Source organism: Micromonospora sp. NPDC002296, from assembly GCF_040296145.1.
Lineage (GTDB): Bacteria > Actinomycetota > Actinomycetes > Mycobacteriales > Micromonosporaceae > Micromonospora.
The window spans coordinates 1-56,539 of record NZ_JBEOWQ010000027.1; the positions used below are offsets into that span (position 1 = coordinate 1).

The following is a 56,539-nucleotide window of genomic DNA, read 5'->3' on the forward strand; positions in this document are numbered from 1 at the left end:
CCCCACCTTTTTACACACCCCCCCCCCCACACACCCCCCCCCCCCCCCCCGCTCTCCCTGGGGGGGGGCGCCCCCCCCCCCCCCGCGCCCCCCCCCCCCCCCCCCCCCGGCCGGACCATGATCAGCTGTGCCGGGTCCGGCGGCGCGGACGCTCGCCGCCCTCGCCACCCTCGCCGCCGCCCTCGCCGCCGCCCGGGGCGCGCTCGCCGCCGGCCGGGCCACGACCGCCCCGGTCGCCGCCGCGCTCGCGGTCACCGCGGTCGCGCGGGCCCCGGTCGCCGCCGCGGCTGGCCGGACGCTCGCCGCCGGCAACCTCGCCGGTGGCGGCCGGCGCCTCGGCGCCCTCCGGGCGGACCTTGTCGAGGTAGATCTTGCCGCGGGCGTCGATGTCCGCGATCTCCACCTCGACCCGGTCGCCGACGTTGAGGAAGTCCTCGACCCGCTCGACCCGCTTGCCGTCGCCCACCTTGGAGATGTGCAGCAGGCCGTCGCGGCCCGGCAGCAGCGAGACGAACGCGCCGAACGCGGCGGTCTTGACCACCGTGCCGAGGAACCGCTCCCCCGCCTTCGGCAGGGTCGGGTTGGCGATGCCGTTGATCCGGTCCACCGCCGCCTGGGCCGACGGGCCGTTGGTCGCGCCGACGTAGATGGTGCCGTCGTCCTCGATGGAGATCTCGGCGCCGGTCTCGTCCTGGATGGCGTTGATGGTCTGGCCCTTCGGGCCGATCACCATGCCGATCTTGTCGACCGGGATCTTCACGGTGGTGACCCGCGGGGCGTACTCCGACATCTCGGCCGGACCCTCGATGGCCCGCTGCATCACGCCGAGGATGGTCTGCCGGGCCTCGTTCGCCTGCTGGAGCGCGGCGGCCAGCACGTCCGACGGGATGCCGTTGAGCTTGGTGTCGAGCTGGAGCGCGGTGACGAACTCCGGCGTACCGGCGACCTTGAAGTCCATGTCGCCGAACGCGTCCTCGGCGCCGAGGATGTCGGTCAGCGTCACGTACCGGGTCTTGCCGTCCACCTCGTCCGAGATGAGACCCATCGCGATGCCGGCGACCGGCGCCTTCAGCGGCACACCGGCCGACAGCAGGCCCAGCGTCGAGGCGCAGACCGAGCCCATCGAGGTGGAGCCGTTGGAGCTGAGCGCCTCGGAGACCTGCCGGATGGCGTAGGGGAACTCCTCGCGCGACGGCAGCACCGGGATCAGGGCCCGCTCGGCGAGCGCGCCGTGGCCGATCTCGCGCCGCTTCGGCGAGCCGACCCGGCCGGTCTCACCGGTCGAGTACGGCGGGAAGTTGTAGTTGTGCATGTAGCGCTTGCGGTTCTCCGGCGAGAGGGTGTCCACCATCTGCTCCATGCGCAGCATGTTCAGGGTGGTCACGCCCAGGATCTGGGTCTCGCCCCGCTCGAACAGCGCCGAGCCGTGGACCCGGGGCAGCACGCCGACCTCGGCGGTCAGCGAACGGATGTCGCGCGGGCCGCGGCCGTCGATGCGGACCTGCTCGCGGAGCACCCGGTTGCGCACCTCGGACTTGGTCAGCGACCGGAAGGCGGCGGACAGCTCCTTCTCCCGGCCCTCGAAGCGACCGCCCAGCTCCTCGGCGGCCTTGGCCTTGACCCGGTCCAGGGCCTCCTCGCGGTCGGCCTTGCCGGCGATCTTCAGGGCCTCGGCGACCTCGGCGCGGGCCAGGTCGGCCACCGCGTCGTACACGTCGGCCTGGTAGTCCAGGAAGACCGGGAACTCGGCGACCGGCTTGGCGGCCACCTCGGCCAGCTCGCTCTGGGCGCGGCACAGCTCGCGGATGGCGGGCTTCGCGGCCTCCAGGCCGCTGGCGACGATCTCCTCGGTCGGGGCGGTGGCACCGCCCGCGATCAGGGCCACGGCGTTCGGGGTGGCCTCGGCCTCGACCATCATGATCGCGACGTCACCGTCGTCGAGGGTGCGACCGGCCACGACCATGTCGAAGGTGGCCCGGGCCAGCTCCTCCAGGGTCGGGAAGGCGACCCACTGGCCGTCGATGTGCGCGACCCGGGTGGCCCCGATCGGGCCGGAGAACGGCAGGCCGGAGAGCTTGGTCGACATCGACGCGGCGTTGATCGCGACCACGTCGTACGGGTGCTGCGGGTCGAGCGCGAGGATGGTCTCGACGACCTGGACCTCGTTGCGCAGGCCCTTGACGAACGACGGGCGCAGCGGCCGGTCGATCAGCCGGCAGGTGAGGATCGCGTCCTCGCTGGGGCGGCCCTCGCGGCGGAAGAACGAGCCGGGGATCCGGCCGGCGGCGTACATCCGCTCCTCGACGTCGACGGTCAGCGGGAAGAAGTCGAACTGCTCCTTCGGCTGCTTGCCGGCGGTGGTGGCGGACAGGACGACCGTCTCGCCGAGCTGGGCGACGACGGAGCCGGCGGCCTGGCGGGCCAGCCGGCCGGTGGAGAAGGTGATCTCACGGGTGCCGAAGGACCCGTTGTCGATCACGGCGGTGCGGGATTCGGTGCCGAGGTTTTGCCCGGTCATGGTTAGGTGGTGCTCCTTCGCATCGGGGGGCCCACGACGCGGGGAGCTGCTCAGACGGCCGGTCTTCGATCGAAGCGCCCGGGGTGCCGGCGAGCTGCCGGGGTTCCCGGGGGCCACTACCGGAGACCGGTACGCTGACCGGCTCCCTGTCGGGTGGTCGCGCGGCCCCTGTTTTTCGTCAGGTGGTGGACGCCGATCGGGGGAGCGACCCGCTGGGTCGCTCCCCCGTCACGTCAACGGCGCAGGCCGAGCCGCTCGATGAGCGAGCGGTAACGGCTGATGTCCTTCTTGTGGACGTAGTTGAGCAGCCGACGGCGACGGCCGACCAGCAGCAACAGCCCGCGACGGCTGTGGTGGTCGTGCTTGTGCACCTTCAGGTGCTCGGTGAGCTCGGCGATCCGCTTCGTGAGGACCGCGACCTGCACCTCCGGCGAACCGGTGTCGCCCTCGGCGGTCGCGTACTCCGCGCGGATCTTGGCCTTGGCTTCCTGGTCGAGCGCCATGTTCTCCCTGTTTCGATGGGTTGATCACTGGTGTCCGTCGTGTCGGTCGGTGGACCGGAGACGGACCGGCACCTCGCACCCGCGGCGTCGTGCAGGCACGCGAGGCCCCACGTCGGTCAGCCGACGTCTCCGCCAGACTACCAGCCCTCGGCGGAACCGCCCGTCAAGGGCGTCCGACGTGGCGGGCCGGCTCAGCCGAGGGCGCGGCGGGTGCGCTCGACGTCCTCGGCGATCTGGGCGATCAGCGGCTCGACCGCGTCGTAGCGCACCTGACCGCGCAGGTGGGTGACGAAGTCCAGGGCCAGCCGCTCGCCGTACAGGTCCCCGGAGAAGTCCAGCGCGTACGCCTCGACCCGCCGCTCCAGGCCGGAGAACGTCGGGTTGGTGCCGACCGAGACGGCGGCGGCCAGCCACTTCCGGTGCCCCCGGCGGACCAGCCGGGCGGCGTAGACGCCGTCGGCGGGCACCGCCACGTACCGGTGGCAGAGCAGGTTGGCGGTGGGGAAGCCCAGCTCACGGCCGCGCTGGTCGCCCCGGACCACCACCCCCTCGACCCGGTGCGGACGGCCCAGCGCGGCGGCCGCCGCGGCGACGTCGCCGGCGTCGACGCAGGCCCGGATGTAGGTCGAGGAGAACACGGTGCTGTCCTCGGCGACCAGCGGCGCCCCCTCGACCGAGAAGCCGAAGGTCCGGCCGAGGCGCTCCAGCAGCGCCACGTCGCCGGCCGCCTTGTGCCCGAACCTGAAGTTCTCCCCCACCACCACGAGGGCGGCGTGCAGGTGCTGGACCAGGATGTCGTGCACGAAAGCCTCGGCCGGCACCCGGGAGAACTCCGGGGTGAACGGCACCACGCAGAGCGCGTCGACGCCGAGCGCCTCGATCAGCTCGGCCTTGCGGGCGGGCTCGGTGAGCACCGCCGGGTGGGAACCGGGGCGCACCACCTCGGCCGGGTGCGGGTCGAAGGTCACCACCACCGACTGCACGCCCAGTTCCCGCGCCCGGGCCACGGCGTGCCCGATGGTCGCCTGGTGCCCCTTGTGCACGCCGTCGAAGACGCCGATGGTGACGACCGAACGGCCCCAGCCGCCGGGCGCCGCGTCGTACCCCCGCCACCGCTGCATGACGTTCCTCCCCTACCTTCCGCGACCGGCCGCGCCGGCGGGCCGTACTCCGCCCACCGTCAGGCCGGGGCGAGCACGATCTCCGCGCGGGCCCGGCCGTCCCGCTCGCTGACGATAGCGATCAGGCCGCCGCCGGGGCCGAAGACGGCGTACGGCCCGGCGAGGCCGACCGGGTCGAGCGGGCCGCCGTGGGAGAGCACCTTCGCCTCGTCGGCGGTGGCCTGCCGGCGCGGGAAGAACCGGTCGGCCGCGGCGTCGAGCGGCAGGTTCACCACCTCGGGCGCGCGCTGCTCCAGCTCGTCGAGGGTCGCCGCCTCGGTCAGGGCGAAGCCGCCGACCGCGGTGCGGCGCAGCGCGGTCAGATGGCCGCCGACCGAGAGCGCCAGGCCCGCGTCCCGGGCCAGCGCCCGGATGTACGTCCCGGACGAGCAGGTCACGTCCACGTCCACGTCCACCACGTCGGGGGTGTCCCGCCGGATGGCCAGCACGTCGAGGCGGCTCACGGTGACCCGGCGGGCGGGCAGCTCGACGCTCTCCCCCTCGCGTACCCGCTTGTACGCCCGCTGGCCGTCGATCTTGATGGCGCTGACCGCGCTCGGCACCTGGTCGATCTCGCCGGTCAGCGCCGCGAACGCCGACCGGATCGCCTCGTCGGTGACCGTCCCGGCCGGGGTGGTGGCCAGCACGTCGCCCTCGGCGTCGTCGGTGACGGTGGCCTGCCCGAGCCGGACGGTGGCCGCGTAGCTCTTGCCGGCGCCGATGACGTACGTCAGCAGCCGGGTGGCCCGGCCGACCCCGATCACCAGCACGCCGGTGGCCATCGGGTCGAGCGTGCCGCCGTGCCCGACCCGGCGGGTCCGGGCCAGCCGGCGGATCCGCGCCACCACGTCGTGCGACGTCATGCCGCCGGGCTTGTCGACCACGATCAGACCGTCTGCGCTCACGACCGCCAAGCCTGCCAGACCGCGTCGTGCCGCCCGCCACCGCACGGCACAATGCGGCGGTGCCCCCTCCTCGACACCCCGGAGCCCCATGAGCACCCCGCCCTCGCGCGAGCACCACGCCCGGGTCGATCTGCCCGAGTGGATGCGCAACCCCGAGCCGCCCCGGCGGACCCTCGGCCGACGCCTGTCCGACCTGGTGGACGCCACACCGGGCCTGCGCGAGGCTCGGCGGGCACTGTGGCGCCGGCGGGAACGGAGCCGGTTCAGCGAGCGGCACCCGGCCGTCTCGGCGATCGTGTCGTTCGTTGTCGTCGCGACGGTGGCGACGATCCTCGTCGCGGGCGCTGCCTACGTGTTGGCGAGAATGCGGGCAGGCTACCCCCAGTGAGCCCCGGCCTGGGCCGCCGCGAAAGGCGCTGCGCGGCCGGGCCGCCGGGTGCGAAGATCATGCGCCTCTGCCCCGCCGTAGACCAGGATGCGCGATGACCGAGCAGCAGCCACCCGTTCCGGCACCCGCCTGCGACCCGGCCGGCGAACGGACCCCGGCGAGCCAGCCGGCCCCCGCCAGCCAGCCGGCCCCGGGCGGCGAACCGACACCGGGCGCCGAACCGGCCCCGGGCGGCGAACCGGCCCCGGCGGCCGGACCGGGCCGGTACGCCGTCGCCCACGGCGAAGAGCAGATCCGGCTGCCGGACTGGATGCGCCAGGTGGGCACGGAACAACAGCTGGACCGGGCGGAGCGGCGGCGGCTGGCCTGGGGGCGGCATCGCGGGAAGCTGCTCGTCGGCGCGGTCGCGCTGGGCGCGGTGGCCCTGCTCGGCGCGACGGTGACCGTCGTTCGCACCGTCGTCGACGGCGTCCGCAGCGCCACGCCGTCGACGCCGTCGACGGGCGCGGACGGCTCCCCCGGTGGGCCCCGGGACTACTTCGCCGGCACCCCCGCCGCCGGGTTCGCCGTCGGCGAGCAGGGCATCCGACTGCCCCCGGCCCGACCCACGGGCCCGTTCAGCGCGGCGCAGGTGCGTACGGCGCTCGACACGACCCGGCGGGCGCTGATCGAGAGCCGCCTGGGTGCCACCATGCTGCACGGCAGCTACAAAGCCTTCCTCGCCGTGCTCGCGGAGGACGCCCGCGAGGAACTCTCGCCATACTTCACCGACGCACGTTTCTGGTACTTCGCCACCCGGATGGACAAGAGCTTCCGCGTGAAGAAGGAGATCAGGGTCTCCGGAAAGATCAGCTACGAGGCCACCGAGAACGCCAACGGGGTCCCCGTGCTGGCGGTGACCACCCGGTTCTCCTGGGTGTACGCCTTCGAGCGGCTGGCCGGGGAGGCCCCGCCCGAGGCCGACCTGGTGGTCGTCCGGGACGCCGTGGTCTGGCACCTGCCCCACCCCGACGACGCCTCGCCCTCGGAGCGTGGCCTCTGGCTGGACTCCGCCGAGGCCGTCATCTGGAACGCCGAGTGCGACCTGTTGAGGCGGGAGGGTTTCCTCGACGTGAAGCCCTGGGCGTCCGACGGCCGCCAGGCCGGGCCGGCCCGCGGGGTGCCCCTGGCGGAGGTCTTCGACCCTGAACGGGCCGCCCGCGTCCCCGGGTCCTGCTGACCCTGGCCCGCCGCCGGCCACGGGGCCCGCCACCGCGTGCGGCCACGAGTGCCGCACACCGTGGGAGAGCGGAGAATTCCTCCTCCACCAGGGGCGTAACGGGGTGCCCGTCCGTTCCGCTCAGCGGACGGCGCCGACCACGACCCAGCCGCCGGAGCGCAGCCGCAGCAGCAGGGCCGCCAACCGGAGCAGCACGAACAGGAACAGGCCGGCCCAGATGCCGCCGAGGCCCAGGTCGAACGCGTACGCCAGCCAGATCGCCGGCAGGAAGCCGCCGAACGCCGCGACGATCGTGAGGTTGCGCAGGTAGCGGACGTCACCCGCGCCGATCAGCACCCCGTCGAGGGCGAACACCACGCCGCCGATCGGCTGCAACGCCACCAGCCAGGGCCAGGCGACCATGGCCTGGTCGCGTACCTGCTCGTCGGAGCTGAACAGCCCCGGCACGACGCCGGCCCCGACGGCGATGAGGGCCGCGAACGCCACGCCGCAGCCGGCGCCGAGCAGCGCGACCCGCCGGGCCAGGGCGCGGGCGCCGACGTCGTCGCCGGCCCCGAGCGCCGCGCCGATCAACGCCTGCGCGGCGATCGCGTGGGCGTCGAGCACCTGGACGGTGAAGAACCACAGTTGTACGGCGATCTGGTGGGCGCCGACCGCCGCCGCACCGAACCGGGCGGCGACGGCGGTGGCGGACAGGAAGCTGGCCTGGAAGGCGACGCCCCGGACCAGCAGGTCCCGGCTGAGCACGAGCTGCTGGCGGATCACTCCCGGGCGGGGGCGCAGCACCACCCGCTCGCTCACCAGCGCGGCGGCGAACAGCCCGCCGGAGATGGTCTGGGCCACCACGTTGGCCACCGCCGAGCCGGTGAGCCCCCATCCGACGGGGTAGACCAGCAGCGGGCAGAGCAGCGCGGAGAGCAGGTTGGGCCCGAGCACGAACCACAGCGGCCGACGGGTGTCCTGCACGCCACGCAGCCAGCCGTTGCCCGCGGCGGCGAGCAGCAGCCCGGGGGCGCCGAGCGCCGCGACCCGCAGCCACCGCCCGGCCGCGTCGGCGACCTCACCGGGCCCGGCGAGCGCGTCGACCAGCGGGCCGGCGCCGAGCTGCATGACGAGCGCGACCAGCACCCCGACCCCGAGGGCCAGCCAGGACGCCTGCACGCCCTCGGCCACGGCGGCGGCCCGGTCGCCGGAGCCGAACCGTCGGGCGGCCCGCCCGGTGATCCCGTACGCCAGCACGGTGCCCAGCCAGGCGATCAGGGTCATCACGGTGCCGGCGACGGCCAGCGCGGCGAGCGGCAGCCGGCCGAGGTGACCGACCACTGCGGTGTCGACCAGGACGTAGAGCGGCTCGGCGGCGAGCACCACGAGGGCCGGCAGGGCCAGGGTGGCGATCCGTCGCGGCGAGGCGACGGCGGACTGGGCGGGGGCGGGCTGACTCATCGCCGCCGATCCTGGCACGGCCAGGGTAAGGAGCACAAGCAGCGCTATTCCTTACGCGCCACCGGCAACCACACTTCCCGCCGCCCCACCCTCACGGATGCCGCTCCGCCCACACGGACGACCACCGCGCCGCGCCTCACCAAGCAGCCCCAGGAAACGCGCATTTTCGGGAAAGAGTGGCCTCGTGGGCGGCCTGAGGCGCCCTTCCCCGGAAATTGCACCGGCGCGGGGCGTCAGGGCTGGGCGGGGCGGGTCACTGGCGGGTGTCCATCGACGTCTGGAGAGCGCGGCGGGCCTGCTCGCGCGCCTCGTCGGTGTTCTCGGTCTTGGGCTTGCTCGGCATGATTCGGTCCTTCCAGGGTGCGGGCCACGGCGACGTGGTGGCCCTGCGGCCGGTCGTGCTGACGCCCGACGGGCGGTCCGGGATCACCGGAGCGGCCGGTCTGGGCGTGCGCCCGGGTCGGTCTGACCCTGGAGGGAGGCGGAGCCGGGTGCGGCGCCACCACCGTTGACCAGCACCGCGGGACACGGCACCGGTCGATTCCCAAGTTATCGTTCAGGTCCACATGCTGCCCACTCTTCCCGCCATCTGGACAGGGTGAGATTCCCACCGGTGCCGGTCCCGGAGGGTCGCGGACCGAGGTCGGCGACCCTCAGCGGGCCAGGAAGTGCCAGCCGAGCCACCACCAGAAGCCGAACAGGCCGATCCGGCCGACCGGCACCGGACCCACCTCGTAGCGCATCACGTAGGCGCAGACGTCGGCCAGCGACGGGATCCGGGAGCCCGGGCGGCGGGCGGCCCACTCGACCGCGGCGAAGAGCACCAGGGCGGTGACGAAACCGCCGATGGCGAGTGTCCGCATCATCGCCGCACCAGCCCCCAGAACGCGGCGAGCCAGGCGAACCAGGCCGCCGAGCGGACCAGTTCGTCCTCCAGCAACGGGTCGGCCAGCCGGGAGAAGGTGGGAAACTCGTCACCGGCCTGCAGGACGAAGGTGGCGCCCTCGAAGACGCCGAACACGGCCACCGGGAGCAGCCACCAGACCGTGCCCATGCCGAGCCGGCGGGGCGCCGGCCGGCGGGACACCCGGGCACCCAGGCCCAGCCAGATCAACGCGCCCCCGGTGCCGAGCGTGTAGAGGTTCGCCGAGGCGGAGAACGAGGGCAGTTGCCCGCCGACGAGAGAGAGGCAGACCAGCACCGGCACGGAGACCACGGGACGGTCCCAGACCCGGGGCTCCGTGACGATGAGCTCTCGCGGGTGATCCATCCCGCAATTCTCCTCGCCCTGACGGAGCGCGGGAAGACCAACACTCCCCGGAGTCGTCCCTGAACTACGCCTCGATCAACGCCTTGTCCAGCTCGGCGCGGATGCCGGCCATCACGTCCTCGGCGGTGCCGCGACCGGTGAAGCCTGCCGCGAGCCGGTGGCCGCCGCCGCCGAGGGCGACCGCGACGTGGCTCACGTCCACCGCGCCCTTGCTCCGCATCGACACCGCCCACTCCGCCGCGCGGACCTGCTTGACCACGCAACTCACGTCGGCCTCGGCGGTGCACCGCACCGAGTCGATCAGCGCCTCCAGCACGTACGGTCGCTGGTCGTACCGGGCCAGGTCGTCGAGCGTCGCGTACGTCCAGACGAGGCCGTGGCCCCCGGCCGCCGCCGGCTCCAGTCGGGCCCGACAGAGCACCTCGCCGAACAGTCGCACCGCACCGAAGGGCCGGGTGTCGAAGACCCGGCGGGAGATGTCACCGGGCCGGATGCCGGTGGCCAGCAACCGGGCCGCCAGCTCGTGCACCGCAGGCGTGGTCGCCTCGAACCGGAACGACCCGGTGTCGGTGGTCAGCGCGACGTAGAGGCATTCGGCGATCGCGGCGTCCAGGGTCACCCCGAGCCGGGTCAGCAGCTCCTCGGCCACCACCGAGGTGGCCGCCGCCCGGGGGTCGACCAGGTTGATCCCGCCGAACCGGGTGTTGGAGGCGTGGTGGTCGAGCACCAGCGCGGCCCCTGCGGTCTCCAGCCGGTCGACCAGGCCGCCGAGCCGCGACTCGCTCGCCGCGTCGAAGCAGACGACCAGCTCCGGCGTCGGTTCCGCGTCGACCTCCGGGACCAGCAGATCCAGCCCCGGCAGGGCACGGAACGGCTCGGGCACCTCCGGCGGGCCGGGGAAGGTCGCCTGCAATCGGCGTACGCCGAGCTGACGCAGCCCCAGCCCGAAGCCGAGCATGCTGCCCAGCGCGTCCCCGTCGGGGTTGACGTGGCAGATCAGCAGGACCCGGGCGTCGTCCGGCAGGCGACGCACCGCCGCGACGGCGGCGACCCAGTCGGCCTCGGCCGGGCCGGGCCCGGCAGCAGGCCCCGCCACGGCCGGTCCGGTGTCGGCGGGCCCGGTGTCGGCGGGCCCGGTCACGGGCGGTCCGCGCCGCGGGGGGCGGGCTCGTCGTCGGCCCCCTCGTCGGCGGAGTCCCCGTCCTCGTCCTCCTCGTCCACCCGGTACGGCTGGGCCTCGCCCGCGTACCGGGCGCCGGCGGCGAGCCGCTGCACCTCGGCGTCGGCGGTGCGGGCCTGGACCAACAGGTCGTCGATCTGCTTGACCTGGTCCTGCACGTCGTCGAGGACGAAGGTCAGCGACGGCGAGTGGCGCAGCCCGAGAGCCTTGCCGACCGTGCTGCGCAGCATCCCCTTGGCGCTCTCCAGCGCCGCCGCCGTGCTCGACTGCTCCGCCGTGTCACCGAGGACGGTGTAGAAGACCGTCGCGTCGCGCAGGTCGGCGGTGATCCGGGCGTCTGTGATAGTGATCATGCCGAGCCGGGGGTCCTTGATCTGGCTCCGCACCACCGACGCGACCAGTTCGCGAATCCGCTCCGCGTGCCGGCGTACCTTGGCCGGATCCGTCATCTTGCCCACCTCCACGGCGTCCCGCTCCCGGCCGGTCCGGGGGCGCGGTACGCCGCCGGATCCGACCAGCCAACAATTCGAACACTACCTTCGCGGTCGGGTCGACCGCCGGGCACGGGCCTCACGGCCCGACGCCGGTCAGTCGTCGCCGTCGCCGTACAGGTGGCGACGCACCGACAGCAGCTCGACCTCGGGACGGCCCGCGACCAGGCGCTCGCACGAGTCGAGCACCTCGCGCACGTGCGCGCCCTCCGCGGCCACCACGGCCACGGCTATCTCCGCCCGACCGTGCAGGTCGAGCGCTCCCACCTCGGCGGCCGACACCTCGAAGCGGCGCAGCGCCGCCACGATCGGCCGTACATATGATCTCTTGGCTTTGAGCGACCGGGAGTCGCCCGGCAGCAGCAGGTCGAAGACCGCGGTTCCGGTGAACATCGCCCCGGACGATACCCGCTGCGCCCCCCACATGATCAAGGGGTTTACGCCGTTGCGGGCGTAAACCCCTTGATCACTGTGTCGAACGGGTCAGGCGCGCGGCTTCTCCCGCATCTCGAAGGTCTCGATGATGTCGCCGACCTGGACGTTGTTGTACCCGCCCAGGGTCAGACCACACTCGAAGCCCTCGCGGACCTCCGTCGCGTCATCCTTGAACCGCTTGAGCGAGCTGATGGTGAGGTTGTCCGCCACCACCTGCCCGTCCCGAAGCAGCCGCGCCTTGGCGTTGCGGCGCAGGATGCCGGACCGGACGATACAGCCGGAGATGTTGCCGACCTTGGACGAGCGGAAGACGTCGCGGATCTCCGCGCTGCCCAGCTCGACCTCCTCGTACTCCGGCTTGAGCAGCCCCTTGAGCGCGGCGTCGATCTCCTCGATGGCCTGGTAGATGACCGTGTAGTACCGGATCTCCACGCCCTCGCGGTCGGCGATCTCGCGGACCTTGTTGGCGGCCCGCACGTTGAAGCCGATGATCGTGACCGCCTCGGACGAGGCGCTCGCGAGCATGACGTCGCTCTCGGTGATCGCACCCACGCCCCGGTGGATGATCCTGAGCTGGACCTCCTCCGGGATGTCCAGGTTGAACAGGGCGTCCTCGAGGGCCTCCACGGAACCGGAGACGTCGCCCTTGAGCACCAGGTTGAGCGAGGTCTTCTCGCCCTCCTTGAGCTGCTCCATGAGCGTCTCGAGGGTGGCCCGGCCACGGGAGTTGGCGAAGGACGCCGCCCGCCGTCGTGCCTGCCGCTGCTCGGCGATCTGACGCACCGTGCGGTCGTCCGCCGCGGCGAGGAAGGTGTCGCCCGCCCCGGGGACCGCGGTGAGACCGAGCACCAGCACCGGACGGGCGGGACCCGCCTCGGCGACCTGGTTGCCGTTCTCGTCGAGCATCGCCCGGACCCGGCCGTGCGCCCCGCCGGCGACGATGGAGTCGCCCGCCCGCAGGGTGCCCTTCTGCACCAGCACCGTCGCCACCGCACCGCGGCCCTTGTCCAGGTGCGCCTCGATGGCCACACCCTGGGCCGGACCGTCGATCGGAGCGGTCAGCTCCAGCGACGCGTCGGCGGTCAGCAGGACCGCCTCGAGCAGCTCGTCGATGCCGATGCCCGGCTTCGCGGCCACGTTGACGAACATCGTCTCGCCGCCGTACTCCTCGGCGACCAGTCCGTACTCGGTCAGCTGCTGGCGGACCTTGTCCGGGTTGGCGTCCGGCTTGTCGATCTTGTTGACCGCGACCACGATCGGCACGTCCGCCGCCTTGGCGTGGTTCAACGCCTCGATCGTCTGCGGCATCACGCCGTCGTCGGCCGCGACCACCAGCACCACGATGTCGGTGACCTGGGCACCACGGGCACGCATGGCGGTGAACGCCTCGTGGCCCGGGGTGTCGATGAAGGTCACCGCCCGGTCCACGCCCTCGTGCGGGACGTGCACCTGGTAGGCGCCGATGTGCTGGGTGATGCCACCCGCCTCGCCGGCCACGACGTTCGCCTTGCGGATCGCGTCGAGCAGCTTGGTCTTACCGTGGTCGACGTGACCCATGACGGTCACCACCGGCGCACGACTGACCAGGCGGTCCTCCGCGACCTCGGCGTCGAGGTCGATGTTGAACTGCGCGAGCAGCTCGCGGTCCTCGTCCTCCGGGCTGACGATCTGCACGTCGAAGCCGAGGTGCTCACCCAGCAGCAGCAGGGTCTCGTCGGAGCACGACTGGGTCGCCGTGACCATCTCGCCCAGGTTGAACATCTCCTGGACCAGCGAACCCGGGTTGGCGTTGATCCTGTCGGCGAAGTCCGACAGCGAGGCGCCACGGGAGAGCCTGACGACCTGACCCTGACCCCGGGGGGCACCCGAGCTCATGGTCGGGGCCGACAGGTTGTCGAACTCCTGTCTGCGCTGCTTCTTGGACTTGCGGCCACGGGTCGGCCTACCGCCCGGACGCCCGAAGGCACCCGCGGCACCGCCGCCACGGCCACGGCCGCCACCACCCGGACGACCGCCGCCACCGGCCGGTGCACCCGGGCGGAAACCGCCGCCGGGAGCACCACCGCCGCCGCCGGGACCGCCACGGTAGCCGCCGCCACCGGCACCGGCACCGCCGCCACCGGGACCGCCGCGGAAGCCACCGCCACCGCCGCCGCCACCGGGACCGCCGCGGAAGCCACCGCCGCCGGCACCGCCGCCGGGACGACCCGCGCCACCGCCGCCGCCGGGACGACCCGCGCCGGGGCCGCCACCTGGACGACCGGGGCGCTGGCTCGGCATGGAGGCCGGGCTGGGCCGGGGCGGCATGGAGGCCGGACTCGGCCGGGGCGGCATCGACGCCGGGCTCGGGCGGGGACCGCCACCACCGGCGGCCGGGGGCCGCTGCTGACCGCCCTGGATACCGAACGGGTTGTTACCGGCGCTGCGCGCCGGCGGACGACCGCCCGGACGGGCACCCGGGCCCGGGGCCGGCGCGCCGGGGCGACCGGCGGCCGGGGAGCCCGGCCGGGGCGGCATCGCACCCGGACCGGTGCCCGGACCCGTGTTCGGCCGCGGGCCGGGACGGGGACCACCCTCGGTGGGGGGCTCCCGCCGGACGTTCTCTCGCTGCTGCTGCCGGGCGGCCTGGGCGGCCTTGACCGCGGCCTCCTGCTCGGCCTTCAGCGCGGCGGCACGCGCCTCGGCGGCCGCCACCTCGATGTCGTGGGCACTCGCCGGCTTGGCGACCGGAGCCGCCGGCTGCGGCAGGCCGGGAACCGGGCCCTTGGGCTTCGGGCCGGGGGTCGGCGGGCCGGGCCGCCGCGGCGGCATCGGCTTCGCCGCGACCCGGGGGGCACCCGGGGACGGGGACGGGGACGGAGTCGGGGTCGGCGTCGCACTCGGGGCGGCCGCCGGAGGGGCGGACGGTGCCGGCGAACCGGCGGAGGCGACGAATGCGTTACGCAGCCGCCGGGCGACGGGCGCCTCGACGGTGCTGGACGCGGACTTCACGAACTCGCCCATTTCCTTCAACTTGGCGAGAACGGTCTTGCTTTCGACCCCGAGCTCCTTAGCAAGCTCGTGTACGCGGGCCTTACCTGCCACTGCACTCCTCACTCCGAGGTCGTGCGGGCAGCACCCGCAGCAACCTCACTCGTGCACTTGAAGCCTGGTCATTTCAGGAACTTCATCGTGTGCTCATGTCGGTCGTCCTACCTTGCTAGCGACCCTCGCCCGGTCGGGATGACCTGACGTAGTGGTTGGCGCATCGAGATGCTCGGCCAGCTCACCGTGATCGACGACCCCGGTGACCCGCAGCGCACGCCCGAAGGCGCGCCGCCGCACCGCCAGCGCGAAGCAGGCCGGATCCGGGTGCATGTTCGCTCCCCGACCCGGCAGCCTGCGGGCCGGATCGGGACGGAGGCTGTGACCAGCCTCGTTACCGACCGCGACCATTCGCAGCAATTCGTTGGCCGGCGCACGTCGCCGGCAACCCACACAGGTGCGCTCCGGCAGCGCGTGTCGTACCACCGGAAGAAGTCTACCCCTAGCTGCCCGAGATCGCTCCGCCCGGCTCCCTGACGTGATCAGCCCCGCCCCGCGCCGGCGTGGTGGCCTGCTCCGCATCCGACCGGATGTCGATTCGCCAACCGGTCATCCGGGCCGCAAGCCGGGCATTCTGCCCCTCCCGGCCGATCGCCAGCGAGAGCTGGAAGTCCGGCACGGTCACCCGTGCGGTGCGGGTGGCCAGGTCGACCACCTCGACCCGCAGCGCCTTGGCCGGCGACAGCGCGTTGCCGACGAAGGTGGCCGGGTCGTCCGACCAGTCGATGATGTCGATCTTCTCGCCGTGCAGCTCGCTCATCACCGCGCGGACACGCTGGCCCATCGGGCCGATGCAGGCGCCCTTGGCGTTCACGCCCGGCGTGGTGGAACGCACCGCGATCTTCGTGCGGTAGCCGGCCTCGCGGGCGATGGCGCCGATCTCCACGGTGCCGTCGGCGATCTCCGGGACCTCCAGCGCGAACAGCTTCTTCACCAGCGCCGGGTGGGACCGGGAGAGGGTGATCTGCGGCCCGCGCATCCCCTTGGCGACGTGCACCACGACGCAGCGGATCCGCTCGCCGTGCGTGTACCGCTCGCCGGGGACCTGCTCGGACTGCGGCAGCACGCCCTCCAGCTTGCCGAGGTCGACGCTGACGATGCCCTTCTCGGACCGCGCCTCGTGCGCCTGCACCACGCCGGTGACCAGGTCACCGTCGCGGCCGACGTACTCGCCGAAGTGCACCTCGTCGGTGGCCTCCCGCAACCGCTGGAGGATCACCTGCTTGGCGGTCATGGCCGCGATCCGGCCGAAGTCGTGCGGGGTGTCGTCCCACTCCCGCACCACGCTGCCGCCCTCGTCCAGCTCCTGGGCGTAGACCAGGGCACCGCCGGACTTCCGGTCGATCTCCACCCGGGCGTGCGATTCGGCCCCGTCGGTGTGCCGGTAGGCGGTCAGCAGCGCGGTCTCGATCGCCGCGAGGATCGTGTCGAACGGGATCTCCCGCTCGCGCTCGAGTGCGCGCAGCGCCGCGAGGTCGATGTTCACCTCTCCTCGTCCTCCACATCATCTTCGTCGTCGATGTCGTCAATGTCCTCGTTGTCGCCGAGCTCGTCGTCGCCCACCTCGTCGAGGCGGTTGAACTCGACCTGAACCCGGCCGGGGCCGAGCTCGGCGTGGTGGAACTCCGCGCGGCCCGAATCGGTCTCCAGCACCACGCGCTCGTCGTCGGCCTCGACCACCCGGCCGGTGACCTGGCGGTCGCCGCCGGGCTGCTCGGGCAGCGCGCCCCGGGCGGTCACCTTCACCAGTCGGCCGACGCTACGCCGCCAGTGCCGGGGCAGGGTGAGCGGGCGGTCCACCCCGGGAGAGCTGACCTCCAGCTGGTACTCGCCGGCCAGGATGTCGCCACCGGCCTCCTCGGCCGCGTCGAGCGCGGCGGAGACGGCCCGGGAGACGTCCGCGACCGAGTCCAGGCTGATCCCGCCGTCGGCGTCCACGATCACCCGCACCACGTGCCGGCGGCCGGCCGGGGTGACGGAGAGGTCCTCCAGGTCGCACCCGGCCTCGTTGACGACCGGCTCGATCACCGCGCGCAACCGGGCCCGCCGGCCCGCGAGGTCGCCCCGGGGGCTGCCGACGCGGTCACCGCTCCGGGGGCCGTCGGCGCGCCGGGGTCTCCCCGTCGGCCCCGTCGACCTGGCGGCACGGCCACGCTGCGTCATCTGGCGCACCCTCTCGTGATCTACGGCACCCGGTCGGGCGCCATGCCGGCGCACCACCGGGGCGAAGCGCCGGTGGCTGCGCAGAGCGTAACGCGCCCACCGTGCGGCGGCCCGGGCGGCGCACCGACGCCGGTCGCCCACCTCCGCGCTCGAATGGTGTTGACTTGCCCGGTGGCGAAGGGCAGAACGACACGGCACGACCCGGCACAGGGACATTCCCGACGAAAGCTGCTGCGGGTCGGCGCGCTGCTGACACTCGGTGGTGCGACCGCACCGCTGACCGGCTGTGATCTTTTCGACGGCGACGAGCCGGAACCGGCCCCCGACCCGCTCGAACCCCTCGCCGCCGAGGCGCGCGCGCTGGCCGCCCGGCACCGCGCCGCGTTGGCCGCCGACCCCGGCCTGGCCAAGAGGCTCACCCCGATCGCCGAGGCCCACGAGGCGCACGCCGCCGAACTGGCGAAGCTGTTCGGCGGCCCGGCGTCCGCGTCCCCGGGCCCGCCGTCGGCCGGGGCCAGCGCCGGCAACGACCGGACGGCGACGCTGGCCGGCCTGCGTCAGGCGGAGCAACGCGGGCGCGAGTCGGCCGCGAAGCTCTGCGCCGGGGCGCCGGCCGAGCGGGCGGCGCTGCTCGGCTCGATCGCCGCCGCCCGGGCCACCCACGTGGAGGCACTGAAGTGATCCGTCGACAGAGGCCGTCCGGGCCGGCCCAGGCGCTGGCCGACGCGCTCGCCGCCGAGTACGCCGCGGTCTACGCGTACGCGCCGATCGGGGTCCGGCTCACCGACGCCGCCCAGACGGCCGCCCGCCGGGCCGAGACGGCGCACCGGGCCCGGCGCGACGCGCTGGTGCTCCAGCTCAGCGCGGCCGGCGACCCGGTCCCCGCCGACAAGGCCGGGTACGCGCTGCCCTTCCCGGTCACCGACGCGGCCAGCGCGCTGCGGCTGGCGGTCGAGGTGGAGGAGCGCACCGCCGCCTTCTGGCGGGCGGCGCTGCCGCACACCACCGGCGCGGACCGCAACCGGGCCCTCGCGGCGCTGACCGACTGCGCGGTGCGGGCCACCCGCTGGCGGCGTACTGCGGGGGTGACTCCGGTCACCGTCGCGTTCCCCGGTCGGCCCGACTGACCGGCCCCGGCGCGTTTCGCCGCCCGCCGGGTAACCGCCGCCCGCCGCCCCCGGTTGCGAGTGGCATACCAGGTATGCATACTCCGGACCATGTCCATCCGTCACGGCCTGCTCGCGCTGCTCGAACGCGGCCAGATGTACGGCTACCAGCTCCGGGCCGCGTTCGAGGAGTCGACCGGCTCGACGTGGCCGCTGAACATCGGGCAGGTCTACACCACCCTGTCCCGGCTGGAACGGGACGGGCTGGTGCGCCCGCTGCCGGAGCACGAGGGCGGGCAGCGGCCGTACGAGATCACCGACGCCGGGCGGGCGGACCTGGCGCTGTGGTTCGCGACCCCGCTCAGCCGGACCGACCGGCCCCGCGACGAGCTGGCCATCAAGCTGGCCCTCGCGCTGACCACCCCGGGCGTGGACGTGCGATCTGTGGTGCAGACCCAACGCACCGCCACCATGCGGACCTTGCAGGAGTTGACCCGGTTGAAGTACGCCAGCGACCGCCCCGAGGACCTGCCCTGGCGGCTGGTGCTGGACGCGATGGTGTTCCAGGCCGAGGCGGAGGTCCGCTGGCTGGACCACTGCGAGACGAGCCTCGTGCGGTACCGGCCGACACCGCGGCCCGACGGCCGGGCGGGGGAGGTCGGCCGGCCGACGGACGCGGCTGGTCGGGACGGCGAGGAGGCACGGCGGTGAGCGGACCGGACGACGCGCCGGGGACCGGCCCCACCGCGCCCGGAGCGGCGGTGCTCGACCTGCGCGACGTCCACCGCACCCACGGCAGCGGCGAGGCCACCGTGCACGCCCTGCGCGGGGTCAGCCTCACCGTCGGCGCCGGCGAGTTGGTCGCGGTGATGGGGCCGTCCGGCTCCGGCAAGTCCACCCTGCTCGCCCTGGCCGGCGGGCTCGACGGGCCGACGGCGGGCGAGATCCTCGTCGAGGGGCAGCCGCTGGGCGCGCTCGACCGCCGCGCGCTGGCCCGGGTGCGCCGCCGGCGGATCGGCTACATCTTCCAGAACCTCAACCTGCTGGGCAGCCTCACCGCCGCCGAGAACGTCGCGCTCCCCCTCGAACTGGACGGCGTCGGCGTACGCCAGGCGCGGCGGGCTGCCCGGGTCGCGCTCGACGAGGTGGGGCTGACCGAGCTGGGCGGACGCTTCCCGGACCAGTTGTCCGGCGGGCAGCAGCAGCGGGTGGCCATCGCCCGGGCCCTGGTCGGCGAGCGACGGCTCGTCCTCGCCGACGAGCCGACCGGCGCGCTCGACTCGCAGACGGGCGAGGCGGTGCTGCGCCTGCTGCGCCGCCGGGTCGACGCGGGCGCCGCCGCCGTGCTGGTCACCCACGAGGCCCGGCACGCCGCCTGGGCCGACCGGGTGGTGTTCCTGCGCGACGGGGTCATGGTCGACTCCACGGCGCCGCTGGGCGGCGTCGAGCAACTCCTGGCCGGCAGCGGTCGGTGAGCCCGAAGCGGGCAACCGCCGTCCCGTCGCGGCGGGACCGCCGCTTGGCCGACGTGCCGCCGCCGGCCCCGGCGCGCGAGACCGACGGCGGTCGTCCCCGGCCCCGGCGGGTCGTGGCGGCGCTGCGCTCCTGGCGGGTGGCGCTGCGCATCGCGCGGCGGGAGGCCGGGCGGGCCCGGGGTCGCACCGCGCTGGTGCTCGCGATGATCACCCTGCCCGTGCTGGCGCTGGCCTTCGCCGCCGTCAGCTACGACATGTCCCAGCTGACCCGGGCCGAGCAGATCGACCGTCAGCTCGGCACCGCCGACGCGGAACTGCACTGGCTGGCGGACGGCCCGCTGGTGCAGGACGCCTGGGGCGACAACGGCTATCCCCGCGAGGGCGTCCGGCACCGGAGCCGGCCGGTCACCGCCGCCGAACTGACCGCCCAGCTCCCGGCCGGCAGCCGGGTCGGCGAGGTGCGGTGGTGGGTGACGTTCGAGGCGCGCGTCGGCAACCGGCGCGTGTCGTTCGACGGCCGGCAGCTCGACCTCGCCGACCCGCTGCTGCGCGGGCAGGCCCGGCAGCTCGCCGGCCGCCCGCCGACGGCCGCCGACGAGATCGGGCTGAACCGGGCGGCGCTGCGCCGGCTGCACGTCCGGCCCGGCGACAGGGTCACCCCGGCCGACGGCTCGGGCGACCGGACCGTGGTCGGGGTGGTGGAGTTCCCCGACACCCTGGGCCCCATGGTGACCCTGCCACCGACGGCCCCCATGCCGGTCGAGCCGCAGGGCGAGACGAGGTGGCTCGCCGACCTGCCGGACGGCGTCGACCCCGGACTGACCGACCGGCTCAACGCGCGTGGGATCACGGTGGTCGCCCGCACCCCGGCGCCCCACCCCGGCGTCGACGCCGGGCTGCTCAACGCCTCGGTGAGCGCCGAGGACGCCAGCAACGCGGTGCTGATCGGCGGCCTCGGCCTGTTGGAGGTCGTGCTGCTGGTGGGGCCGGCGTTCGCCGTCGGGGTGCGCCGCCGACGCCGGGATCTCGCCCTGGTGGCGGTGGCCGGCGGGGACGCCGCCCACCTGCGCCGCATCGTGCTGGCCGACGGGGTGGTGCTGGGCTGCGCCGGGGCCGCCGCCGGGCTGGCGCTGGGCGTCGTCGCCGCGATCGCCGCCCGGCCCCTGACCGAGGAGTACGTCTTCCAGGCGCGCTTCGGGGCGTACCGGATCTTTCCGGCCGCGCTGGCGGCGATCGCCGCGGTCGCGGTGCTGGCCGGGGTGCTCGCGGCGCTGGCGCCGGCCTGGACCGCCGCCCGCCAGGACGTGGTGGCCGGGCTGGCGGGCCGGCGCACCTCGCCCCCGCACCGGCGGCGCTGGCCGCTGCTCGGGGCGGCACTGACCGCCGGCGGCGCTGCGGTGGCCGCGCTGGGCGCCTCCCGCAGCGTCACGCCGGTGCTCTTCGCCGGCCTGGTCCTCGGCGAGCTGGGGCTGGTCTTCGCCACCCCGACGCTGGTCGGGTTGCTCGCCCGGGCCGGCCGGTGGCTGCCGCTGGCCCCCCGCGTCGCGCTGCGGGACGCGAGCCGCAACCGCGCCTCGGCCGCCCCGGCCATCTCGGCGGTGATGGCCGCGGTCGCCGGCAGCGTCGCTCTCGGCGTGTACGTGGCCAGCGACGACGCGCGGACGACGGCCACCTACCGGCCGGGGCTGCCGTACGGCCACGTCCTGGTCGTCGGCTCCGACACCGCGACCGGGCCGCTGCCGCCGGTGGCCCGGGTCGCCGAGGTCGCGAGCGCCGAGCTGCCGCCCAGCGCGGTCACCCGGATCGACGCCCCGACCTGCTCCGCGCCCGCCACCCCCGCCGCCACCACCGTCGAGGACTGGTGCGAGGTCCAGGCGGAGCTGCCACCCGGACAGATCTGCCCGTACGAGGCGGGGCAGCTCCGGGACGCCGCCGTCCGGCTGCGCATCCGGGCCGACCCACGCTGCGTCGAATGGTTGTCGGGCGGATACAACGGCTACTCGCTGTCGTCGGTGGTGGACGATGGCGAGGCGTTGGCCGGGCTCACCGGAGCCGCCCCGCAGGAGATCGCCGCCGCCCGCCGGGTGCTGCGGGCCGGCGGCGCCGTGGTGACCGACCCGCGCTACGTCCTCGACGGCCGGGTCACCCTGACGGCGACGCGGACACGCGACGAATCGGGGTCGACGAGGACCGTCCGGGCCACCGTGCCCGGGTACGTGCTGCGCGGCGAGACCGGGGTGGACCAGCTCGTGCTGTCCCACGCCGCCGCCGCCCGGGTCGGGCTCGCCGCGTACCAGGTCGGCTTTGTCCTGGCCACCGACGCGGTGCCGACCCCCGACCAGCAGGACCGCTTCGACGCCGAACTGCGGCGCCTCGCCCCCCTGCGGGTGGTCGTCGAGCGCGGCCGCCCGGACACCGACCAGCGGCCGATCCTGCTGCTGCTGGCCATCGTCTCCGGCCTGATCACCGTCGGCGCGGCGGCCGTCGCCACCGGCCTCGCCGCGGCCGAGGGACGGGCCGACCTGTCCACCCTGGCGGCCGTGGGCGCCAGCCCCCGGGTACGCCGGGTGCTGTCGCTCTGCCAGGCCGGGGTGATCGCCGGGCTCGGCTCGGCCCTGGGCATCGCGGCCGGGCTGGGCACCGCCCTGATCGTCCTGGCCGCCACGAACCGCCGGTACGCCGAGGCCTGGCCGGTGCAGGAGCCGTACCCGGTCGTGGTGCCCTGGCTGACCCTGGGGGTGCTGGTGGTGGTGCCGCTGGTGGCGATGCTCGGCGCGGGCCTGTTCACCCGGTCCCGGCTGGCCGTCGAGCGCCGCCTCGACTGACGCCCGGGACGGCGTTCGGACTGGCGGCCGGGACGTTCCCGCGCCCGCCTCCGGACTCGGGGGTGCCGCCCCCGGCCCCGGGGCGGCAGACTGGTCGGGTGCCCGCTCTCGGAACCCTCACCCGTCGCCTCGGCCACCACCGCTGGTTCGGCGCGGCGGCCCGGCTGCTCGTCCCCGCCGACCGGGTGGTCGGCCGGCTCACCCGGGGCCGGGTGGTGGCGCTCGGCCTGATCCCCTCGCTCGTCATCACCACCACCGGCCGCCGCTCCGGCCTGCCGCGCAGCAATCCCCTGCTGTATGTGCCGGACGGCGACGCCTACGTGGTGATCGGCTCCAACTGGGGGCAGCAGCACCAGCCCGGCTGGGCGATGAACCTGCTCGCGAACCCCGAGGCGGAGGTGGACGTCAAGGGCCGGCGGGTGGCGGTCCGGGCCGAGGCGGCCACCGGCGCGGAACGCGACCGGCTCTGGACGCTGCTGGTCACCGAGTGGCCGGCGTACCGGACGTACGTCGAGCGGGCCGGCGGGCGGGAGATCCGCATCTTCCGGCTGGTGCCGGCCGGGCGCGGCGGTCCGGGCGGCACCGGCGAACGGTGACTAGGGTGGAGCCGGCGTCGCGGCGGCCGGTCCGGTGGCCGGTCCGGCGGGCAGTCGGCGAGGCAGAGGTGATTCGTGGACCCGTACCAGGACGATCCCCGGTGGTCGGTCGCGGAGCGGGTCGCGGACGTGGCGAGGCGGCGCTTCCCGGCCAACGTCCTCGCGGTCGCGGTGCACGGCCCGCTGGCCCACGGTGACGACGACGGCGGCGGGGACGGCGAGGTCGGTCTGCTGATCGCCACGTACCGGGCCGGTGCGGGCCCGGCCCCGGCGACCCGCCGGGTGGACGGCGTCCTGGTCGACCTGAGCGTCGCCGCCGCCGACGAGCACCTCCGCCGGGCTCGGGCGATCACCGCGCTGTGGCCGCTCACCGCGGACCGGTACGTCACCACCCGGCCGGTGCACGACCCGACCGGCTGGCTGCCGGCACTGCGCGACGAGCACCTGACCCGGCTGGCCCGGGCCCGGCCGGCGGAGTTCACCGATCCCGCCCGCCAGGCGTGGTACCGGGGCTGCGCCGCGCATTCCCGGGCCGCCCGGCTCGCCGGGTGGTACGAGACGGACCAGGCGCTGCTGATGCTCGGCGAGGCCCGGCTGGCCGCGGCCACGGTGAACGGGCTGCTCAGCCGCACCTACTTCCGCGACCCGGGGGACGCGATCCGGCGTACCGGCCTGGCCGGGGCGGACATGACCGAGGTCGGCGCGGTGCTGGCCCGGCAGGCCGAGGAGCTGACCGCCCGGGGCCGGCCCGTCGACGGCACCATCGACGACCTGTTCGCCGGCTGACCCGCCGCCCACGCGGCTGGGCGGGGCCGGCGGGCCGCCTACAGGCCGCCCTGGACGCCGATCAGCGTGCCGATCAGGTACGTCGCGCCGGCCGCCGCCGCGCCGAGCAGGAGCTGCCGCAGGCCGCTGGACCACCAGGGGCGCTTGGTGAACCGGGCCACGACCGCCCCGGCCACGAACAGCCCGACCCCGCCGACGGCCAGCGCCAACCACAGGCTGGTCGCGCCGAACAGGTACGTCAGCAGCGGGACCAGCGCCCCGACCGAGAAGAACAGGAACGACGAGATCGCCGCCGTCCACGGGCTCGGCTGATCGTCCGGGTCGACGCCCAACTCCTCCCGGACGTGCACCCGCAGCGCCTCCTCCGGGTTGCGCCGCACCGCCTCGGCGACCTGGGTGGCCAGGTCGCGGGACAGGCCCCGGGCCACCCACGCGTCGGCCAACTCGCGGGCCTCCGCCTCCGGGTGCCGTTCCAGCTCCCGGCGTTCCTTGGCCACCTCGGCCGCCACCTGCTCGTTGGCCGACCGGACGCTGGTGTACTCGCCGAGGCCCATCGAGATGGCCCCGGCGACCAGGCCGGCCGCGCCGGTGAGCACGATGCTGCGCGGCGACACCCCGCCGCCGCCGACGCCCGCGATCAGGGCGATGTTGGTGACCAGGCCGTCCATCGCGCCGAAGACGGCCGGCCGCAGCCAGCCGCCGGACACGTCCGCGTGGTGCGCCTCGCGCAGGGCCGCGGGTGTGTCGGTCACGGCAGGGTCAGGATTTCGTGACCGTCCTCCGTCACGAGGATGGTGTGCTCGAACTGGGCCGTCCACCTGCGGTCCTTGGTGACCACCGTCCAGCCGTCGTCCCACATGTCGTACTGGTAGGTGCCGAGGGTGATCATCGGCTCGATGGTGAAGGTCATCCCCGGCTCCATCACGTCCGTGGGGCGGGGGCTGTCGTAGTGCGGCACGTAGAGACCGCTGTGGAAGGACTCGCCGATGCCGTGGCCGGTGAAGTCGCGGACCACGCCGTAGCCGAACCGCTTGGCGTACGACTCGATGACCCGGCCGACCACGTTGATCTGCCGGCCCGGGACGACCGCCTTGATCCCCCGCATCATCGCCTCGTGGGTCCGCTCGACCAGCAGCCGGGCCTCCTCGCTGACCTCCCCCACACAGAACGTCGCGTCGGTGTCGCCGTGCACCCCGTCGAGGTACGCGGTGACGTCGACGTTGATGATGTCGCCGTCGGCCAGGACCGTCGAGTCCGGGATGCCGTGGCAGATCACCTCGTTCAGGCTGGTGCAGCAGGACTTCGGGAAGCCCTTGTAGCCGAGCGTCGACGGGTAGGCCCCGTGGTCGCAGAGGAACTCGTGCACCACCCGGTCGATCTCGTCGGTGGTGACGCCGGGCTTGCAGTGCTCCCCGGCGAGCTGGGTGGCCTGGGCGGCGAGCCGGCCGGCGACCCGCATTTTCTCGATGATCTCCGGGGTCTGCACGTGCGAGCCGCGCCACTCCTGGGGGCGCTTCTTGCCCACGTACTCCGGTCGGACGATGTGACCCGGCACCGGTCGCATCGGGGAGAGCGTGCCGGGGGTCAGCGGCGCACGGACGGTCATGACGCAAGCCTATCGCCGGCCCGACTCGCGGCACGTCGGCGCGGTGCCCGGCGGCGGCGGTGACCTCCACCACGGCGCCGACCGGGTGGTTGTTGCCGGGGCAACCTCCGCTGTGCGATCGTGTTCTGCGTGGATCAAGGGGGAGTGGATCCCGTCTTCACCGCCCGGGCGGAGACCGACGGCGACCACGTCCGCGTGTTGGTCTCCGGCGAGGTGGACATGGCCACTGCCGACACGATGCTCCAGACCGTCCTGCGCGAGCCGGCCGGGCGGGTCACCCTCGACCTGAGGGCGGTCACCTTCTTCGACTCCGCCGCGATCCACGCCGTGGTCCAGCTCTCCCAGCGGTACCCGGACGCGCTGACGGTTCTGCCGTCCCGCCAGGTCCGGCGGGTGCTGGAGATCTCCGGCCTGGCCGACCAGGCCTGGGTCGCGCCGGCCTGAAGCCCGACGGGCTCGGGCGGTCAGTCCTTGAGCCGCCGGCGCAGCGTCACCGCGGTCCCCTCGGGTGTCCGGCTCACCGTCAGGTCACCCAGCGCCTTGATCAGCTCCAGCCCTCGGCCACGGAATCCCGCGCCGGCCGACTCCCGCCACTGCCCGCTGTCCAGGATGGTGGCCACCACGGTGCGGTCGGCGATCGTCACCTCCACGCCGATGGTCGGCTCGGCCGGTTCGACCGGGTGCTCGATGGCGTTGGCGGCGGCCTCCGAGACCGCCACGGTCAGGTCGAACAGATCGGTCTCATCGACCCGGTGGGCGACGAGGAAGTCCTCCAGCCGACGACGCAGCCCGCTGAGCCGGGTCGGGTCGGCCGGCAGCCGCACCGCGAACCGGTTCGCCTCGGTCACCTCCAGCGCGAGGACCGCGACGTCGTCGCGGCGCGGCCGGGAGGCCACGCGCTCGACGACCGCGTCGACCAGGTCGGCGACGTGCCCGACGTGCCGGGCGGCGTCGTCGCGCAACTGCCCGAGGGCGGCGTCGATGCCGAGCTGGCGGTCCTCGATCAGGCCGTCGGTGTAGAGCAGCAGCCGGGCCCCGGGGACCAACTCGTCCTCGACCGTCCGGTACGACGCGGCGGGAATGGCGCCGACCGGTGGCCCGAGCGCGCGGTCGTGCAGGAATCCCACGTCGTCGCCTCGGATCAGCAGGGGGGACGGGTGTCCGGCGCTGGCGTAGCGCAGCCGCCCCGTGCGGGGGGAGAACTGGAGGCAGACCACCGTCGCGAAGGAGGACTGCTCGGTCGAGCCGACCAGCCGGTTGAGCCGGGTCAGCGACTTGCCCGGGTCGTAGCCCTCCAGGACGTACGCCCGCAGCGCGTTGCGGAGCTGGCCCATCGCGGCGGCGGCCCGGACGCCCTTGCCGACCACGTCGCCGATGACCAGGACGAGTTCGTCGTCGTCGAGCTCGACGACGTCGTACCAGTCGCCGCCGACCTCCACGTCGGCGGTGCCGGGCAGGTAGCAGCTGGCCATCACCGCGCCGGGCAGCCGGGGCAGCGTGCGGGGCAGCAGGCTGTGCTGGAGGGTGGTGGCGATGCGGTGCTCGGCCTCGTAGAGCTGGGCGTTCTCCAGCCGGACGCCGATCAGCCGGGCGAGCTGGGTCAACGCAGCCTGGGCGGTGTCGGTGGCGTTCTTCCCGCGCCCCCAGACCCGCAGCTCGCCGAGCTGTTCCCCGGCGGTGCCGGTCAGCGGCAGCACGATGGACGGTTCGGCGGCGGCCGTGCCGCCGCCGTCGGCCTCGGAGCGGGCCCCGGTCGCGGTGACCACCACCCGGGCGGCCTCGGCGAGACCGAGCGCGTGCCGGGCGGCTACCTGGAGCACCTCGGCGGTGGTGCGGGCGGTGTTCACCGCGACGGCGGCGTCGGCCAGCGCGCGCAGTCGCCGGATGATCTGCCCGCGAAGCTGGCCCAGCTCGACGTTCGCCCGGACCCGGGCGATCAGCTCCTCGCTGGAGAACGGCTTGGTCAGGTAGTCGTCCGCGCCGACCGACAGGCCGGCGACCGCCTCGGCCGAGCCGGCCCGGGCGGAGAGCAACACGATCGGCACATGCCGGGTACGCGGTTCCGCGCGCAGCGCGGTGACCAGGCCGAACCCGTCCAGCCGGGGCATCATCACGTCGGTCAGCACCAGGTCGAACGGGGCCTGCACGGCCTGGCGCAGAGCCTCGACGCCGTCCGGCACGGCCACCACCTCCCAGGTCGGGGAGAGCAGCCGGGCGACGTGCTCACGCAGGTCGGCGTTGTCGTCGGCGAACAGGATGCGGCCGGCCGGAACCCGGCCGGCGGGCACGGCCGACGAGGCTCCCGGGGCCGCATCGGCCCACAGCGCGTTCTCGGCGGCGAAGAGCCGGGCCTGCGCCGGCTCCTCGGGGGCGGAAGAGGCCGTCGGGGCGTCGGTCGGGACCCGGTCGGCGGGCAGGTGGGCGGAGCCGAACGGGAGGGTCACGGTGAAGGTGCTGCCCGCACCGACCCGGCTGGATGCCTCGACCCGCCCGCCGTGCATCTCCACCAGCTCGCGGACCAGCGCGAGCCCGATCCCGGTGCCCTCGTGGGTGCGGGAACGGGCGTTGGGAACCCGGTGGAACCGCTCGAAGACACGCGACAGCTCCTCGGGGGGAATCCCGACGCCGGTGTCGGTGACCTCCAGCCGGGCCACGCCGTCGACCGCCCGGACCCGGACCCGGATCTCGCCGTAGAAGGTGAACTTCACCGCGTTGGCGATCAGGTTGAGGACGATCTTCTCCCACATGTCCCGGTCGACGAAGACCGGACCGGGCAGCGGCGGGCAGTCGACCGCCAGGCGCAGACCGACGCGTTCGGTGGCCGAGCGGAAGGTGCTGGCCAGCCGGGAGGTGTAGTCGGCCAGATCGGTGGGCTCGTAGTGGGCGGCCAGCCGGCCGGACTCCAGCCGGGAGAAGTCCAGCACCGTGTTGACCAGCTTGAGCAGGCGCAGCGCGTTGCGGTGCATCATGGTGAGCTGGTCGGTGTAGGGCGCCGGCAGCGCCGGGTCGGCGAGCAGATCCTCCAGGGGCCCCAGCACCAGGGTCAGCGGGGTGCGGAACTCGTGGCTGATGTTGGCGAAGAAGTTGGTCTTGGCACGGTCCAGCGCGGCCAACTCGGCGGCCCGGGCCTGCTCCTGCTCGTACGCCCGCTGCCGACCCACCGTGCGGGAGAGCTGGGCGGCGATCAGATCGAAGAACGTGCGGTACTCGGCGGTGAGCGGCAGCCGGGCGGACACCCCCACCACGAGAGCCCCCGCGGGCTCGTTGGTGGCGGTGAGCGGCAGCACCAGCGCCTGCCCGGCGACCCCGTCGGGCACCTCCGCGAGCAGGTCGGCGACGTCGACCGCGGCGGCGACCCCGCCGTCGGCGACCCGGTCCAGCACGGCCGTGGCGGTCCCGCCGAGCGGCGGCGCGGCGACCGCCGCGGTGCCGCTGCGCCCGGCGAGGGTGAGCCGGCCGGCATCGTCGCGCAGGTAGACCAGGCCGAACGGGACGTCGGCCCGGTACCGGTCCAGCACTCGGGCGGCGGTCGTCGCCAGCTCCCCGTACTGCTCCGCCTCGGCCAGGCCGGCCCCCAGCTCGGCCAGGGCCCGCAGCCGGCGCTCGCCGAGCACCCGCCCGGTGGTCTCGCTCACGATGCAGAAGATCCCGCTGATGCCGCCGTCCGCGTCCCGGATCGGGTCGTAGGAGATGTCGAAGTAGACGTCCTCCAGGAAGCCGTGCCGGTCGAGCGCGAAGGGATGGTCCTCACCCCGGTAGGACTCGCCGGTCTCCCGGACCGAGGCGAGCAGCGGACCGAGCACGTCCCAGGTCTCCACCCAGTGCTCCCGGGCGGGCTGACCGATCGCGTGCGGGTGCTTGGCGCCGATGGTCGGCAGGTAGGCGTCGTTGTAGAAGGCGCGGTGCTCCGGTCCCCAGAACACCACGATCTGCGCCCGGGAGGAGAGCATCGTGGCGACCGCGTGGCACAGCGCCGCCGGCCAGCCGGCCGGGAAGCCGAGCGGACTGGTCGCCCAGTCGAACCCGCCCAGCCGCTCCCCCATCTCGCCGCCGGCGGCGAACGCGGCCGTGAGCAGCGGCGGGATCGCCTCATCGACGTTCCCGACGGACGGGCGCAGCCCGTCCTCGCCCCCCTGGGCCGAGCTCATACACCCTCCCGCACCGGCTGATCCCCCCGACGACCGCTCGATCGTCGTCCCCTGCCGACCACATGATCGCCGCCGTGCCCCGCCTTCTACCCAGACGGACCAGCAACGTAACGCATCCGCCCGGCGCGACGCTGGTAACCCGGGTCTCACCGGACATCACCGCCGGCCGCCGGCGGAGGTCGGTACGGAGGGCAGCCACCGCCGGCCGGCGGAACAAGGGGACGGCCGGCGTCAGGCTGCCGGTGTCAGAAGACCGGGAGGCCGTCGATGCTCGCGGCGGCGGCGGCCCGGACCGGGGCGGTCACCCGACCCCGATCAGCGGCCGGGGTCACAGCGGGGTGACGTACGCGCCGGTGATCCCGCCGTCGACGACGAACTGCGCGGCGGTCATGAACGACGAGTCGTCGCTGGCCAGGAAGGCTACCGCCGCGGCGATCTCCTCCGGCTGGCCGAACCGCCCCATCGGCACGTGCACCAGCCGGCGGGCGGCCCGCTCCGGGTCGGCGGCGAACAGCTCCAGCAGCAACGGGGTGGCCACCGGGCCCGGGCACAGCGCGTTGACCCGGATGCCCTCCCGGGCGAACTGCACGCCCAGCTCCCGGGTCATCGCCAGCACCCCGCCCTTGCTCGCCGTGTACGCGATCTGCGAGGTGGCCGCCCCCATCAGCGCCACGAACGACGCGGTGTTGATGATCGACCCCTTGCCCTGCCGGCGCATGTGCGGGATGACGTGCTTGCAGCACAGGTAAACGCTGGTGGTGTTGACCCGCAGCACCCGCTCCCAGGCGTCCAGGCCGGTCTCCAGGATCGAGTCGTCCTCCGGCGGGGAGATGCCGGCGTTGTTGAACGCCACGTCCACCCGGCCGTGCCGGTCGACCACCCCGTCGAACAGGTCCCGCACCGCCGCCTCGTCGGCCACGTCGCAGGCGACGAACTCCCCGCCGACCTCCTCGGCGGCCTTCCCGCCCGCCGCCGCGTCGATGTCGACGCAGACCACCCGCGCCCCCTCGGCGGCGAACCGCCGCACGGTGGCCAACCCGATCCCGCTGCCCGCCCCGGTGACCACCGCGACGCGACCCCCCAACCGACCCTGCACCTTGTCACTCCTCCGTGGCGATGAAGACGTTCTTGACGTCGGTGAAGGCGTGCAGCGCGTCCGGGCCCAGCTCGCGGCCGAGCCCGGAACGCTTCATCCCACCGAACGGGGTCCAGTACCGCACCGAGGAGTGCGAGTTGACGCTCAGGTTGCCCGCCTCCACCGCCCGGGCCACCCGGATCGCCCGGCCCACGTCCCGGGTCCAGACCGAGCCGGACAGGCCGTACTCGGTGTCGTTGGCCAGCCGGACCGCGTCCGCCTCGTCGTCGAACGGGAGCACCGAGACCACCGGGCCGAAGACCTCCTCCCGCCAGTGCCGGTCGGCCGGCGAGTCGGCGAGCAGCACCGTCGGGGTGTACCAGAAGCCGGGGCCCTCCGGGCAGGAGCCGGTGAACGCGACCTTCGCCCCGTCGACGTACCCGGCGACCCGGTCGCGCTGGCCGGCGGAGATCAGCGGGCCCATCTCGGCGGTGTCCAGCGCCGGATCCTCCACCCGGAAGCTCCGCACGGCCGGCTCCAGCAGCTCCAGGAACCGGTCGTACACCGGGCGCTCGACCAGGATCCGGGACCGGGCGCAGCAGTCCTGGCCGGCGTTGTCGAAGACCGCGTACGGCGCGGTGGCCGCAGCCTTTTCCAGGTCGGCGTCGGCGAAGACCACGTTCGCGCTCTTGCCGCCCAGCTCCAGGGTCACCCGTTTCACCTGGGCGGCGCAGCCGGCCATGATCCGGGTGCCGACCTCGGTGGAGCCGGTGAAGCACACCTTGCGTACGGCCGGGTGGGTGACGAACCGCTCCCCCACCACCGGCCCTTCGCCGGGCAGCACGGTGAACACGTCGTCGGGCAGCCCGGCCTCGCGGCCCAGCTCGGCCAGGCGCAGCGCGGTCAGCGGGGTCAGCTCGGCCGGCTTGAGCAGCACCGTGTTGCCGGCGGCGAGCGCCGGGGCGAAGCCCCACGCGGCGATCGGCATCGGGAAGTTCCACGGCACGATCACCCCGACCACGCCCAGCGGCTCGTGGAAGGTGACGTCCAACCCGCCCGGCACGGGAATCTGCCGGCCGGTCAGCCGCTCGGGCGCACCCGCGTAGTAGTCGAGCACGTCCCGGACGTTGCCCGCCTCCCACCGCGCGTTGCCGATGGTGTGCCCTGAGTTGCGTACCTCCAGCGAGGCCAACTCCTCCAGGTGCGCGTCCACCAGCCCGGCGAACCGACGCAACACCCGCGCCCGCTCCCCCGGCCCCACCTTCCGCCACGACTCGAACGCCCGCTGCGCCCGCCCCACGGCCGCGTCGACCTCCGCGAGGGAGGTCGCCGCCACCTCCCCCACCACAACCCCACTAGCGGGATTGACCACCTGCGTCATGCCCCACCCTCTCTCTCGGTCGGGGGTCCGAAGTGCAAGGTCGCGGGGGTCAGAGGCGTTCGAAGCCACGGGTCAGTTCCCAGTCCGTGACTGCGGCGTCGAAGGCGGTCAGCTCCACGCGCGCCTGGTTGGCGTAGTGGGCGTGGACCTCGTCGCCGAAGACGGCTCTCGCGATCGTCGAGGACTCCCAGAGGGACAGGGCGTCGCGCAGGGTAGCCGGCACCCGCTCGGCGGCCGGATCGTCGTACGCGTTGCCGGTGCACTCCGCGCCCAACTCCAGCTCGCGTTCGATGCCGTGCACCGCGCCGGCCACCAGCGCGGCGATCGCCAGGTACGGGTTGACGTCCGCGCCGGGCACCCGGTTCTCCACCCGCATCCCCTCGCCGTGGCCGACCAGCCGCAGCGCGCAGGTGCGGTTGTCGGTGCCCCAGCGCAGCGCGGTCGGGGCGAACGAGCCGGGCTGGTACCGCTTGTACGAGTTGATGTTCGGGGCGAACAGCAGGCTGAACTCGCGCATGGTGTCCAGCAGCCCGGCCAGCACCCGCTGCCCGGTGACGCTGAGGTGCGCCGGGCCCTCGCCGAGCATGGCGGAGCGGCCGTCGGCGTCGCGCAGCGAGAAGTGGATGTGGCAGGAGTTGCCCTCCCGCTCGTTCGGCTTCGCCATGAAGGTGATCGACATGCCCTCCTGGGCGGCGATCTCCTTCGCCCCGTTCTTGTAGATCACGTGATGGTCGGCGCAGGCCACCGCCTCGTCGTAGCGGAAGGCGATCTCGTGCTGGCCGAGGTTGCACTCGCCCTTGGCGCTCTCCGGGGTCAGGCCCGCGCCGGCCATCTCGGTGCGGATGCGGCGCAGCAGCGGCTCGACCCGGGCGGTGCCGAGCAGCGAGTAGTCCACGTTGTACTGGTTCGCCGGGGTCAGCTCGCGGTAGCCGCGCCGCCAGGCGTCCTCGTACGAGTCGCGGTAGAGGACGAACTCCAGCTCGGTGCCGGCGTACGCGGTCAGCCCGTGCGCGGCGAGCCGGTCGAGCTGGCGGCGCAGGATCTGCCGGGGCGAGGCGACCACCGGCCCGGACCCGTCCGGCCACGCCAGGTCGGCCAGCAGCATCGCCGTGCCCGGTTGCCACGGCACCCGGCGCAGCGTGTCCATGTCGGGCACCATGGCGAGGTCGCCGTAGCCGCGCTCCCAGCTCGACATCGCGTACCCGTCGACGGTGTTCATGTCGACGTCCACGGCGAGCAGGTAGTCGCAGCCCTCGCTGCCGTTCTCGACCACCTGGTCGAGGAAGAACGGCGCGTGGAACCGCTTGCCCTGCAACCGGCCCTGCATGTCGACCAGCGCCAGCACCACCGTGTCGAGCTTGCCGGCGGCGACGGCGGCCCGTAACTCTTCGAGGGACAGGGGTGCTCTGCTCATGCGCGGGCCTCCATCACCAAGGTCTACTGCCTGACCGGATCACCGTCAATGCCCCGCCGCGACGCGCCGGCAAACCCCGCGCCCGTTCACCCGTCGCGGCCCCGGCCGTACACCAGGGCGTCGAGCAACCGGGTGAGTTGCTCGCGTTCCGGTGGGGTCAGGGGTGCGAGCACCTCGTCCTCCACCCCGGCGAGCACCCCGTCCAGCCGGCGGAGCTGACGACGGCCCGGCCCGGTGAGGGTGACGACGTTGCGGCGGCGGTCTGCGGGATCGGGCGCGCGGTCCACCAGTCCCCGGTCGGCCAACTCGTTGAGCACCGCGACCAGGTCGCTGCGGTAGATGCCGGTGCGGCTGCTCAGCTCCGCCTGGCTCGCGGGGCCGGCCCCGTCCAGGGCCGCGAGCACCGCGTAGTGCCACTTGCGGGCGTCGGCGCGGGCCAGTTCCTCGTTCACCCGACGGTCCGAGTGGATCGCCGCCAGGGACAGCAGCCGTGTCGGCAGGTTGCGCAGCCGCGCGGGGGCAGCCGACCGGTCGGCGGCGCGCGTCGGCTCGGACCCACTGTCGCTCACGCCACGAGCATACCCATTGCGTTAGTCGGACTAACGAATTAGCTTCGGCGGGCAGAACCGTTAGTGAGACAAACGATTGAGAGGGCCCCGCCGTGCCGGTGACGACCGTCCTGGACTCGACGATGTACCACGAGGAGGCCGGCAGCGGCCCGGCCTTCGTGTTCCTGCACGGCAACCCCGGCTCGTCCCGGCTGTGGCGCAAGGTGCTGCCCGCACTCGACCTGCCCGCCCGGCTCCTCGCCCCCGACCTGATCGGGATGGGCCGCTCCGGCAAGCCCGACCTGCCGTACCGCTTCGCCGACCACGCCCGCTACCTCGACGCCTGGTTCGACCGGCTGGGCCTGAACGAGGTGGTGCTCGTCGGCCACGACTGGGGCGGCGCGCTCGCCTTCGACCGGGCGGCCCGACACCCCGACCGGGTGCGCGGTGTGGCCTTCCTGGAGACGATCGTGCGGCCGATGTCCTGGGCCGAGCTGGGCGAGGGGCCCCGGGCGCGCGCCGAGGCCATGCGGGGGCCGCAGGGCGAGGCCCTGGTGCTCGACAGCGACTTCTTCCTGGACTCGGCCTACACCGGCGGCGTGCTGCACCCGCTGGCCGAGGCGGACAGGGACGCCTACCGTGCGCCGTACCCGACCCGGGAGAGCCGCCGCCCGCTGCTGGAGTGGGCCCGCTCGCTGCCGCTCGACGGCGCGCCGGCCGACGTCGCCGAGCGGGTGGCCGGGTACGGGAACTGGCTGGCCACGAGCGACGCGCCGAAGCTGCTGCTCACCTTCGACTCCTCGCCCACCCTGCTCATCGGCCCCGAGCAGGCTGACTGGTGCGCGGCGCACCTGGCGGCCCTGGAGACGGAGCACTGCGGCCCGGCCGGCCACCACGCGCCCGAGGACCAGCCCGACGCCATCGCCTCGGCGATCGCCCGATGGGCACGACGGCACGCCCTGGGGGGCGGCCCGGCGCGCTGAACGCGCCCCGGCGGCCGGCGGGGCCGGCCCCCTCAACGCCTGCCGGCCACGCCGGGCCGACGGGCGACGCCGGGAGCGCCCCGAGGCGCTGCCGGTCGGCTCGGTGCGGCGGCCAGCCACCGCAGCCCCGCCGGCTGGACGTAGATCGAACGGCGGGCCACGGCGTCGCCCTTGGCGTCGATCTCGTATCCGTCCAGCCACAGCCACCCGTGGTAGGTGTGCCAGTCGTCGTGGACGCGGATGACGCGGAAGACGATGGGCCGGACGAACTGGACGCTGGCGGCCCGGGTGACGTGCAGGAGGTCACCGCCCTGCGGCTTCCTGGGCCCGGCCTCAGGCATCGCCGCTGCGCTGCTCGCCCTGCGCCGGCAGGACCATGTCGAGCCACCCCAGGTGCCGCAGCTCCAGGTCCGGGTCGGGCGGCAGGCCGCGCCGCTTCCGCTCGTCAACCCCCAGGCGGTACCAGTCACCCAGGTACGCCACGAGCAGTTCCCCCCGGCCGGCGAACTCGACGAGACTCGCCAACTGACGCTCGAAGCACGGCCACGGCCTGCCGCAGGTGAGACACGGGCCGCCGGCGTGCCTCGGCGGGTGGCGGCCCGTCACCGCTCCCGCGCCCCCGGCTCCAGCCGGGCCGGCGGATCGTCGATGATCGCCTGCACCCGGACCATGACGACGCGCTCCCGCCACGGCGTGCCGTCGGGACGCAGTTCCAACCCCTCCAGCCGCACCCACCGCGACGCCAGGAAGTTCGCGTACCGGGGGACGTACGTGACCTGCAACCACAGGACGGTCTGCCCGATGCAGTAGTCGCACGGCTGAAGGGTCAGCACGTCCCCCGTGGCGACGAGCGGGTTCACTGCCGACCCCCGCCGATCCTCGGAAAGATCGGGGGCGGCACCAACGGCCCGATGGGGCCGGGAATGTACGGCGCGGGCTCGGCCGGCCGATCCGGCTTCGGCTTCGTGTCCGGCTTCGGCTTCGGCTTCGGTTCCGGTCGGCGGGCCTGCCGCCAGCCTCCATGGTGTCCGCTCATTCTCTCCCCCTCCTCACGGCACAGGTGGGGGGTCGCCAGCTCGTGGCAGGACCGGGCGACCCCCCGGCGCAGAACCCGCCCCCGCCGTAGGGCCAGAAACGGGTCCGCGTAGTGACAGTCTGGTGAGGACACCGTTACCGTCGATACGCGCTCGCCCGGTCCGCGCAGGTCAGAGGGCTGATCGAGCTGGGATGAGAGACGCGCCGGCCAGAACTGAGCAGAGATTGGGGACAGATGGGGACCGCTACGAACTACGTGCTGGGGGAGCTGCGGTTGTTCCGGGCATCACAGGACGTGAGCCAGGACGAGTTCGGCCGAGCTATCGGCTACTCGGGCTCCCACGTCAGCTCTGTCGAGACTGGCGGGCGTGCCCCCACCGAGGGATACATGACGGCGATCGACAACCACTACCAGACCGGCGGTCGCTACCTGCGGATGCTCCGCGAACTGGCACACCTCGACGCGACGCCCGAGTGGCTGCGCGAGTGGATCGAGATCGAACGCGAGTCGACGACCCTGCGATGGTTCGAGCTGTCCTACCTCCCGGGCCTGCTCCAGACCGAGCGGTACGCCCGCGCCACCCTGGCGGGCGGACGGTTCACGACTGACGAGGTCGACCAGATCGTGGCCTCCAGGCTGGAGCGCCAGTCGGTCCTGGGCAGGGGCAAGCCGCCGCAGCTCATCGCCGTGCTGGACGAAGCCGTGCTCCGTCGGCCGGTGCTCGACCAGCCGGGACTGATGGCGGAGCAACTCGACCACCTGGCCAACCTCACGGCCGAGGAACACGTCCAGGTGCACATCGTGCCCGTGGACGCCGGGATGTACCTCGGGCTGATGGGTCAGTTCATCATCGGCGAGCTGCCCGACGGCTCGCGGGTGGCCTATGCGGACAACCAGCTCAGCGCGCAGATCGTCGATGCGCCCGCCGATGTTGCTAGGCTGGCGAAGACGTGGGAGATAGTAAGGGGCGAAGCCCTTCCCCGCCGGCAGTCAACCGAGCTCATCAAGGATGTGGCGAAGTCATGGAACTGACGACCCCGCAGTGGCGTAAGTCGACGAGGTCCGGCGGCAACGGCGGGGCCTGCGTCGAGGTCGCGGACAACATGCCGGGCGTGGTGCTGGTGCGCGACACCAAGGACCGCGACGGCGGCACCCTCCACCTCGCCCCCCGGACCTGGCAGTCGTTCGTCGACCTGGCCAAGCAGATCGGCCCCGTCGCCTGACCCGGAAGCGTCGAAAAGGCCCCCGGCGCGACGCCGAGGGCCTTTCTTCCTGCCCGTCCACCCCACGCGCCACTCAACGGGGAGCGATCTGGCCGTGCACGGCTACCGAGCGTCGAGCATGACCGGCGTACGACGTCCCGTCCCGCCGCGAGCGCGACCATGAGCGACCTGGCGCGGAGTAGACCGACTCTTGTCGTGGTCAGCGGCCCGCCCGGCGCGGGCAAGACCACGCTCGCGCATCGGCTCGCCCGGCGGATCGGCTGTCCGGCGATCTGCCGGGACGAGATCAAGGAGGGCATGGTCCACGCGGCTGGTGACTTCGTCGCCGCGCCGAGCGACGCGCTGACCCTGCGCACGCTGCCGACGTTCTTCCAGGTGCTGGAACTGCTCCTGACGTCAGGTGTCACGACGGTGGCCGAGGCGGCCTTCCAGGACCGGCTCTGGCATCCCCACCTGCGGCCCCTGGCCGGCCTTGCCGACATCCGGGTCGTGCATTGCCAGATCGCGGCCGAGATCGCCTGGGACCGCATCCGGCAGCGGCAGAACGAGAATCCCACGCGGCGCGCACACGCCGACGCGTCCCTCGGCGAGCAGCAGGTGCACGCGGTCGGCCACGGCAGCTTCGACCGCGTCCGACTCGACGTACCCGAGCTTGAGGTGGACACCAGCGACGGCTACCGACCCGGCCTCGACGAGATCGTCGACTTCGTGCAGCCGGGCAGGGCCCCCACCGTCGCGCTTCCGTGATCGTGTGACGGCTCCGTCGTACTCCGTCCGGGGACCCGCCCGGTGGCCCGCCCACCCGCCCTCGGTCAGTGCGACGTCGTAGAGGCAGTCGCCGACGTGGGCCGGGACCGGGCCACCGGGCCGGGCTCACACGCCCGGTTCGGCCTGCTCGGCGATGGCGTCCAGGCGGGCGATCTGCTCGTCGGTGAGCGCGATGTCGAGGGCGCCGAGGTTCTCGTCGAGGTGTTTCGGTGAGGTGGTGCCGGGGATCGGAACGATGTTCGGGGAGCGGTGCAGCAGCCAGGCCAGGGCCGTCTGCGCGGGGGTGACGCCGATCTCGGAGGCGATCTTCGCGACCGGGCTGTCGTTGGTGACGTGGCTTCCGATGGCGATGGGGAAGAACGGCAGGAAGGCGATGCCGCGCTCCGCGGTGAAGTCGACCACCGCCTCGTGCTCGCGGTGGGCCAGGTTGTACCAGTTCTGCACGGACGCTATCGGGGCGACCTGGAGTGCCTCGCGCAGCTGGTCGACGGTCACCTCGGACAGGCCGATGTGGCGGACCTTGCCCTCCTGCTGGAGCTGGCTGAGCGCGCCGATCTGGTCCGCGAGCGGGACCTCGGAGTCGATGCGGTGCAGCTGAAGCAGGTCGATCCGCTCGACCTTGAGCCGGCGCAGGCTGAGCTCGGCCTGTTGACGCAGGTAGGCGGGGTGACCGACGGGCACCCACTCGGCCGGGCTCGGCCGGGTCATGCCGATCTTCGTGGCGATCACGACGCCGTCCCGGTACGGGTGCAGCGCCTCGGCGATCAGCTCCTCGCTGCCGCCCAGGGCGTAGGCGTCGGCGGTGTCGATCAGCTGCACGCCGCGCTCGACGGCGTGGCGCAAGATCGTGATGGCGTCGGCGCGCGGTGTCGGAGGCCGCCAGACGATGGCCTCGGTCGGAGGGATGTCGGGGGTGTCGGACAGGCGCATGGTGCCGTAGCCGATCCGGCTGACTGTCAGGTCGCCGCCGATTCCGGCGTTTCGGCTGGTGGCGGTCCGTGTGGTGGTCATGCCCGTAACGCTAGAATCTCTCATCGGTGTGAGATTCAAGTGGATGGGAGGGGGATCACATGCGAATCGGTGAGCTGGCCCGACGGACCGGCGTCAGCGTTCGCCTGCTGCGGTACTACGAGGAGCAGGGGTTGCTGGCACCCGAGCATCGGGAGGGAGGGCACCGCCGCTACGGGCCCGGCGCACCGTTGACTGTCGGGCACATCCGCAGGCTGCTGCGCGCCGGCCTGCCCACGAGCGTCATCCGCGACGTCCTGCCATGCGTCGACGGCGACGGTCAGGTCGCGCCGTGCATGCTGGAGGTGCTCCAGGACCGCCTGGGGGAACTCGACGACCAGTTGACCACTCTCCAGGAGAGCCGGTCCGCTCTGGCCCAGATCGTCTCCGCCGCCCAAGAGGACCAGCGCTCCGCTCCGGCCGACGCGCCAGCACTGGCCGGATAGCACCTCATGCGCGGCGCGGACGACGGAAGACAGCCCGATGCGGGACGGGCCCACGGCGCTCACCCGCGAGGCGTACCCAAATTGCCTTGCCCGCAGCGGTGCTCGGGACGCATCCTTGAGCCTGTGACCAGGCCCGATCCGGACGGGCCCCGCCGGGCGCTCGGCAACGCCCGGCACGCGGCGGCGCGGGGTGTTCACCTCTCTCTCACCGTACGGCGATCCGCCCCCGCCGCCGCACCACGCTCACGCGAACAGCAGGCCGGCGACCCAGAGCACGCCGATCACCAGGCCGGCGAGGAACTCGACCAGCATCGACAGGCCGGCGGCCTTGAGCGCCTGCACCGTCGACGGCCAGGCGAGCTGGTTGCTGCCCAGCCGCAGCCGCTCGGCCCCCCACACCCCGCCGACGAAGCCGACCACCAGCCCCACCACCGGGATCACGAAGAACCCCACCAGTCCCAGCACGCCGCCGGCCAGCAGGGACGACGTCGGCACCCCGGCGCTTTTCAGGTTGCGCCCCGGCCACAGGTACTTGACCACGGCACCGCCGACGGCGACCACGGTGGCGGCGGCCAGCACCAGCCAGCGGCCCGCCCCGGCGTCGCCGAACAGCGCCCACACCAGCACCCCGCCCCAGCACAGCGGCAGCGCGGGCAGCCCCGGCACCACCACCCCGGCCAGCCCGGCCACGATGGCCAGCGCGGCCACCACCGAGACGATCGTTTGCGAGTCCGTCAGGCTCATGCCGCTCCCTCCGGGGGATCGTCGCCGCGCAGCCGGGCGGTGATCACACCGGCCGGGGCCGGGGCGCCGAACCAGCACCCCTGCCCGGTGTCGCAGTGCAGCGCGCGCAGCCGCTCGGCCTGCGCCTGGGTCTCCACCGCCTCGGCGGTGACCCACAGCTCCAGGGCGTGCGCCAGCCGGACCAGCGCGTCCACGATCCGCTCGTCGCGGTGGTCGGCCGGGTCCAGCGGGTCGTCCGCCCGGATCCCCTCCACGAACGGCCCCGCCAGCTTCAGGCAGTGGATGGGCAGCCGCCGCAGGTAAGCCAGGTTCGAGTATCCGGTGCCGAAGTCGTCGATCGCCAGCCGTACGCCGAGGTCGGCGAGCTGGCGCAGCGACCGCAGCGGCTCCCCCGGGGTGCCCATCACGGCGCTCTCGGTCAGCTCCAACTGGAGCAGGCCGGCGGGCAGCCCGGTGCGGCTCAGCGCGCTCGCCACCGTGTCGACGATGCCCGGGTCGTCGGCCTGCCGCGCGGCCAGGTTGACGCTGACCACCAGCTTCGCTCCGGGGAACTCCCGGTGCCACGCCTCGGCGTCGCGGCACGCCTGCCGGAGCACCCACTCGCCGAGCCGGACGATCAGGCCGGTCTCCTCGGCCAGCCCGATGAACCGGTCCGGCCCGACCAGCCCCAGCTCCGGGTGCTGCCAGCGGACCAGCGCCTCGACGGCCACCATCGCGGAGTCCCGCAGCGACACGATCGGCTGGTAGTGGACGACGAACTCGCCCCGGTCCAGCGCGGCGGGCAGGCCGGCGACGAGCGCCGAACGGGCGATGTCCTGGGCGCTGCGCTCGGGGTCGTAGACCGCCCACCGGCCGCGCCCCTCCGCCTTGGCCCAGTACAGGGTGGTGTCGGCGGCCTTCATCAGCTCCGACGCGCTGGTCTCGGCGCACAGGCAGTCCACGATGCCGACGCTGGCCGACACCGCGAGCTGCTGGTTTCCGACGTACACCGGGGCGGAGACCGCCGCGAGGGCCATCTCCGCGACGCCCACCGCGTCGTCGATGCCGTCGCCGCCGTCGACGAGGATGACGAACTCGTCGCCGCCCATCCGGGCGACCAGGTGGCCGTGCCCGGCGACGCACTCGGCCAGCCGGCGGGCGATCACGACCAGCAGCCGGTCGCCGAGGTCGTGCCCGAGGCTGTCGTTGACCGCCTTGAAGCCGTCCAGGTCGAGGAAGCAGACCCCGATCCGGTGGTCCGGGCCGGCGTCGCCGAGCACCTCGCCGAGGGTCTCGAAGAACAGCGTCCGGTTGGGCAGTCCGGTGAGCGGGTCGTGCAGCGCCTGGAAGCGCAGCCGCTGCTCCAGTTCGTACCGCTCGGTGATGTCCTCGATCATCGCCACGGTGAAGCGTGGCCGCCCGTCGTCGTACCGGATCAACGAGACGGCCAGGTCCGTCCACACCACACTGCCGTCCTTGCGGTGGTAGCGCTTTTTCACCCGGGCCGAGTCGTGCTTGCCCCCGATCAGCTCCTGGTACAGCTCCCACATCCCGGCCGCGTCGTCGGCGTGGAACAGCCCCGCCACGTTGGTGTGCCGCAGTTCCTCGGCGGAGTAGCCGAGCATGTCGGCGAAGGACTGGTTGACCTCGATGATCTGCCCGTCCGTGCCGGCGATGCCGATCCCGATCGCCGCCCCGGTGAAGAGCGCCCGGAACCGCGCCTCGCTGTCCCGCAGGGCCTGCTCGACGTCGTCCCGGGCCTGCCACGCGCTGCGGGCGATGCGTTCCTGCTGGGCGAAGGTGCGGGCGCGCAGCGCCCGGGCGAACCCGCCGGCGAGAGCGCCCTGGAGGGCGGCGACCCGGTCGGCCGTGCCGGGCCGGGCCTCGTGGCCCGGCAGCACCTGGGCCGCGAACCGTTCCCCGAGCGCGGTGACCGACCAGTCCAGGAGCCCGGGCTCGGTCAGGTGCGCCTCGACCAGCGCCCGGCCGACGTCCTCGGCGGGCTGGGCGGAGAACGCCTCGGCGAGCAGCGCCTGGGCCAGCCGTACCGTGTGCACGAACAGGAGCCGCTCGGTCTCGGCGGCGCTCAGCGGCACGAACCCGACACGGCGTGCCGCGCGGGTCCACCCGGCGGCGTACGCCTGGGCGCCGGCCCGGCTGAGCGGCTCGCCGCCGGGCTCCGGCACGGCTGTCATGTCCGCCTAGCCGGCTGTCTGGTCGTACCGGGCGACGCCACCGAACGCGCCGAACCGCTCGGGATGGTCGTCCACGTCGGACGGTGAGTCGGGTCGCCACAGCGGCATGTGCACCACGCCCGGCTCCAGGATCGTCCAGTCGCCGAAGAAGCCGGTGACCTCGGCCCGGGAGCGCAGGGTGATCTCGGTGTCGGTGCGCGCCGACAGGCGCTGCGCGTCCAGCATCTCCTGCGGCTGGTCCTCGAACGTGGAGTGGGAGACGACCAGGAAGCTGCCGGGGACGGCGGCGGCCCGCAGGGTGGCCAGGACGTCGGCGGGGCGGTCGGCGTCCGGGACGAAGTGCACCACCCCGGCGAGCAGGATGCCGATCGGGCGGCCGAAGTCGAGCAGGCCGGAGGCCCGGCACTCGGCGAGGATGCGCTCCGGCTCCCGCAGGTCGGCATGGATCACACCGGTCAGGTCGTTGCCGGCCAGCAGCTCCCGGCTGTGCGCCACGGCCACCGGGTCGATGTCGACGTAGACCACCCGGGCCTTCGGGTTCGCGCCCTGGGCCACCTCGTGGACATTGCCCACGGTGGGAATCCCCGAGCCGATGTCGAGGAACTGGTCGATGCCGGCGTCGAGCAGCACCCGGACCGCGCGGCGCAGGAACTCCCGGCCGGCGCGCATCGTGGCGGGCAGGTTCGGCGTCATGCCGGCGATCTGCTCGGCCAGCCTCCGGTCGATCTCGAAGTTGTGCGCGCCGCCGAGGAAGTAGTCGTAGACCCGGGCCGCGCTCGGCCGGCTCAGGTCGATCTCGGTGGGAAGTCCGTCCGGCATATGTCGCTCCCGCCAATCGTCGCCGCGCCACGGGCCGCGCCGGCCGCCGGGTGCGCCGCACCCGGACGGTGGCCGGCCGACCCGCAGGTCTGTGGTGGTCCACACTCTAAGCCGCGGACTCCACGGTAGGCGAGATCCGGTTCGGCCGCCCGGTACCGGTCAGCCGACTGACTCCAGCATCAGCGAGATGCCCTGCCCCACCCCGACGCACATGGTGGCGAGCGCCCGCCGGCCACCCCGGCGGCGCAGCTCCAGCGCGGCGGTGAGCGCCAGCCGGGCGCCGCTGGCCCCCAGCGGGTGCCCCAGGGCGATCGCGCCGCCGTTGGGGTTGACGTGCTCGGCGTCCTCGGGCAGGCCCAGCTCGCGCAGCACCGCCACCGACTGGGCGGCGAACGCCTCGTTCAGCTCGATCACGTCCACCTCACCGAGGTCGACGCCGAGCCGGTCGAGCAGCCGGCGGGTGGCCGGCACCGGCCCGATCCCCATCACCCGGGGCGGCACCCCGGCGGCGGCTGCGCCGGTGACCCGGGCCAGCGGGGTCAGCCCGTACCGGGCCACCGCCGCCTCGCTCGCCACCAGCAGGGCGACCGCGCCGTCGTTGACACCCGAGGAGTTGCCGGCGGTCACCGTGCCGCCGGACCGGAACGGGGTGGGCAGCGCGGCCAGCTTCTCCAGCGAGGTCTCCCGGGGGTGCTCGTCGACCTCGACCAGCCTCGTCTCGCGCCGCCCGGCCGGCACGGTCACCGGCACGATCTCCTCGGCGAACCGGCCGCCGGCCTGCGCCCTGGCGGCCCGCTGCTGCGACCGGTACGCGAACGCGTCCTGCGCGGCGCGTTCGACGCCGTACTCGGCGGCCACGTTCTCGGCGGTCTCGGGCATCGAGTCGATGCCCCACTCCTTCTCCATCAGCGGGTTGACCAGCCGCCAGCCGATCGTGGTGTCGTACACCTCGGGGGCCCGGGAGAACGCCGAGGTGGCCTTCGGCATGACGAACGGCGCGCGGCTCATGCTCTCCACCCCGCCCGCCACGACCAGCTCCGCCTCCCCGGCGACGACCTGCCGGGCGGCGATGGCCAGCGCGTCCAGGCCGGAGCCGCAGAGCCGGTTCACGGTGCTGCCGGGCACCTCGCCGGGCAGCCCGGCCAGCAGCGCGGCCATCCGGGCCACGTTGCGGTTGTCCTCGCCGGCCTGGTTGGCGCAACCGAGCACCACGTCGTCGACCCGGGCCCAGTCGACCGACGGGTGCCGGGCGACCAACTCGCGGATCACGTGCGCGGCGAGGTCGTCGGGGCGTACCCCGGACAGCGCGCCGGCGTACCGGCCGATCGGGGTGCGGACACCGGCCACGAGATATGCCACGGTCATCGACGTAGTCCTTCGGGGGTGGGAAGGCCGGCACGGGGCCGCCGGGTCACGGCGACGCGGGCCAGGATATCCGCGCGGAGAGCCGATAGGTTGTCGGCATGGCCCGGGCCCAGTTCAGCGCAGAGACCTCCGGCAGCGGGGAGTTCGTCCGCCAACCCAACCGGTTCACCGGGCGGGTCACCCCCGACTCCGACTCCCCGCCCGGCGGCGGGCCGGACGCCCACGGCCGGTGGCCCCTCGAAGCCGGCCGGTACCGCCTCGTCTGGTGCCGGGCCTGCCCGTGGGCGCACCGGGCCCGGATCGTGCTCGGCCTGCTGGGCCTGGACGACGCGATCTCGCTCGCCACGGTCGACCCGATCCGCGACGAGCGGGGCTGGCGGTTCACCCTCGACCCCGGCGGGCGGGACCCGGCGCTCGGCATCTCGTACCTGTCGGAGGCGTACCTGGCGACCGACCCGGGCTACACCGGCCGGGTGACCGTGCCGGCCCTGATCGACACGCTCACCGGGCGGGTGGTCAGCAACGACTACCCGCAGCTCACCCTGGACCTGTCCACGCAGTGGCGGAGCCTGCACCGCCCCGGCGCGCCGGACCTCTACCCGGCCGGGCTGCGGCCGGAGCTGGACGCGCTGATGGCCGAGATCCACCGCGATGTCAACAACGGCGTCTACCGGTGCGGCTTCGCCACCTCCCAGGCCGCGTACGACGAGGCGTTCACCGCGCTGTTCGGCCGGCTCGACGCGCTGTCGGAGCGGCTGGCGGGCCGGCGCTACCTGATGGGCGACGCGATCACCGAGGCCGACGTGCGGCTGTTCACCACGCTGGTCCGGTTCGACGCGGCGTACCACGGGCACTTCAAGTGCAACCGGCACAAGCTGACCGAACTGCCGGTGCTGTGGGCGTACGCCCGGGACCTGTTCCAGACCCCCGGGTTCGGCGACACGGTCGACTTCGACCACATCAAGCGGCACTACTACGGCACCCACCCGGCGATCAACCCGACCGGGATCGTGCCGCTGGGTCCGGACACCTCCGGCTGGACCGCGCCGCACGGGCGTGGCTGACCGGCACCGGCCGGCACCGACCGGGCCTTCCGACGCCGGGCCCCGACCCGGCCGGCCCGCCCCGGCCCGGGCCGCCGCGTCGGCCGCCGCCGGCTGCCTTTTGGCGGGCGCGGTCGCGGTGACCGTCGCCGTGGTCGCCGGTCCCGGCCCCGGCCTGACCGGGTACGTCAGCGAGGCCGGCGTCGCCGACAGCGGGTACGCCCCGACGTACCGGATCGGGGTGTTCGCCCTGGCCGGCGCGCTGCTGCTGCTCGCCGCGGCGCTGCCGTCGGCGGCGCGGGTCGCGGCCGGCCTGCTCGCCGCCGGCGGCGTGTGCACGGCGCTCTCCGGCGTGGTGACGTGCAGCGCCGGCTGCCCGCTGCCGCCGTTCGAGCGGGCCACCGTCGCCGACCTGGTGCACGGCGGGGCGAGCATCGCGGCGACGGCGGCCGTGGTGTTCGCGATGCTGGCGGTGCTGTTCACCCCGGCCGCGCCACCCCGGCTGCGGCGGCTCGCCGCCTGCGGCGCTGCGGTGTCGCTGCCGCTGGCCGGGGCGGTGGGGCTGGCGATGCTCGTCGTCGGCCGGGGCACCCTGGTCGGCGTGCTGGAGCGGGTGCTGCTCGCGGTCTGCGCCGTCTGGGGCCTGGCCACCGCCGCCACCCTCGCCCGACGCAGCCGCTGAGGGCCTCCGGGCCTGGCCACCGCCCCCGCCGGGCGACGCCGGGCTCCGCCAACGCCCCCTGTAGGGAGCCTCACCACCGACGCTCCTTCCACCTGCGGCGGGAGCGGCGTATCGTCGGCAGGCGATGACCAACGTCTGGCACCTCACCGTGCGCCTGTACGTCGACCTCCGACGGCAGGCCAGCGGCATCTGTCCGGCGCGGCCCGTCTCCTGACGCCCGCCCGACCGACCGCCCCCAGACCCCTGGACTCATCCTCATGGCTTCCGCCCTGCGCAAGTTCCCCTTCTCCCTACAGATCCTGCTCGGCCTCGTCCTCGGCGTGGCGCTGGGCTTCCTCGCCCGCGCCAACGACCTGAGCTGGCTGGCCAGCACCCTCGACACCGTCGGCGGCCTCTTCGTCCAGCTGCTCAAGCTGGCCGTGCCGCCGCTGGTCTTCACCGCCATCGTGGTCAGCGTGGTCAGCCTGCGCGGCGTGGCAAACGCCGCCCGGCTGGCGCTGAAGACGCTGCTCTGGTTCGGCGTCACCGCCCTGATCGCGGTGGGCATCGGCATCGGCATCGGCCTGCTCACCGACCCGGGCCGGGGCGTCACCCTGGACGTCGGCGGGGCCACCCCGCCGAAGGCCACCGGCTCGTGGACGGACTTCCTCACCGGCATCGTGCCGACCAACCCGGTCGGCGCGTTCGTCGAGGGCAACGTGCTCCAGATCGTCTTCCTGGCCATGGTCGTCGGTGCCACCGCGCTGCTGGTCGGCGAGGCCGCCGAGCCGTTCGTGGCGCTCAACCGGTCGCTGCTGGCCATCGTGCAGAAGGCGCTGTGGTGGGTGATCCGGCTCGCCCCGATCGGCACCCTCGGCCTGATCGGCCACGCCGTCGCCTCGTACGGCTGGGACCTGCTGGCCCCGCTGGCGAAGTTCACCACCGCCGTGTACGTCGGCTGCGCGATCGTGCTGTTCGTGGTCTACCCGCTGCTGCTGGCCGTCGCCGGTCGGCTCAACCCGCTGCGCTTCTTCGCCGGCGCCTGGCCGGCCATCGAACTGGCCTTCGTCTCCCGCTCCTCGGTCGGGACGATGCCGGTGACCCAGCGTTCCGTCGAGCGCCTCGGCGTCCCCCGCGAGTACGCCTCGTTCGCGGTGCCGTTCGGCGCCACCACGAAGATGGACGGCTGCGCGGCGATCTACCCGGCCCTCGCGGCGATCTTCGTGGCGCAGGTCTTCGGGGTGGACCTCGGCGTCGGCGACTATCTGCTGATCGCGTTCGTCTCCGTGGTCGGCTCGGCGGCCACCGCCGGCCTGACCGGCGCGATCGTGATGCTCACGCTGACTTTGAGCACGCTGGGCCTGCCGCTGGCCGGCGCCGGCCTGCTGCTGGCCATCGACCCGATCCTGGACATGATCCGCACCGCCACCAACGTCGCCGGTCAGGCCGTCGTCCCGACCATCGTCGCCGCCCGCGAGGGCACCCTGGACCGCGCCGCGTACGACTCGGCCGGCCGCCGCGACCTGACCGAACCGGACGCTCCCGTCCGCACCGACGACCCGAGCCCCGTACCCGCCTGACACCCGTGTTGATCAAGAGGTTTGCGTCGCTACGGAGATCGTTTCCTGACGCAGACCTCCTGATCACGCGTCCCTGAAGCCCGCGCCTGCGCCTGCGCCTGGGCCGGAGAGGATCCGTACATGAGCAGCCTGTTCACCCCGCTGGTTTTGCGGGCCGTCACCCTGCCCAACCGGGTCGCCCTGGCCCCGATGTGCCAGTACAGCGCCGGCCCGGACGGCCTGCCGACCGACTGGCACCGGGTGCACCTCGGCTCCCGCGCGGTCGGCGGGGCGGGCCTGGTGATCACCGAGGCGACCGCCGTGGTACCCGAGGGCCGGATCAGCCCCCAGGACACCGGCCTCTGGTCCGACGCCCACGTCGACGCGTGGCGGCCCGTCACCGCCTTCGTCGCCGCGCAGGGCGCGGTGCCGGCCGTCCAGCTCGCGCACGCCGGGTTCAAGGCGTCGACGTACCAGCCGTGGGCGGCACAGCGCGGCGGGGTGCCGGACGCCGAGGGCGGCTGGACCCCGGTCGGCCCCGGCGCGGAGCCGTTCGTGCCCGAGTACCGGGTGCCGACCGCGCTCGACGAGGCCGGGATCGCGGGCGTGGTCGAGGCGTTCGCCACGGCCGCCGGGCGGGCGGTGGACGCCGGGTTCGCCGCCGTGGAGATCCACGCCGCGCACGGCTACCTGCTGCACGAGTTCCTGTCCCCGTTGACCAACCACCGCTCCGACGGCTGGGGCGGCGACCGGGCCGGCCGGATGCGGCTGACCCTGGCGGTGGCCCGCGCGGTCCGCGCGGCGATCGGCGAGAACGTGCCGGTGCTGGCCCGGATCTCCGCCACCGACTGGACCGAGGACGGCTGGACCGTCGAGGACAGCGTGGTGCTCGCCAAGGAGCTGGCGGCGGCCGGCGTCGACCTGGTGGATGCCTCCTCCGGCGGCGCCTCCGCCCGGGCCACCATCCCGGTCGGCCCCGGCTACCAGGTACCGCTGGCCGCGCGGATCCGCCGGGAGGCCGGGGTGCCGACCGGCGCGGTCGGCCTGATCGTCGAGCCCGGGCAGGCCGAGCAGATCGTCGCCGGCGGGGAGGCGGACCTGGTCCTGCTCGGCCGGGAGCTGCTGCGCGACCCGTACTGGCCCCGCCGGGCGGCGGCCAAGCTCGGCGCCGAGCCGCTCTGGCCCGACCAGTACGCCCGCGCGCTCTGATCACACCGCAGGCGGGCAAATCTTGGACGGTTACCGTCGCGTGCGAACGGTAACCGTCCTAGATCCGGCGCGGGAGACGCGCGCGGCTGCGCGGGGCGGCGCGCAGGCGCGCGGCTGCGCGGGGTCAGCCTGCCAGGTGGCCCCAGTCGTCCTCCAGGTCCCGCCACGGGCCCTTGGCCGCCACCGTCCCGCCGATCAGCACCACCACCTGGTCGGCCCGGACCAGCGCCGCCCGCTTCGAGGTCGAGCCGACCACCGTCACCCCGTTCGCCCGCAGCGCCGCCCACAGCTCCAGCTCCGTGGTGACGTCCAGCGCCGACGACACGTCGTCGGCGACCAGCAGCTCGGTACGCGGGGCCAGCGCCCGGGCCAGCGCCAGCCGCTGCAGCTGCCCGCCGGAGAGCCGGGTCCCCTTGTGCCCGATGAGCAGCCCGAGCCCGCCCCCGGCGGCGGCCAGGTCGTGGTCGAGCTGGGCGGTCGACACCGCGCCGGCCGCGTCCACGTCGTGGCCGAGCGCGACGTTGTCGCTGACCGTGCCGGAGAGCACCCGGGGGAGCTGGCCCACGTAGCCGACCTGCTGGGGGCGCAGGAACAGCTCCGGCGAGGTGACCGGCTCCGAGTTCCAGCGCAGCGCGCCGGTGTGGTGCACGATCCCGGCCAGGGCGCGCAGCAGCGAGGACTTGCCGGAGCCGACCGGCCCGACGACGAGCACGAGCTGACCGCGTTCGACGGTCAGGTCGACGTCGCGGACGGCGAGCGTCCCGTCGGTGTGCAGCGCGCCGAAGCCGACCAGGTCCAGCCGGCGCAGCGGGTGCCGGGGCGGGGGCTCGGGCGCGGACGCGGTCCCGGCGGCCAGGTCCACCCCGTCCACCGGCGCCGAGTACTCCCCCACCCCGGCCATCGCCACCGTTCGGCGCGTCCACACCCGGGCCGACGGGAGCTGCGAGACCAGGGACGCCGTGGTCCACGCGAACCAGCGGGCCGCGCCGAGGGTGGACACCGCGACCAGGGTGGCCCCGGCGGACAGCCCGCCGTTGAGGTAGAGCGCCCAGGCGCCGATCGGCAGCAGGCCGCTGACCAGGGCCGGCGTGGAACGGGACCAGACCTGCACGGAGATCTCCCGGCGCTGCCGCTCGCTGCGGGTGGCGTCGAGGTCGGCGAGGTGACCCAGCACCGGACGGGTGGCGCCGGCGAGCTTCACCGTGCGGGCGGCCGACAGGGACGACACCAGCGAGGTGGCGAACGCCGCCCGGGCCGCGACGGTGGCCCGGGCGGACCGTTCCAGGCGCGGCCCGAACAGCGTCGCCGCCAGCCCGGAGACGACCATCGTCCCGGCGAAGAACGCGGCCGGCACCAGGCTGCCGGAGACCAGCGTCATGGCGACCACGATGAGCAGGGCGATGGCCTGGTCGAGCAGGTTGTCGGCGAGGATCACCACCCGTTCGGTGTCGCCGCCCTGGGCGACCACCTCGGCCGGGGTGTGTCCGCTGATCCGGCGCGGGCCGGTCTGCCCGTGCACCAGCCGCAGGCTGATCCGCAGCATCTGGCGCACCCACCAGTTGGGGAACCAGAAGCTGGTGAGGTAGGGCACCGGCGTGGTCACCAGCAACGCGGTCACGAGCCCGACCGCCGGCCACCACGGGCCGCCGGAGCCGTCCACCAGGTCGGCCCACAGCCAGGGCAGCACCGAGCCGTCCAGGCCGAGCAGCCCCCCGAACCCGAACAGCGCGATCGCGGTCAGGCCGTACCGGGGGTCGTTGGTGGTCAGGCGCAGGATCTCCCGCATCGTCCGGGCGGGCGGCGTCGGTGGCAGCGGGGGCGGCTCGACCTTCGTCCGGGCCGCGCCCGGCACGTCCGCCCCGGCGGGACCGGGACCCGACGCGTCCGCCCCGGCGGGACCGGCACCCGGGGCCGGGGCCGGCGGCGCATCGGTCAGCAGCGCCGTGCCGCCGCTCCGCCCGGCCGCTCCCGCCTCGGCGTACGCGGAAGCATGGCTGACGGCCAACAGCTCGGCGAACCGCTCCGAGGAACGCAGCGGGCCGGCCTCGACCACCGCCCCGTCGGCCAGCACCACCACCTCGTCGCAGCCGCGGACGGAGGAGAGCCGGTGGGCGATGACGATGCCGATCCGGTCGGTGAGCAACCGCTCGGTGGCCCGCTGCACCAGCGTCTCGGTGACCGGGTCCAGCCGGGCGGTGGCCTCGTCGAGGATCACCACGTGTGGGTCGCGGACCAGGATCCGGGCGAACGCGACGAGCTGCTCCTGCCCGGCGGACAGCACGTGCCCGCCCTCACCGAGCCGGGTGTCCAGGCCGTCGGGCAGCTCGGCGACCCAACCGGCCAGGCCCAGCTCGCGCAGCGCCCGGGCGGCGTCGTCGAGCAGGGCCGGGTCGAACAGGGCGACGTTCTCGGCGAGCGTGCCGGCCAGGATCTCGGTGCGCTGCGGCACCACGGCCACCCACCGACGCAGCCGCTCGACGTCCAGGTCGAGCAGGTCCGCCCCGCCGAGCAGCACGGTGCCGCGCGGCAGGTCCACCGCCCGGGTGAGCACCTTGGCCAGGGTGGACTTGCCGGACCCGGTCCGCCCGACCAGGGCGTACGACCGGCCCCGGACGAAGTTCAGCGAGACGTCGCGCAGCGCCGGCGCGCGGTCGCCCTCCGCCCCACCCTCCGGGTAGCGGAAGGTGAGGTTCCGCACGGTCAGGTCGCCCTCGACGGGTTCCCGGCCGCCGGTCGGTTCCTGCCGGGAGTCCTGAAGAAGCTGCACCCGCCCCCAGGCGCCGAGCGCGTACTGCAACTCGGGCACCATCCGGCTGACGTGCTCGACGGTCGCGCCGAAGGCGAGCACCAGCAGCCAGACGGCGGTCAGCCGGGCCGCGTCGATCCGGCCGGAGGCCAGCGCCCAGGCCCCGCCGAGGACAACCCCGACGACGCCGACCCGGATGATCCCGGCGCCGACGGCGGTGACCTCCGCCGACATCCGCCACACCAGCCGCCCCCGGGTCAGCACCTCGGCCGCGCGCCGGGCGTAGAGCCGCAGCACGTACGGCCGGGCCAGGCTCGTGCGCACGTCGTCCTGGCCGTGGACGGCCTCCTCCATCACGGCGGCGAGGTCCGTCCAGGCCTCTTCCTCGGCCATCCGGGCCGGGGCGATCCGCCGGGTCGGCCGGCGCAGCACGACCACGAGCAACGCCGTCAGTGTGAGCATGCTCACCCCGGCCGGCCACCAGACCACCAGTGCGACGACGGTGGAGAGCAGGCCCGTGGCGGACAACTGGGCGATCCGTACGCCGTGCCCGCGCACCTCGGAGGCCACCTGGTAGACGTCCCCGTCGATCCGGTCCAGCAGCTCCCCGACCGGGGTCCCCTCCAGGGTGGGCAGGTCCTGCCCGAACGCCACCCGGCACAGCCGCCGCCGGACGTCGGCGGACCAGTCCGCGGTCAGCCCGGCCATCACCAGCCCGATGGCGAGGTCGGTGACGACCGCGGCGCAGAGCGCCACCGCGAGGACGGCGAACAGCGCCCCCGAGCGGTGCACCAGCACCGGGCCGGCGAGCGCCGCCGCGGCGGCCTGGCCGGCGGCGCCGAGGACGATCAGCACGGCGGCGACCGTCATCCGGCGGGCCGAGGTGGCCCACAGGTCACGGAAAAGGCGCATGTCGGTCCCTCCGGACTCCGGGGCGGCGGTGCCTCCACCCTGCGTGATCCGGCCGGGCCGTTCAACGCATTTACCCCATCGGGTACGCCGCCGGGCCATGCCCGGGACGCCGGAGGACCGCCGGAGGGGGAGCCCGGAGTCCGGTGAGGCGCGGGTGTCAACGGGGAGAGCTTCCCCGCACACTCAGAACAGGACGGTGGCGAGGGTGCCGACGGGGCGGAAGCCGCACCGCTCGTAGACGCGGCGGGCGGGCAGGTTGAAGTCGTTGACGTACAGGCTGACCGTCGGGGCGACCCGCAGCAGCGCGTCCCGGGTCACCGCCGCCATCGCCGCCGTGGCGAGCCCCCGGCCGCGCCACTCAGGCGACACCCAGACCCCCTGGACCTGCGCGGTACGCCGGGTCACCACCGCCAGCTCGGCCTTGAACACCACCTGGCCGTCGACGAACCGGGCGTACGCCCGACCGGCCCGGACCAGGTCGGTGACCCGCCGCCGGTAGCCGTGCCCGCCGTCCTCGGCCAACGGCGAGACGCCCACCTCCTCGGTGTACATGGCCACGGCCGCCGGGAAGAGCCGGTCGATCTCGTTGGCGCGCACCAGTCGCACCTCGGGGTCCACGACCACCGACGGCAGCGCGTCGGCGGCCAGCAGCGGCTGGTTGGGGCGGACGTCCCGGGCCGGCCCCCAGTGCCCGCAGAGCCGGTCCCACAGCCCGAGCACCGCGTCCGCCCGGCCGACGATCGAGGAGCAGAGCCGGTCCTCGGCGGCGAGCAGTTCGGCGTAGGCGGCGACGGCGGTCTCCGAGGCGAGCACCGGTGTGAGGTTGCCGCCGAGCCAGCAGATCGACTCCAGGCTGCGGCGCGCGCCGTACCCCAGGATCCGCCCCTCGGCCCGCCACCAGGCCAGCCCCCGCGCGGCGACCCGCTCGGCGACCTGCGCTCCCGCGAACGGGTCGAGGTCGAGCAGCCGCTCGACCGCGCGGCGCTCCGATTCCCCCAATTGCCGTACCGGCACCGTCAGCACGGTTACCAGCCTGCCAGATCGCCCCGCCGCCTCGCCGGCCGAGTGCCGAGCCCACCGGGACGGGTACGCCGGACGTCGAGCCGGGGCCGGCCCCGACGCACGTCCGACAGCACGGAACCTTGTCGCCGACACGTTGGCGATATATCGTTGATGCATCAGCGGCAGAACATGAAGGGAGAACCCTGATGGGTTTCCACCACCGGATGCACCTACACGAGCACGAGGCCCGGATGCGCGGCTTCGGCTTCCCGCCGGTCCCGCCCGGCCCCCCCGGGCCGCCGTTCCCACCCGGCCCGCACGGGCACGGCGGCGGCCGGGGCGGTCACCGGGGACGCGGCCGGGGACGCCGGCCCAACGTGCGGGCCGCCGTGCTGGCCCTGCTCACCGAGCGGCCGATGCACGGGTACGAGATGATCCAGGAGATCGACTCCCGCACCGGCGGGGCCTGGCGGCCCAGCCCCGGGTCGATCTACCCGACGCTCCAACTCCTGGAGGACGAGGGCGTCGTCACCGTCGCGACCGAGGAGGCCGGCGGCGGTCGGAAGCGGTTCACGGTCACCGAGGCGGGCCGCGCCGAGGCCGGCGAGGCGGCACAGGCCCCACCGTGGGGCGAGTTCGCCGAGGACACGGTCAACAGTTGGCACGACATCCGCGACGCCGGCAACCAGGCGATGCAGGCGCTGCGCCAGGTGATGACGACCGGCACCGACGACCAGCGGGAACGGGCCGCCCAGGTGCTCGCCGAAACCCGCCGCAAGCTCTACGCCATCCTCGCCGAATCCGACTGACCCACCCCGCCTCCACCCGCTCCCGCACAGATTCAAGGAAAAGAGTGGCCATTCCGCGGGGAATGGCCACTCTTTCCTTGGATCTGCCCACCGGGCGCGACGTGCCCGGGTGGGTGGGTCAGTGGACCGTGACCGTGGCTCCTGGGACCATGTTCCGGAGCTCTTCGGGGAGTTCCGCGCCCATCTCGTCGGCGATTCGGAGCGCCTCGAAGATCAGGGTCTCCACGATCTGCGCCTCCGGGACGGTCTTGACGACCTTGCCCTTGACGAAGATCTGCCCCTTGCCGTTGCCGGAGGCGACGCCGAGGTCAGCCTCGCGGGCCTCGCCCGGGCCGTTGACGACGCAGCCCATCACGGCCACCCGCAGCGGCACCGGCAGCCCTTCCAGGCCGGCCGTGACCTCCTCGGCCAGCTTGTAGACGTCGACCTGCGCCCGGCCGCAGGACGGGCAGGAGACGATCTCCAGGCCCCGCTCGCGCAGCCCCAGCGACTCCAGGATCTGGTTGCCGACCTTGATCTCCTCCACCGGCGGGGCCGACAGCGAGACCCGGATCGTGTCGCCGATCCCCTCGGCCAGCAGCGCGCCGAAGGCGACCGCCGACTTGATGGTTCCCTGGAACGCCGGACCGGCCTCGGTCACGCCGAGGTGCAGCGGGTAGTCGCACTTCTCGGCGAGCTGCCGGTACGCCCGGATCATCACCACCGGGTCGTTGTGCTTCACCGAGATCTTGATGTCCCGGAACCCGTGCTCCTCGAACAACGAGCACTCCCACAGCGCCGACTCGACCAGCGCCTCGGCGGTGGCCCTGCCGTACTTGGCGAGCAGCCGCTTGTCCAGCGAGCCGGCGTTCACCCCGATCCGGATCGGCACCCCGGCGTCGCCGGCCGCCCTGGCGATCTCCTTCACCTTGTCGTCGAACTGCCGGATGTTGCCCGGGTTCACCCGCACGGCGGCGCAGCCGGCGTCGATCGCGGCGAAGACGTACTTGGGCTGGAAGTGGATGTCGGCGATGACCGGGATCTGCGACTTACGGGCGATCGCCGGCAGCGCCTCGACGTCGTCCTGGCTCGGCACGGCCACCCGGACGATCTGGCACCCGGACGCGGTCAGCTCGGCGATCTGCTGGAGGGTGGCGTTGACGTCGGAGGTGAGGGTGGTGGTCATCGACTGCACCGACACGGGCGCACCCCCACCGACGGGCACGGAGCCGACCATGATCTGGCGGCTGAGCCGCCGGGGGGCGAGCGCCGGGGGCGGCGCGGCGGGCATACCGAGACTGACTGCGGTCACTTCAGGCACTCACCTTGAGAAGAGCGTGATGGGGTTGACGACGTCCGCGGTGATGGTCAGCAGCGTGAACGCGCCGCCGATCAGGATCACCGCGTACGTGATGGGCATGAGCTTGAGGTAGTCGACGCGGCCCGGGTCCGGCTTGCCGAAGCGGGCGAAGACCCAGGACCGGGCCCGCTCGAACCAGGCGATCGCGATGTGCCCGCCGTCGAGCGGGAGCAGCGGCAGCAGGTTGAACACGCCGATGAAGAAGTTCAGCGAGATGAACAGCATGAAGAAGATCAGCCAGGCGTTGTTCTCCACTGCCTCGCCGCCGAGCCGGCTCGCGCCGACCACGCTGATCGGGGTGTCCATGTCCCGCTCGCCGCCGGTGATCGCCGTCCAGAGGGCGGGCACCTTCTGCGGGATGCGCTTCATGGCCTCGTACGTGCCGACGGCCATGTCGCCGGTGAACCGGGCGGTGCCACCGAGCGCGGACACCGGCCCGTACTCGACCCGGGTCGGGGTGCTGAACTGGAGGCCGATGCCGAGCGCGGACACCGGGCCGACCTGGCCCTTCGGGTCGTCCAGCGGCGGGCGCTGGGTCTGGGCGAGCACGGTGCTCGTGGCGCTTGGCCGGCCGTCACGGACGTACCCGATCTCGGCCTTGTCGCCGGGCTTGGTGGCCCGCAGCGCGACCAGCAGATCGCCGTAGTTGTTGACCGGGGTGCCGTTGATCGAGGTGATCCGGTCGCCGTCGCGCAGGTTGGCCGCAGCGGCGGGGCTGGCCGGGTCGGCGACCGCGCATTCCCGGACGGTGTTCTCCGGCACCACGCACTTGGCCAGGGCGATCACCGCGGGCTCCTGGCGGGCCTCGGCGTCGGTGGTCGGGAAGTCGGGGTTGGGCAGGCCGGCGGACATCGCGACGATCCAGGTCGCCACGAGTGCGAGCGCGAAGTGGGTGACGGAGCCGGCGGACATCACGATGGTCCGCTTCCAGACCGGGTAGCGCCACATCGCCCGGGGCTGGTCGGCCGGGTCGA

Annotated in this window: 53 protein-coding genes (1 of these 53 cut by a window edge); 20 read left to right on the forward strand and 33 right to left on the reverse strand. The window is 74.0% G+C overall.

Annotation, left to right across the window (positions count from 1 at the left end):
- Positions 1-121: 121 nt before the first annotated feature.
- From ABT023_RS20220 to truB, 4 genes are all read right to left on the reverse strand, one after another.
- Entirely contained in the window at positions 122-2,518 is a 2,397-nt protein-coding gene (locus tag ABT023_RS20220; RefSeq protein ID WP_350887858.1) for a polyribonucleotide nucleotidyltransferase, read from the reverse strand.
- Positions 2,519-2,751: 233 nt separating this feature from the next.
- Complete coding sequence (rpsO, locus tag ABT023_RS20225; protein WP_350887861.1) at positions 2,752-3,021, reverse strand: 30S ribosomal protein S15; 270 nt, start codon at positions 3,019-3,021, stop codon at positions 2,752-2,754.
- Positions 3,022-3,212: 191 nt separating this feature from the next.
- A complete protein-coding gene (locus tag ABT023_RS20230) occupies positions 3,213-4,142 on the reverse strand; it encodes a bifunctional riboflavin kinase/FAD synthetase (protein ID WP_350887863.1) in 930 nt (309 codons plus the stop codon).
- A 59-nt stretch (positions 4,143-4,201) separates the two neighbouring features.
- A complete protein-coding gene (gene truB, locus ABT023_RS20235) occupies positions 4,202-5,086 on the reverse strand; it encodes a tRNA pseudouridine(55) synthase TruB (RefSeq protein ID WP_502890729.1) in 885 nt (294 codons plus the stop codon).
- 88 nt (positions 5,087-5,174) lie between these two features.
- On the opposite strand from truB, the gene ABT023_RS20240 reads away from it, so the two are divergent.
- Positions 5,175-5,474: a hypothetical protein gene (locus tag ABT023_RS20240; protein ID WP_350887866.1), complete on the forward strand. Its 300-nt coding sequence runs from the start codon at positions 5,175-5,177 to the stop codon at positions 5,472-5,474.
- A 94-nt stretch (positions 5,475-5,568) separates the two neighbouring features.
- Positions 5,569-6,693 (forward strand): hypothetical protein, encoded by a 1,125-nt coding sequence (locus ABT023_RS20245; protein ID WP_350887868.1) that lies wholly within the window; start codon positions 5,569-5,571, stop codon positions 6,691-6,693.
- A gap of 120 nt (positions 6,694-6,813) precedes the next feature.
- Here the strand turns inward: ABT023_RS20245 and ABT023_RS20250 are convergent, their stop codons facing one another.
- The 10 genes from ABT023_RS20250 to rimP all read right to left on the reverse strand — a co-directional run bounded on the left by ABT023_RS20250 (position 6,814) and on the right by rimP (position 16,759).
- The gene (locus ABT023_RS20250; RefSeq protein ID WP_350887871.1) at positions 6,814-8,136 is read right to left on the reverse strand and encodes an MATE family efflux transporter; all 1,323 of its coding nucleotides are present in this window, start codon (positions 8,134-8,136) and stop codon (positions 6,814-6,816) included.
- Between the two features lie 653 nt (positions 8,137-8,789).
- Positions 8,790-8,999 carry a DUF6186 family protein gene (locus ABT023_RS20255; protein WP_350887976.1) on the reverse strand — a complete coding sequence of 70 codons (210 nt, stop codon included), beginning with the start codon at positions 8,997-8,999 and terminating at the stop codon, positions 8,790-8,792.
- Positions 8,999-9,406: a hypothetical protein gene (locus tag ABT023_RS20260; RefSeq protein ID WP_350887873.1), complete on the reverse strand. Its 408-nt coding sequence runs from the start codon at positions 9,404-9,406 to the stop codon at positions 8,999-9,001. Before ABT023_RS20260 ends, ABT023_RS20255 begins: the two co-directional genes overlap by 1 nt.
- 64 nt (positions 9,407-9,470) lie before the next feature.
- Positions 9,471-10,502 carry a DHH family phosphoesterase gene (locus tag ABT023_RS20265; protein WP_350887978.1) on the reverse strand — a complete coding sequence of 344 codons (1,032 nt, stop codon included), beginning with the start codon at positions 10,500-10,502 and terminating at the stop codon, positions 9,471-9,473.
- A 41-nt stretch (positions 10,503-10,543) separates the two neighbouring features.
- The gene (rbfA, locus tag ABT023_RS20270) at positions 10,544-11,035 is read right to left on the reverse strand and encodes a 30S ribosome-binding factor RbfA (protein ID WP_350887875.1); all 492 of its coding nucleotides are present in this window, start codon (positions 11,033-11,035) and stop codon (positions 10,544-10,546) included.
- Positions 11,036-11,173: 138 nt separating this feature from the next.
- Entirely contained in the window at positions 11,174-11,470 is a 297-nt protein-coding gene (locus ABT023_RS20275; RefSeq protein WP_350887877.1) for a DUF503 domain-containing protein, read from the reverse strand.
- Between the two features lie 90 nt (positions 11,471-11,560).
- Positions 11,561-14,596 carry a translation initiation factor IF-2 gene (infB, locus tag ABT023_RS20280; protein WP_350887880.1) on the reverse strand — a complete coding sequence of 1,012 codons (3,036 nt, stop codon included), beginning with the start codon at positions 14,594-14,596 and terminating at the stop codon, positions 11,561-11,563.
- A gap of 93 nt (positions 14,597-14,689) precedes the next feature.
- Complete coding sequence (locus ABT023_RS20285; protein ID WP_350887882.1) at positions 14,690-15,022, reverse strand: YlxR family protein; 333 nt, start codon at positions 15,020-15,022, stop codon at positions 14,690-14,692.
- A 16-nt stretch (positions 15,023-15,038) separates the two neighbouring features.
- The gene (gene nusA, locus ABT023_RS20290; protein ID WP_350887884.1) at positions 15,039-16,082 is read right to left on the reverse strand and encodes a transcription termination factor NusA; all 1,044 of its coding nucleotides are present in this window, start codon (positions 16,080-16,082) and stop codon (positions 15,039-15,041) included.
- A complete protein-coding gene (rimP, locus tag ABT023_RS20295) occupies positions 16,079-16,759 on the reverse strand; it encodes a ribosome maturation factor RimP (RefSeq protein ID WP_350887887.1) in 681 nt (226 codons plus the stop codon). Before rimP ends, nusA begins: the two co-directional genes overlap by 4 nt.
- 228 nt (positions 16,760-16,987) lie before the next feature.
- Between rimP and ABT023_RS20300 the strand changes: the two genes are divergently transcribed.
- The 7 genes from ABT023_RS20300 (at position 16,988) to ABT023_RS20330 (ending at position 23,547) form a co-directional block, all read left to right on the forward strand.
- Positions 16,988-17,440: a hypothetical protein gene (locus ABT023_RS20300; protein ID WP_350887980.1), complete on the forward strand. Its 453-nt coding sequence runs from the start codon at positions 16,988-16,990 to the stop codon at positions 17,438-17,440.
- Positions 17,437-17,886 (forward strand): ferritin-like domain-containing protein, encoded by a 450-nt coding sequence (locus ABT023_RS20305; protein ID WP_350887890.1) that lies wholly within the window; start codon positions 17,437-17,439, stop codon positions 17,884-17,886. The genes ABT023_RS20300 and ABT023_RS20305 overlap by 4 nt, the downstream gene beginning before the upstream one ends.
- Positions 17,887-17,976: 90 nt before the next feature.
- A complete protein-coding gene (locus ABT023_RS20310; RefSeq protein ID WP_350887893.1) occupies positions 17,977-18,576 on the forward strand; it encodes a PadR family transcriptional regulator in 600 nt (199 codons plus the stop codon).
- Positions 18,573-19,340, forward strand: coding sequence for an ABC transporter ATP-binding protein (locus ABT023_RS20315; RefSeq protein WP_350887895.1), 768 nt, complete (start codon positions 18,573-18,575; stop codon positions 19,338-19,340). The genes ABT023_RS20310 and ABT023_RS20315 overlap by 4 nt, the downstream gene beginning before the upstream one ends.
- A gap of 53 nt (positions 19,341-19,393) precedes the next feature.
- Entirely contained in the window at positions 19,394-22,165 is a 2,772-nt protein-coding gene (locus tag ABT023_RS20320) for an FtsX-like permease family protein (RefSeq protein ID WP_350887981.1), read from the forward strand.
- A 98-nt stretch (positions 22,166-22,263) separates the two neighbouring features.
- Positions 22,264-22,761, forward strand: coding sequence for a nitroreductase family deazaflavin-dependent oxidoreductase (locus ABT023_RS20325; protein WP_350887898.1), 498 nt, complete (start codon positions 22,264-22,266; stop codon positions 22,759-22,761).
- Between the two features lie 75 nt (positions 22,762-22,836).
- Positions 22,837-23,547, forward strand: coding sequence for a nucleotidyltransferase domain-containing protein (locus ABT023_RS20330; RefSeq protein WP_350887900.1), 711 nt, complete (start codon positions 22,837-22,839; stop codon positions 23,545-23,547).
- Between the two features lie 38 nt (positions 23,548-23,585).
- Here ABT023_RS20330 and ABT023_RS20335 read toward each other — a convergent pair whose 3' ends face one another.
- Both ABT023_RS20335 and map read right to left on the reverse strand, forming a co-directional pair.
- Entirely contained in the window at positions 23,586-24,299 is a 714-nt protein-coding gene (locus ABT023_RS20335) for a VIT1/CCC1 transporter family protein (protein ID WP_350887903.1), read from the reverse strand.
- Positions 24,296-25,153 carry a type I methionyl aminopeptidase gene (gene map, locus ABT023_RS20340; protein ID WP_350887905.1) on the reverse strand — a complete coding sequence of 286 codons (858 nt, stop codon included), beginning with the start codon at positions 25,151-25,153 and terminating at the stop codon, positions 24,296-24,298. The genes ABT023_RS20335 and map overlap by 4 nt, the downstream gene beginning before the upstream one ends.
- A 129-nt stretch (positions 25,154-25,282) precedes the next feature.
- Here map and ABT023_RS20345 point away from each other — a divergent pair, with 129 nt between their 5' ends.
- Positions 25,283-25,597 carry an STAS domain-containing protein gene (locus ABT023_RS20345; RefSeq protein ID WP_350887907.1) on the forward strand — a complete coding sequence of 105 codons (315 nt, stop codon included), beginning with the start codon at positions 25,283-25,285 and terminating at the stop codon, positions 25,595-25,597.
- 20 nt (positions 25,598-25,617) lie between these two features.
- On the opposite strand, the gene ABT023_RS20350 is transcribed toward ABT023_RS20345, so the two are convergent.
- From ABT023_RS20350 to ABT023_RS20370, 5 genes are all read right to left on the reverse strand, one after another.
- The gene (locus ABT023_RS20350; protein ID WP_350887909.1) at positions 25,618-29,301 is read right to left on the reverse strand and encodes a SpoIIE family protein phosphatase; all 3,684 of its coding nucleotides are present in this window, start codon (positions 29,299-29,301) and stop codon (positions 25,618-25,620) included.
- Between the two features lie 328 nt (positions 29,302-29,629).
- Positions 29,630-30,397, reverse strand: coding sequence for a 3-oxoacyl-ACP reductase (locus ABT023_RS20355; RefSeq protein WP_350887911.1), 768 nt, complete (start codon positions 30,395-30,397; stop codon positions 29,630-29,632).
- A 4-nt stretch (positions 30,398-30,401) separates the two neighbouring features.
- A complete protein-coding gene (locus tag ABT023_RS20360) occupies positions 30,402-31,757 on the reverse strand; it encodes an aldehyde dehydrogenase family protein (RefSeq protein WP_350887912.1) in 1,356 nt (451 codons plus the stop codon).
- A 49-nt stretch (positions 31,758-31,806) separates the two neighbouring features.
- Complete coding sequence (locus tag ABT023_RS20365) at positions 31,807-33,171, reverse strand: glutamine synthetase family protein (RefSeq protein ID WP_350887914.1); 1,365 nt, start codon at positions 33,169-33,171, stop codon at positions 31,807-31,809.
- A gap of 86 nt (positions 33,172-33,257) precedes the next feature.
- A complete protein-coding gene (locus tag ABT023_RS20370; RefSeq protein ID WP_350887915.1) occupies positions 33,258-33,740 on the reverse strand; it encodes a MarR family winged helix-turn-helix transcriptional regulator in 483 nt (160 codons plus the stop codon).
- 92 nt (positions 33,741-33,832) lie between these two features.
- Here ABT023_RS20370 and ABT023_RS20375 point away from each other — a divergent pair, with 92 nt between their 5' ends.
- Positions 33,833-34,702 (forward strand): haloalkane dehalogenase, encoded by an 870-nt coding sequence (locus ABT023_RS20375; protein ID WP_350887917.1) that lies wholly within the window; start codon positions 33,833-33,835, stop codon positions 34,700-34,702.
- 32 nt (positions 34,703-34,734) lie between these two features.
- Here ABT023_RS20375 and ABT023_RS20380 read toward each other — a convergent pair whose 3' ends face one another.
- The 3 genes from ABT023_RS20380 to ABT023_RS20390 form a co-directional block, all read right to left on the reverse strand.
- A complete protein-coding gene (locus ABT023_RS20380; RefSeq protein WP_350887919.1) occupies positions 34,735-35,043 on the reverse strand; it encodes a hypothetical protein in 309 nt (102 codons plus the stop codon).
- A complete protein-coding gene (locus tag ABT023_RS20385) occupies positions 35,036-35,227 on the reverse strand; it encodes a hypothetical protein (protein WP_350887920.1) in 192 nt (63 codons plus the stop codon). Before ABT023_RS20385 ends, ABT023_RS20380 begins: the two co-directional genes overlap by 8 nt.
- A gap of 77 nt (positions 35,228-35,304) precedes the next feature.
- Positions 35,305-35,562 carry a hypothetical protein gene (locus ABT023_RS20390; RefSeq protein ID WP_350887921.1) on the reverse strand — a complete coding sequence of 86 codons (258 nt, stop codon included), beginning with the start codon at positions 35,560-35,562 and terminating at the stop codon, positions 35,305-35,307.
- Between the two features lie 410 nt (positions 35,563-35,972).
- On the opposite strand from ABT023_RS20390, the gene ABT023_RS20395 reads away from it, so the two are divergent.
- The 3 genes from ABT023_RS20395 to ABT023_RS20405 all read left to right on the forward strand — a co-directional run bounded on the left by ABT023_RS20395 (position 35,973) and on the right by ABT023_RS20405 (position 37,708).
- Positions 35,973-36,770, forward strand: a complete 798-nt coding sequence (locus tag ABT023_RS20395; RefSeq protein ID WP_350887922.1) for a helix-turn-helix domain-containing protein — start codon at positions 35,973-35,975, stop codon at positions 36,768-36,770.
- Entirely contained in the window at positions 36,761-36,961 is a 201-nt protein-coding gene (locus tag ABT023_RS20400) for a DUF397 domain-containing protein (RefSeq protein ID WP_502890730.1), read from the forward strand. Before ABT023_RS20395 ends, ABT023_RS20400 begins: the two co-directional genes overlap by 10 nt.
- A 159-nt stretch (positions 36,962-37,120) precedes the next feature.
- On the forward strand, positions 37,121-37,708 hold the full coding sequence (locus ABT023_RS20405) for a P-loop nucleotide/nucleoside kinase family protein (RefSeq protein WP_350887924.1): 588 nt from the start codon (positions 37,121-37,123) through the stop codon (positions 37,706-37,708).
- Positions 37,709-37,834: 126 nt separating this feature from the next.
- Here ABT023_RS20405 and ABT023_RS20410 read toward each other — a convergent pair whose 3' ends face one another.
- Positions 37,835-38,740 carry an aldo/keto reductase gene (locus tag ABT023_RS20410; RefSeq protein ID WP_350887926.1) on the reverse strand — a complete coding sequence of 302 codons (906 nt, stop codon included), beginning with the start codon at positions 38,738-38,740 and terminating at the stop codon, positions 37,835-37,837.
- Between the two features lie 59 nt (positions 38,741-38,799).
- Here ABT023_RS20410 and ABT023_RS20415 point away from each other — a divergent pair, with 59 nt between their 5' ends.
- A complete protein-coding gene (locus tag ABT023_RS20415; RefSeq protein ID WP_350887928.1) occupies positions 38,800-39,183 on the forward strand; it encodes a MerR family transcriptional regulator in 384 nt (127 codons plus the stop codon).
- Between the two features lie 243 nt (positions 39,184-39,426).
- Here the strand turns inward: ABT023_RS20415 and ABT023_RS20420 are convergent, their stop codons facing one another.
- From ABT023_RS20420 to pcaF, 4 genes are all read right to left on the reverse strand, one after another.
- Complete coding sequence (locus ABT023_RS20420) at positions 39,427-39,927, reverse strand: DUF456 domain-containing protein (RefSeq protein WP_350887929.1); 501 nt, start codon at positions 39,925-39,927, stop codon at positions 39,427-39,429.
- A complete protein-coding gene (locus ABT023_RS20425) occupies positions 39,924-42,101 on the reverse strand; it encodes a putative bifunctional diguanylate cyclase/phosphodiesterase (RefSeq protein ID WP_350887931.1) in 2,178 nt (725 codons plus the stop codon). Before ABT023_RS20425 ends, ABT023_RS20420 begins: the two co-directional genes overlap by 4 nt.
- A 6-nt stretch (positions 42,102-42,107) precedes the next feature.
- On the reverse strand, positions 42,108-42,920 hold the full coding sequence (locus tag ABT023_RS20430) for an SAM-dependent methyltransferase (protein ID WP_350887933.1): 813 nt from the start codon (positions 42,918-42,920) through the stop codon (positions 42,108-42,110).
- 159 nt (positions 42,921-43,079) lie between these two features.
- Positions 43,080-44,285 (reverse strand): 3-oxoadipyl-CoA thiolase, encoded by a 1,206-nt coding sequence (pcaF, locus tag ABT023_RS20435; RefSeq protein WP_350887934.1) that lies wholly within the window; start codon positions 44,283-44,285, stop codon positions 43,080-43,082.
- Positions 44,286-44,383: 98 nt separating this feature from the next.
- Between pcaF and ABT023_RS20440 the strand changes: the two genes are divergently transcribed.
- From ABT023_RS20440 to ABT023_RS20455, 4 genes are all read left to right on the forward strand, one after another.
- Positions 44,384-45,349 carry a glutathione S-transferase family protein gene (locus ABT023_RS20440; protein WP_350887936.1) on the forward strand — a complete coding sequence of 322 codons (966 nt, stop codon included), beginning with the start codon at positions 44,384-44,386 and terminating at the stop codon, positions 45,347-45,349.
- The gene (locus tag ABT023_RS20445) at positions 45,342-46,010 is read left to right on the forward strand and encodes a DUF998 domain-containing protein (RefSeq protein WP_350887938.1); all 669 of its coding nucleotides are present in this window, start codon (positions 45,342-45,344) and stop codon (positions 46,008-46,010) included. Before ABT023_RS20440 ends, ABT023_RS20445 begins: the two co-directional genes overlap by 8 nt.
- A gap of 269 nt (positions 46,011-46,279) precedes the next feature.
- Positions 46,280-47,569, forward strand: coding sequence for a dicarboxylate/amino acid:cation symporter (locus tag ABT023_RS20450; RefSeq protein WP_350887985.1), 1,290 nt, complete (start codon positions 46,280-46,282; stop codon positions 47,567-47,569).
- 120 nt (positions 47,570-47,689) lie between these two features.
- Positions 47,690-48,757, forward strand: coding sequence for an NADH:flavin oxidoreductase/NADH oxidase (locus ABT023_RS20455; protein WP_350887939.1), 1,068 nt, complete (start codon positions 47,690-47,692; stop codon positions 48,755-48,757).
- A 124-nt stretch (positions 48,758-48,881) separates the two neighbouring features.
- Here the strand turns inward: ABT023_RS20455 and ABT023_RS20460 are convergent, their stop codons facing one another.
- Together ABT023_RS20460 and ABT023_RS20465 are read right to left on the reverse strand one after the other, a co-directional pair.
- Entirely contained in the window at positions 48,882-52,415 is a 3,534-nt protein-coding gene (locus tag ABT023_RS20460) for an ATP-binding cassette domain-containing protein (protein WP_350887941.1), read from the reverse strand.
- 183 nt (positions 52,416-52,598) lie between these two features.
- Complete coding sequence (locus ABT023_RS20465; protein ID WP_350887943.1) at positions 52,599-53,438, reverse strand: GNAT family N-acetyltransferase; 840 nt, start codon at positions 53,436-53,438, stop codon at positions 52,599-52,601.
- A gap of 185 nt (positions 53,439-53,623) precedes the next feature.
- On the opposite strand from ABT023_RS20465, the gene ABT023_RS20470 reads away from it, so the two are divergent.
- Positions 53,624-54,226: a PadR family transcriptional regulator gene (locus ABT023_RS20470; protein WP_350887944.1), complete on the forward strand. Its 603-nt coding sequence runs from the start codon at positions 53,624-53,626 to the stop codon at positions 54,224-54,226.
- Between the two features lie 118 nt (positions 54,227-54,344).
- Here the strand turns inward: ABT023_RS20470 and ispG are convergent, their stop codons facing one another.
- Together ispG and ABT023_RS20480 are read right to left on the reverse strand one after the other, a co-directional pair.
- Complete coding sequence (gene ispG / locus ABT023_RS20475; protein WP_350887946.1) at positions 54,345-55,517, reverse strand: flavodoxin-dependent (E)-4-hydroxy-3-methylbut-2-enyl-diphosphate synthase; 1,173 nt, start codon at positions 55,515-55,517, stop codon at positions 54,345-54,347.
- Between the two features lie 9 nt (positions 55,518-55,526).
- Positions 55,527-56,539, reverse strand: partial view of a M50 family metallopeptidase gene (locus tag ABT023_RS20480; RefSeq protein WP_350887947.1) — the 3' portion only. It continues 238 nt past the right edge of the window; the window shows 1,013 of its 1,251 coding nt (coding positions 239-1,251); the start codon falls outside the window, past its right edge; its stop codon occupies positions 55,527-55,529.

What these genes read in the sequence shown, in the direction of transcription:
- ABT023_RS20275 (WP_350887877.1), bottom strand. Translation starts at nt 11,470, where the DNA reads ATGTTCACCGGAACCGCGGTCTTCGACCTGCTGCTGCCGGGCGACTCC.
- ABT023_RS20460 (WP_350887941.1), bottom strand. Translation starts at nt 52,415, where the DNA reads ATGCGCCTTTTCCGTGACCTGTGGGCCACCTCGGCCCGCCGGATGACG.
- ABT023_RS20380 (WP_350887919.1), bottom strand. Translation starts at nt 35,043, where the DNA reads ATGCCTGAGGCCGGGCCCAGGAAGCCGCAGGGCGGTGACCTCCTGCAC.
- ABT023_RS20400 (WP_502890730.1), top strand. Translation starts at nt 36,761, where the DNA reads ATGGAACTGACGACCCCGCAGTGGCGTAAGTCGACGAGGTCCGGCGGC.
- map (WP_350887905.1), bottom strand. Translation starts at nt 25,153, where the DNA reads ATGACCGTCCGTGCGCCGCTGACCCCCGGCACGCTCTCCCCGATGCGA.
- ABT023_RS20255 (WP_350887976.1), bottom strand. Translation starts at nt 8,999, where the DNA reads ATGCGGACACTCGCCATCGGCGGTTTCGTCACCGCCCTGGTGCTCTTC.
- ABT023_RS20360 (WP_350887912.1), bottom strand. Translation starts at nt 31,757, where the DNA reads ATGACGCAGGTGGTCAATCCCGCTAGTGGGGTTGTGGTGGGGGAGGTG.
- ABT023_RS20410 (WP_350887926.1), bottom strand. Translation starts at nt 38,740, where the DNA reads ATGACCACCACACGGACCGCCACCAGCCGAAACGCCGGAATCGGCGGC.
- ABT023_RS20470 (WP_350887944.1), top strand. Translation starts at nt 53,624, where the DNA reads ATGGGTTTCCACCACCGGATGCACCTACACGAGCACGAGGCCCGGATG.
- ABT023_RS20425 (WP_350887931.1), bottom strand. Translation starts at nt 42,101, where the DNA reads ATGACAGCCGTGCCGGAGCCCGGCGGCGAGCCGCTCAGCCGGGCCGGC.
- ABT023_RS20350 (WP_350887909.1), bottom strand. Translation starts at nt 29,301, where the DNA reads ATGAGCTCGGCCCAGGGGGGCGAGGACGGGCTGCGCCCGTCCGTCGGG.
- ABT023_RS20430 (WP_350887933.1), bottom strand. Translation starts at nt 42,920, where the DNA reads ATGCCGGACGGACTTCCCACCGAGATCGACCTGAGCCGGCCGAGCGCG.
- ABT023_RS20220 (WP_350887858.1), bottom strand. Translation starts at nt 2,518, where the DNA reads ATGACCGGGCAAAACCTCGGCACCGAATCCCGCACCGCCGTGATCGAC.
- pcaF (WP_350887934.1), bottom strand. Translation starts at nt 44,285, where the DNA reads ATGACCGTGGCATATCTCGTGGCCGGTGTCCGCACCCCGATCGGCCGG.
- rbfA (WP_350887875.1), bottom strand. Translation starts at nt 11,035, where the DNA reads ATGACGGATCCGGCCAAGGTACGCCGGCACGCGGAGCGGATTCGCGAA.
- ABT023_RS20240 (WP_350887866.1), top strand. Translation starts at nt 5,175, where the DNA reads ATGAGCACCCCGCCCTCGCGCGAGCACCACGCCCGGGTCGATCTGCCC.
- ABT023_RS20415 (WP_350887928.1), top strand. Translation starts at nt 38,800, where the DNA reads ATGCGAATCGGTGAGCTGGCCCGACGGACCGGCGTCAGCGTTCGCCTG.
- ABT023_RS20310 (WP_350887893.1), top strand. Translation starts at nt 17,977, where the DNA reads ATGTCCATCCGTCACGGCCTGCTCGCGCTGCTCGAACGCGGCCAGATG.
- ABT023_RS20260 (WP_350887873.1), bottom strand. Translation starts at nt 9,406, where the DNA reads ATGGATCACCCGCGAGAGCTCATCGTCACGGAGCCCCGGGTCTGGGAC.
- ABT023_RS20230 (WP_350887863.1), bottom strand. Translation starts at nt 4,142, where the DNA reads ATGCAGCGGTGGCGGGGGTACGACGCGGCGCCCGGCGGCTGGGGCCGT.
- ABT023_RS20440 (WP_350887936.1), top strand. Translation starts at nt 44,384, where the DNA reads ATGGCCCGGGCCCAGTTCAGCGCAGAGACCTCCGGCAGCGGGGAGTTC.
- ABT023_RS20245 (WP_350887868.1), top strand. Translation starts at nt 5,569, where the DNA reads ATGACCGAGCAGCAGCCACCCGTTCCGGCACCCGCCTGCGACCCGGCC.
- ABT023_RS20395 (WP_350887922.1), top strand. Translation starts at nt 35,973, where the DNA reads ATGGGGACCGCTACGAACTACGTGCTGGGGGAGCTGCGGTTGTTCCGG.
- rimP (WP_350887887.1), bottom strand. Translation starts at nt 16,759, where the DNA reads ATGACGCAGCGTGGCCGTGCCGCCAGGTCGACGGGGCCGACGGGGAGA.
- ABT023_RS20455 (WP_350887939.1), top strand. Translation starts at nt 47,690, where the DNA reads ATGAGCAGCCTGTTCACCCCGCTGGTTTTGCGGGCCGTCACCCTGCCC.
- ABT023_RS20420 (WP_350887929.1), bottom strand. Translation starts at nt 39,927, where the DNA reads ATGAGCCTGACGGACTCGCAAACGATCGTCTCGGTGGTGGCCGCGCTG.
- rpsO (WP_350887861.1), bottom strand. Translation starts at nt 3,021, where the DNA reads ATGGCGCTCGACCAGGAAGCCAAGGCCAAGATCCGCGCGGAGTACGCG.
- ABT023_RS20250 (WP_350887871.1), bottom strand. Translation starts at nt 8,136, where the DNA reads ATGAGTCAGCCCGCCCCCGCCCAGTCCGCCGTCGCCTCGCCGCGACGG.
- ABT023_RS20405 (WP_350887924.1), top strand. Translation starts at nt 37,121, where the DNA reads ATGAGCGACCTGGCGCGGAGTAGACCGACTCTTGTCGTGGTCAGCGGC.
- ABT023_RS20365 (WP_350887914.1), bottom strand. Translation starts at nt 33,171, where the DNA reads ATGAGCAGAGCACCCCTGTCCCTCGAAGAGTTACGGGCCGCCGTCGCC.